Source organism: Marinibactrum halimedae (assembly GCF_021234875.1).
Lineage (GTDB): Bacteria > Pseudomonadota > Gammaproteobacteria > Pseudomonadales > Cellvibrionaceae > Marinibactrum > Marinibactrum halimedae.
The window spans coordinates 1-57671 of the sequence record NZ_JAJQVM010000024.1 but is presented as its reverse complement, the minus strand read 5'-3'; the positions used below and the strand labels follow the sequence as shown (position 1 = coordinate 57671).

37 protein-coding genes and 1 other RNA gene (1 of these 38 running past the window's edge) are annotated in these 57671 nt (G+C 43.3%); 16 read left to right on the top strand and 22 right to left on the bottom strand.

Going from position 1 to position 57671, the window contains the following annotated elements:
* Positions 1-407: the 3' portion of a hypothetical protein gene (locus LU351_RS14230; protein ID WP_232594755.1), read on the top strand. The gene continues 226 nt to the left of window position 1, outside the view; 407 of the gene's 633 nt are visible here — the last part of the coding sequence; the start codon falls outside the window, past its left edge; it ends in the stop codon at positions 405-407.
* 82 nt (positions 408-489) lie between these two features.
* Positions 490-1320, top strand: a complete 831-nt coding sequence (locus LU351_RS14225; RefSeq protein WP_232594754.1) for a class I SAM-dependent methyltransferase — start codon at positions 490-492, stop codon at positions 1318-1320.
* Between the two features lie 99 nt (positions 1321-1419).
* Here LU351_RS14225 and LU351_RS14220 read toward each other — a convergent pair whose 3' ends face one another.
* The 3 genes from LU351_RS14220 to LU351_RS14210 form a co-directional block, all read right to left on the bottom strand.
* On the bottom strand, positions 1420-1914 hold the full coding sequence (locus LU351_RS14220; RefSeq protein WP_232594753.1) for a hypothetical protein: 495 nt from the start codon (positions 1912-1914) through the stop codon (positions 1420-1422).
* A 127-nt stretch (positions 1915-2041) separates the two neighbouring features.
* The gene (locus LU351_RS14215) at positions 2042-3772 is read right to left on the bottom strand and encodes a sodium:solute symporter family protein (protein ID WP_232594752.1); all 1731 of its coding nucleotides are present in this window, start codon (positions 3770-3772) and stop codon (positions 2042-2044) included.
* A gap of 9 nt (positions 3773-3781) precedes the next feature.
* Entirely contained in the window at positions 3782-4048 is a 267-nt protein-coding gene (locus tag LU351_RS14210; protein ID WP_232594751.1) for a DUF4212 domain-containing protein, read from the bottom strand.
* 224 nt (positions 4049-4272) lie between these two features.
* Here LU351_RS14210 and LU351_RS14205 point away from each other — a divergent pair, with 224 nt between their 5' ends.
* Positions 4273-7944 carry a hybrid sensor histidine kinase/response regulator gene (locus tag LU351_RS14205; RefSeq protein ID WP_232594750.1) on the top strand — a complete coding sequence of 1224 codons (3672 nt, stop codon included), beginning with the start codon at positions 4273-4275 and terminating at the stop codon, positions 7942-7944.
* A gap of 120 nt (positions 7945-8064) precedes the next feature.
* Here LU351_RS14205 and LU351_RS14200 read toward each other — a convergent pair whose 3' ends face one another.
* Together LU351_RS14200 and acs are read right to left on the bottom strand one after the other, a co-directional pair.
* On the bottom strand, positions 8065-8724 hold the full coding sequence (locus LU351_RS14200) for a response regulator transcription factor (protein WP_232594749.1): 660 nt from the start codon (positions 8722-8724) through the stop codon (positions 8065-8067).
* A gap of 332 nt (positions 8725-9056) precedes the next feature.
* Positions 9057-11057 (bottom strand): acetate--CoA ligase, encoded by a 2001-nt coding sequence (gene acs, locus LU351_RS14195; protein ID WP_232594748.1) that lies wholly within the window; start codon positions 11055-11057, stop codon positions 9057-9059.
* Between the two features lie 427 nt (positions 11058-11484).
* Between acs and LU351_RS14190 the strand changes: the two genes are divergently transcribed.
* Together LU351_RS14190 and LU351_RS14185 are read left to right on the top strand one after the other, a co-directional pair.
* The gene (locus tag LU351_RS14190) at positions 11485-12675 is read left to right on the top strand and encodes a DcaP family trimeric outer membrane transporter (RefSeq protein ID WP_232594747.1); all 1191 of its coding nucleotides are present in this window, start codon (positions 11485-11487) and stop codon (positions 12673-12675) included.
* A 281-nt stretch (positions 12676-12956) separates the two neighbouring features.
* The gene (locus LU351_RS14185) at positions 12957-13532 is read left to right on the top strand and encodes a rhomboid family intramembrane serine protease (protein ID WP_232594746.1); all 576 of its coding nucleotides are present in this window, start codon (positions 12957-12959) and stop codon (positions 13530-13532) included.
* 247 nt (positions 13533-13779) lie between these two features.
* Here the strand turns inward: LU351_RS14185 and katG are convergent, their stop codons facing one another.
* The 10 genes from katG to LU351_RS14135 all read right to left on the bottom strand — a co-directional run bounded on the left by katG (position 13780) and on the right by LU351_RS14135 (position 29479).
* Entirely contained in the window at positions 13780-16056 is a 2277-nt protein-coding gene (gene katG, locus LU351_RS14180; RefSeq protein WP_232594745.1) for a catalase/peroxidase HPI, read from the bottom strand.
* A 433-nt stretch (positions 16057-16489) separates the two neighbouring features.
* Entirely contained in the window at positions 16490-17149 is a 660-nt protein-coding gene (gene elbB, locus LU351_RS14175; RefSeq protein WP_232594744.1) for an isoprenoid biosynthesis glyoxalase ElbB, read from the bottom strand.
* A 102-nt stretch (positions 17150-17251) separates the two neighbouring features.
* Positions 17252-18058 (bottom strand): helix-turn-helix transcriptional regulator, encoded by an 807-nt coding sequence (locus tag LU351_RS14170; protein WP_232594743.1) that lies wholly within the window; start codon positions 18056-18058, stop codon positions 17252-17254.
* Positions 18059-18241: 183 nt separating this feature from the next.
* On the bottom strand, positions 18242-19249 hold the full coding sequence (locus tag LU351_RS14165; protein WP_232594742.1) for a porin: 1008 nt from the start codon (positions 19247-19249) through the stop codon (positions 18242-18244).
* A 149-nt stretch (positions 19250-19398) separates the two neighbouring features.
* The gene (locus LU351_RS14160; protein ID WP_232594741.1) at positions 19399-23838 is read right to left on the bottom strand and encodes an AMP-binding protein; all 4440 of its coding nucleotides are present in this window, start codon (positions 23836-23838) and stop codon (positions 19399-19401) included.
* Between the two features lie 253 nt (positions 23839-24091).
* Positions 24092-24649, bottom strand: coding sequence for a YbhB/YbcL family Raf kinase inhibitor-like protein (locus LU351_RS14155; protein WP_232594740.1), 558 nt, complete (start codon positions 24647-24649; stop codon positions 24092-24094).
* A 463-nt stretch (positions 24650-25112) separates the two neighbouring features.
* Positions 25113-25703, bottom strand: coding sequence for a BON domain-containing protein (locus LU351_RS14150; protein WP_232594739.1), 591 nt, complete (start codon positions 25701-25703; stop codon positions 25113-25115).
* 299 nt (positions 25704-26002) lie between these two features.
* Positions 26003-26647 (bottom strand): SIS domain-containing protein, encoded by a 645-nt coding sequence (locus LU351_RS14145; protein WP_232594738.1) that lies wholly within the window; start codon positions 26645-26647, stop codon positions 26003-26005.
* A gap of 251 nt (positions 26648-26898) precedes the next feature.
* Positions 26899-27333: a YraN family protein gene (locus LU351_RS14140; RefSeq protein ID WP_232594737.1), complete on the bottom strand. Its 435-nt coding sequence runs from the start codon at positions 27331-27333 to the stop codon at positions 26899-26901.
* Between the two features lie 175 nt (positions 27334-27508).
* Positions 27509-29479 (bottom strand): penicillin-binding protein activator, encoded by a 1971-nt coding sequence (locus tag LU351_RS14135; RefSeq protein ID WP_232594736.1) that lies wholly within the window; start codon positions 29477-29479, stop codon positions 27509-27511.
* Positions 29480-29589: 110 nt separating this feature from the next.
* Between LU351_RS14135 and rsmI the strand changes: the two genes are divergently transcribed.
* From rsmI to LU351_RS14115, 4 genes are all read left to right on the top strand, one after another.
* Positions 29590-30462: a 16S rRNA (cytidine(1402)-2'-O)-methyltransferase gene (gene rsmI, locus LU351_RS14130; RefSeq protein WP_232594735.1), complete on the top strand. Its 873-nt coding sequence runs from the start codon at positions 29590-29592 to the stop codon at positions 30460-30462.
* A 91-nt stretch (positions 30463-30553) separates the two neighbouring features.
* Positions 30554-30926: RNase P RNA component class A (gene rnpB / locus LU351_RS14125), an RNA gene on the top strand.
* A 342-nt stretch (positions 30927-31268) separates the two neighbouring features.
* Positions 31269-33017: a hypothetical protein gene (locus LU351_RS14120; protein ID WP_232594734.1), complete on the top strand. Its 1749-nt coding sequence runs from the start codon at positions 31269-31271 to the stop codon at positions 33015-33017.
* A gap of 33 nt (positions 33018-33050) precedes the next feature.
* Positions 33051-33929: a hypothetical protein gene (locus LU351_RS14115; RefSeq protein ID WP_232594733.1), complete on the top strand. Its 879-nt coding sequence runs from the start codon at positions 33051-33053 to the stop codon at positions 33927-33929.
* Between the two features lie 105 nt (positions 33930-34034).
* On the opposite strand, the gene LU351_RS14110 is transcribed toward LU351_RS14115, so the two are convergent.
* Complete coding sequence (locus LU351_RS14110; RefSeq protein WP_232594732.1) at positions 34035-39236, bottom strand: AMP-binding protein; 5202 nt, start codon at positions 39234-39236, stop codon at positions 34035-34037.
* 866 nt (positions 39237-40102) lie between these two features.
* On the opposite strand from LU351_RS14110, the gene LU351_RS14105 reads away from it, so the two are divergent.
* The 5 genes from LU351_RS14105 (at position 40103) to LU351_RS14085 (ending at position 48752) form a co-directional block, all read left to right on the top strand.
* Entirely contained in the window at positions 40103-40972 is an 870-nt protein-coding gene (locus LU351_RS14105) for a LysR family transcriptional regulator (protein WP_232594731.1), read from the top strand.
* A 493-nt stretch (positions 40973-41465) separates the two neighbouring features.
* On the top strand, positions 41466-43235 hold the full coding sequence (locus tag LU351_RS14100; RefSeq protein WP_232594730.1) for an ABC transporter transmembrane domain-containing protein: 1770 nt from the start codon (positions 41466-41468) through the stop codon (positions 43233-43235).
* 11 nt (positions 43236-43246) lie between these two features.
* Positions 43247-44416: an efflux RND transporter periplasmic adaptor subunit gene (locus LU351_RS14095; RefSeq protein WP_232594729.1), complete on the top strand. Its 1170-nt coding sequence runs from the start codon at positions 43247-43249 to the stop codon at positions 44414-44416.
* A complete protein-coding gene (locus tag LU351_RS14090) occupies positions 44416-46038 on the top strand; it encodes a TolC family protein (RefSeq protein WP_232594728.1) in 1623 nt (540 codons plus the stop codon). The genes LU351_RS14095 and LU351_RS14090 overlap by 1 nt, the downstream gene beginning before the upstream one ends.
* Positions 46039-46556: 518 nt before the next feature.
* Positions 46557-48752, top strand: coding sequence for a carbohydrate-binding protein (locus tag LU351_RS14085; RefSeq protein ID WP_232594727.1), 2196 nt, complete (start codon positions 46557-46559; stop codon positions 48750-48752).
* A gap of 55 nt (positions 48753-48807) precedes the next feature.
* Here the strand turns inward: LU351_RS14085 and LU351_RS14080 are convergent, their stop codons facing one another.
* The gene (locus tag LU351_RS14080; protein ID WP_232594726.1) at positions 48808-49746 is read right to left on the bottom strand and encodes an FHA domain-containing protein; all 939 of its coding nucleotides are present in this window, start codon (positions 49744-49746) and stop codon (positions 48808-48810) included.
* A gap of 353 nt (positions 49747-50099) precedes the next feature.
* On the opposite strand from LU351_RS14080, the gene LU351_RS14075 reads away from it, so the two are divergent.
* Both LU351_RS14075 and LU351_RS14070 read left to right on the top strand, forming a co-directional pair.
* Complete coding sequence (locus LU351_RS14075) at positions 50100-52232, top strand: hypothetical protein (RefSeq protein ID WP_232594725.1); 2133 nt, start codon at positions 50100-50102, stop codon at positions 52230-52232.
* 111 nt (positions 52233-52343) lie between these two features.
* Entirely contained in the window at positions 52344-53471 is a 1128-nt protein-coding gene (locus tag LU351_RS14070; protein ID WP_232594724.1) for a hypothetical protein, read from the top strand.
* A 20-nt stretch (positions 53472-53491) separates the two neighbouring features.
* Here the strand turns inward: LU351_RS14070 and LU351_RS14065 are convergent, their stop codons facing one another.
* From LU351_RS14065 to LU351_RS14045, 5 genes are all read right to left on the bottom strand, one after another.
* On the bottom strand, positions 53492-55399 hold the full coding sequence (locus tag LU351_RS14065) for a metallophosphoesterase family protein (RefSeq protein WP_232594723.1): 1908 nt from the start codon (positions 55397-55399) through the stop codon (positions 53492-53494).
* A 268-nt stretch (positions 55400-55667) separates the two neighbouring features.
* Complete coding sequence (locus LU351_RS14060) at positions 55668-56159, bottom strand: 3'-5' exonuclease family protein (RefSeq protein ID WP_232594722.1); 492 nt, start codon at positions 56157-56159, stop codon at positions 55668-55670.
* Positions 56152-56721, bottom strand: coding sequence for a hypothetical protein (locus LU351_RS14055; RefSeq protein WP_232594721.1), 570 nt, complete (start codon positions 56719-56721; stop codon positions 56152-56154). Before LU351_RS14055 ends, LU351_RS14060 begins: the two co-directional genes overlap by 8 nt.
* Before the next feature lie 22 nt (positions 56722-56743).
* On the bottom strand, positions 56744-57316 hold the full coding sequence (locus tag LU351_RS21050) for a helix-turn-helix domain-containing protein (RefSeq protein ID WP_416053960.1): 573 nt from the start codon (positions 57314-57316) through the stop codon (positions 56744-56746).
* Between the two features lie 95 nt (positions 57317-57411).
* Positions 57412-57671: integrase core domain-containing protein (locus LU351_RS14045; protein WP_232594720.1), on the bottom strand; the 260-nt coding region annotated here is incomplete at its 5' end.

Sequence of the window (57671 nt, the reverse complement as noted above, 5' to 3'; positions counted from 1 at the left end):
TTAAATTTCAACAATTTTATGAGAAACGTTTTTCAGATGTGGATGTGGTGGAACAGGTGCTGGTGCGTGAAGCGAAGGAATTAGTAGATGTCTCGTTGTCCCGTTCGGGCGTGTATGCTTCCAGCGGAACGAATTATCATTTGTTTCCAGAGTTAATATGGAAGGGAAATCAAGAACAACACTTTTGGTTAGAAGTGCCTTACACGTCTTGCGATAAGTCGTTAGTCAAAAATAGTCGGTATGTTATTTTTGCTTCCTATAATTCGTCTAATGCTCTGGTGGTAGAGAACTGCCAAGATATTCTAACCATGGGTCAAGCGGCACAACTCTTCAGTGGCATTGTTGTATCAAGTGAAGAAAGCAATTCTGACACTGTAAACAGTGACAATACGCCAGTGGTGAATTAATGCGGTGTAAATGGGTGAAATGGGTGATGTGTTTTTACCACCCAAGAGCAGGACAAGTATTAAGAATGAAGCTCCCAGTCTAATGGAAAATTTCAAAGAAAAAATCGACGTTATTCTCTCAACACCAGAACCCAGTGATGCTCTTATAGAGAAAGCTGAATTGGTGGCTTCAGCGGTGGGTGGGCGGGTACTGCAAAGCGTACAGAGCCTAGAAGAAGGTGCAGTATATTTGGTGTTAGGCGATGAAGGTTTATTATTACGCACAGTAGGTAAAAAATCACCGGGTTCCATCAGGGTTGATTTTGTTGGAGGAGCCGCTAACCACCGCCGATTACATGGTGGAGGTACGGGGCAAATGGTGGCTAAGGCCGTGGGTGTAAAAAAACAATTCCGGCCTCATGTGTTGGATGCAACGGCAGGGCTGGCCGGTGATGCATTTGTGTTGGCAGGTTTAGGGTGTCGAATGACATTAATGGAGCGTTCTAAAGTTGTACAGCAGTTAATCGAAGATGGCTTGAGTCGTGCACGTAATACAGATAATTTTGAGTTGACTAATATTATCGAGCGAATCACGTTGATACCGGGAGATAGTAGTAAGTTGATGCACCGATGGCTACAGGAAGTCAATCAAAGTATTAAAGAACCGCCTGATGTTGTTTTTTTAGACCCGATGTTCCCAGAGAAAAATAGCAGTGCGGCGGTAAAAAAAGAAATGCAGGTTTTTCAAAAAATTATTGGTAAAGATGAAGATGCCAATAACTTGTTATCCGTTGCAATAGAGTTAGCGAAATACCGAGTAGTGGTAAAGCGACCTAAAAAAGCCCCTTTTCTTGGGGAGCAAACTCCCTCCCATCAAATTGCAGGAAAATCGAGTCGCTTTGATGTGTATACGATTGCTAAGTTGCCGTTGTGAGTCAAACAATGAATAGCGTGACATTGTGAATAGCTAGAAGTTGTAATTTAATCTTTCTCGTCTATTTTTATTTTTTTGAGTGATTATTGTTTTGAGTGATTATTGAAAGTACTGCCTTTCCATGAATAAAGTCGTACTTTCGGCGTAGTAGTGAGTGCCGGCAATGGTCATGGCAAAACGAAACGCTTGAGCATCATTTGCTCCGGATGGAAGTTCAGCCACGTATTTTACTACACCTTCTTCACTATCATCGGTGTATTCATTTTTTGATAACGGGATGAACACGGCTTCATCAATGGGCTCACCGGTTTTATGAAGCCACTGTATTCTTGCCCCTTCTATAGGCAATAAGCCCTCAAGTACAAGGTGCTTTTTTTCATTCGTTGGTCGCAGGCTGACTTTGATATCACCATTTTCCAGTAAGCAAACTCCGCTGGTATAACGGCATTTTGAATGTGCCATTAATTCATAAGCTTCACCACTTTGTGCTTTTTGGGGCGGCGGCGCGACAAAGTAATCTACAGCATACCAACCCATGATGCCCAGTACCGGGGCAATTAGAAATGCCATTGTTAGGTGTTTATTGCCAAGCATTTTTCAACTCCCAAAAAACCTATCGCAAAGCGAATATTGTTGTTCTTAAACCCCTGTACTTGGCTGGAGAATCTAAATTGTTCTCTAGCCAAGTACAATTTGGTATCGTGATTCCTATAAAGGTGTTTTAGTGGCCAACGGCCTCACTGGCACCCGATGGAATACGAATATTTTCTACCAAGTCGCGAACATGCTTTGGTGGTTCTTCTGTAAATTGAGAAACACCGATCGCAACGGCGAAGTTAACAATCGCACCAATCGCACCAAAGGCATTTGGCTCAATTCCTAAGAACCAGTTTGGCTCCAAGCCACCTAAGAAGCTGGTGCCAGGAATAAACATAATGCCTAAATGTTGGAATACATAAAGTAAGGTAACGGTAATACCCACAATCATCCCCGCAACCGCGCCTTGTTTATTGACTCTCTTACTGAATATTCCCATCATCAGTGCCGGGAATATAGAGGATGCGGCAAGGCCAAAAGCAATGGCAACGGTACCGGCGGCAAAATCGGGTGGATTAAAGCCGAGATACCCAGCCACTCCAATCGCCCCTGCCATCGCCACCCGGCTGGCGTTTAGCTCTTGCTTCTCAGAGATATCCGGCTTGAGAATGCCTTTGAGCAAATCATGAGATATGGCAGAAGAAATGGCCAGTAATAACCCGGCTGCTGTTGATAATGCCGCTGCTAGCCCGCCTGCCGCAACAAGTGCGATGACCCAGTTAGGTAAGCGTGCAATCTCTGGATTAGCCAATACCATAATATCGCGGTCAATTTTTACCATTTCGTTGGTATTGTTATCCGCACTGTATTGGATGAGTCCATCTCCATTTTTATCTTCGTACTTTAATAACCCAGTCTGTTCCCAATTTGAAAACCAAGTAGGCCGCTCGTCATAGGCTAAGTAGTTGCCAGGGCTGGGTTCAATGGTGTTCATGAGATTTAATCTTGCCATTCCGGCTACCGCAGGTGCGGTGGTGTAGAGAATGGCGATAAAGATTAATGCCCAGCCTGCTGATCTTCTTGCATCGCTCACCTTAGGCACAGTGAAAAACCGAATAATGACATGAGGCAAGCCTGCTGTACCGATCATCAGTGACATGGTGTAGGCAAACATATTCAGGTGACTTAATCTGGCGCTTGTGGTGTATTGATCAAAACCCAGTTCGACCACCATTTGATCTAACTTATCTAAGAGAAAAGTGTCGGTTCCGGCCATGGTGGAGCCTAGCCCCAATTGCGGAAAAGGGTTGCCCGTTAGATTCAGAGAAATGAAAATCGCCGGAATGGTGTAGGCCATAATGAGGACACAGTATTGGGCAATTTGAGTGTAGGTAATGCCTTTCATTCCCCCCAGTACGGCGTAGACAAAAACAATTGCCATGCCGATCAATAGCCCCACTTCATATTGCACTTCTAAGAAGCGTGAAAACGCAACGCCAACGCCCTTCATCTGTCCAATCACATAGGTGACCGATGCTAAAATTAAACATAAGACAGCAACGATACGTGCCGTTCGGGAATAGAAGCGATCACCAATAAATTCTGGCACTGTGAATTTGCCAAATTTTCTAAGGTAAGGGGCCAAAAGCAAAGCAAGCAAGACATAGCCACCTGTCCACCCCATTAAAAAGACGGATCCACCATAACCTAAGAATGCGATGAGACCAGCCATACTGATGAAGGAGGCCGCTGACATCCAGTCGGCAGCGGTAGCCATACCATTAGCTACAGGGTTAACACCACCACCGGCAACGTAAAATTCAGAGGTTGAACCCGCTCGGGCCCAGATAGCAATGCCAATATAGACCGCAAAAGTGAAGCCTACGACAAGATAAGTCAGTGTTTGTAGTTCCATTGTGGTCTCCTATTGGTTGTCATCGTCAAGAGAATACTTTTTATCCAGCTTGGCCATCTGCTTGGTATAGATATAAATTAGTAAGACAAAGCAATAAATTGACCCCTGTTGTGCAAACCAAAAGCCGAGCTTATAGCCTCCAAGACGAATGTTATTGAGTTCATCAACAAAGATGATGCCGCATCCAAAAGAAACGACGAACCAAACAACCATGAGGGGAACAATGATTTTAAGGTTTTCCTGCCAGTATTTATTGTGTTGAGTTTTATCAGACATGGAATAACTCCTATTGTGGGTAACTTCTCTACACTAGCAACGCATGATGAGCGAAGCTTTTCTACTTTGGTCTAACAGTCGACCATGGTCGATACTCTTATACTGATAGTTAAAATGAGTCATAACGAGTAAAAAAGAGGCATCGCTAAGAGTATTCTTTTGAGAGAAAAGAAAGGGTGAGCCTACTGTTTAACAATAGCGGAAAACTGGATTAACGCTGCACTATGTCTATCTCCATATTGGTTGTTGTCATGTTGATGTATTTGGGAGTGCTGTTTTACGTTGCACGCCTAGGGGATCGAGATCAATTTTTACCAAACAGCTGGACGAGGCATCCGCTTATTTATGCATTTGCCGTTGGGGTATATTGCACTTCTTGGACTTTTTACGGTTTAGTGGGAACGGCTTCCAGAGATGGATTGGCATTTTTACCGATTTTGTTAGGGCCGGCGCTTTTATTTATTTTTGGACAAGGTTTATTAAAGCGTATTACGGCACTGTGTAAGCAGGAAAATACGCGATCGATAGCCGATTTTTTGGCGGCTCGATATGGCAAACGCCGAGGAGTCGCAACAACCGTAACGTTGATTATGCTAGCGGCCACGACACCTTATATTGCTCTTCAAATAAAAGCGGTAACAGATACGCTTCAATTATTACTTTTTTACACGCCAGATACCGCATCGATAAGTGGGTATATGCTCAATGATACGGTAAAGAATATAGAAACCGGTGTTTTAAGTTGGGATAGTGGCTTGGTCATTGCCATTATAATGGTGGGCTTTTCATTACTGTTTGGAATTCGGCGTCTTGAAATGTCGGGGTATCATGCAGGCTTGATGAGTGTGGTGGCGTTTGAATCCGTCGTAAAACTGATCGCATTGGTATTGTTGGCAATTTTTGCCTCTATTTTGTTATGGGATACGGCGAGCACAGGCCCTATTGTCACGTCATCTATGGCCACCTCACCTATGGTCACCTCATCCGTTTCTGGGACTATACCTTCTGGAACTGTAGCTCCCATAGAAGGTGCTGCTACTATTGGCACCGACTTTTCTGCACTTGCTTTGCCTCAGTCTATGCTGCGTTTTGTTTCAGAAACGGCGCTTGCGGCAATGGCTTTTTTATGCCTTCCTCGCATGTTTCATATTACCTTTGTTGAAAATTTATCGCCGGCTCATACGAAAGCGGCACTACGCATTTTTCCCGTTTATCTTGTTGTTTTTTCTGTCTGTATCATCATTTTGGCGCAGGCAGGGAATACTTTGTTAAGTGGCTATGGGTTAGCTGGGGACACTTATGTATTGGCCTTACCATTGGTTTTTGATCGGCCAATATTAGCCATTATTGCATTTGTCGGTGGGTTTTCGGCGGCCACGGCGATGATTATTGTTGCCACCGTCACACTCAGCCACATGTTGAGTAATGATGTCATTTTACCGTTGCTGATTGTTCGTAGGCGTCGCAAAGTGGCAAAAAACCCAGACAAAAGTGGTCGCCCGACGGACTTTTCCCGAGCATTGATAGCGTCAAGACGTTTAACCGTGGTGTTGGTGGTGGGGGCGGCTTATGCCTATCAGCATCAGTTGGCAGACAATACTGCATTGACTGAAATTGGGCTGACCGCTTTTGCGTTAATTGTACAATTGGCGCCTGCTTTATTATTTGGTTTGCTCTCTGATAAAGGCAATGCGAATGGCGTGTATGCAGGGTTGATAACCGGATGTGGGTTTTGGATGTTTACATTATTGACGCCATTATTTGCTTCTCATACTCATACCATGGGCTCTGTTATGGCAGAAGGCTTATTTGGCCTGTCTTGGTTGAAGCCGGATTCGCTTTTTTACCTCAGCTATGGTGACAGCTTTACACGCAGTGTCAGTTTAAGTTTGGCTGCCAATGTATTGGCTTATTGGGTATTTAGTATTATTGGCAAGACGCATTTATCTGATGACATCCAAGCTCGTGCTTTTCGTTATCAATCCAGGGAAGGGTTGGTGTTGCCTGGTCGGGCATTGTTAAAAATTAAAGATTTACGAGTATTATTAAATCAATTTTTAGGGGAATCGGCGACAGAGCAATTATTTCTTCGTCATGTAGGTTCGAAGAACAAAAAGCATGGTGCTGTGCTCAATAAGAAAAGTGAGGCGAACCCAGTGTTAATGGATGCCGCTGAACATGCGTTAGCGGGAGTTGTTGGTGTCGCGTCTTCACGCACATTACTGTCTGCTCTGGCTTCTGGTGAGCAATTGCGGGTTGCTGATGTGGTGAATATGTTTGAAGAAACCGCCCGTGCATTGAGATTTAATCAAGACATGATTATGGCCGCTTTTGAAAGCATTGGTTCTGGCATTAGTGTGGTGAATCAAGATTTTAATGTAGTGACGTGGAATCGTCGATACGAGCAAATGTTCGACTATCCGGCAGGGTATTTAAAAGTAGGTACGCCAGTGGCTGATGTCGTGCGGTTTAATGCCGAGAGGGGAAAATTAGGACCAGGAACCATCGAGGAGCATGTTCAGCGTCGTTTAACGTTGATGCGTTCAGGGACTTCCTATCGAGTTGTTCGCCATCACGAAGAAAAAGTCATCGAAATTAAGGGGCAACCATTACCGGGAGGTGGGTATGTTACCACTTACGATGATATTACCGAATTTATTGATGCACAGAAAAAATTAAAACAAACCAACTTGTATTTGGAGCAACGTGTTCAGGAAAGAACCGCAGAATTGGAAGATGCCCGTAAACAAGCTGAACAGGCCAACCGAAGTAAATCCCGGTTTGTGGCTCTTGCCAGCCACGATATTTTGCAACCATTAAATGCGGCCAGTCTTTATACCAATGTTTTGTTAGAGCAGGCTCAGCTGAATAATTCAGAAAATCAAGAAATGATTAAATATTTAAATGGTGCTATTTCTGCCAGTGAGACGATTATTTCAACGCTGCTCGAAACCGCTAAATTGGATACCGGAGAGATAACGCCGGATGTGCAATTTGTTCCTTTGGAGCCGTTGTTTTCTGGCCTGGTGAATGAGTTTCAGTTACAAGCTAATGAGGGAGTGAGAATTCGGTGGGTGAAAACACGGGTAGTGGTCAAATCTGACCCCAGATACCTGCGGCGCATAGTGCAGAACCTATTGTCTAATGCGGTGAAATACACACGGTCAGGCAAGATACTGATCGGCTGTCGACGCAAAGGTAGCCGTGTGGCAATTTGTGTATTGGATACAGGCTCAGGTATTCACCCTGATGAGCAGGCTCAGATTTTTGAAGACTTTTATCGTTCTCGCCACCATAAAGATATTCAGGGCATTGGTTTGGGGTTGGCGGTAGCGAATCGATTTAGTCAATTATTGGATCATTCTATCCACTTAACGAGTGAACCAGGGCGAGGGAGCCAATTTCAGGTCTGTGCTGAGCGTGCTTATCAGCAAGATTATATCGAAGCAGCAGAGCCGGTTTGTCAGCCAATTCAGGAAGGCCTAAAAGGGAAGAGAGTGTTTTATGTGGACGATGACAACCAGAACTTGCAAGCCTTGGCGACTTTGCTGAATAGCTGGGGGGTGGACTGCCAAACTTACAATAATGAGGATGAAGCCTGTGCTTACGCACAATCTAACCCACCCCCTGATATGCTATTAATGGACTGGCAATTAAATGAACATTCCGATGGTATTCAGTTAGGGAAAAAACTGTTGAATATTTGGAAACAAAAACCTAGCCAAGGCTCTAAAATTGTTGTTAAAAATGACGGTATTCCGATCCCGGTGTGCTTAGTATCGGCTTCGCCAGACCCCAATTTACCCTGTTTGGCAAATGCTCATGGGTTTGATTTTTTAAGAAAACCGATTAAGCCAGGTAAGTTACGAGCCATATTGGAACATCGTGTTCATTGATGAAAAAACACGATATGTCCCGAGATTTCGTGTTGTGTTGTGTTCAGTTCGTGCGGGCTTAATTTTTCTAAACTTAAGGTCTGTTGATGTTCATTACAACAGAATTTGTATTAACAGACCCTAGCTTTTCTGAGCTTCGTTTTCAGAGTGAAGCGCAATTCGGTTTAATTCAATAACCGCTTGGGTACGATTACTCACGCCCAATTTTCGGAAAATCGAAGTGATATGGGCTTTGATAGTGGCTTCGGTAACGCCCAATTCATAGCCGATTTGTTTGTTGAGCCAACCTTCCTTGAGGTAACACAGCACGCGATATTGTTGTGGTGTCAATGAGGCAATTTTAGCGGCAAGGGCCTTCTCTTCAGTGCTGACTGGCCTTAGGCTGGCACGGTATTTTTCTGGCACCCAAGTATCGCCTGCCAGCAGTGCATCAATGGCTGAACCCATACTGTTTTGATTGAGGGATTTTGTGATGTACCCCAGTGCGCCATGCCCCATAGCACGATTGACCATCGATTGTTCCTCATGGGCTGATACAATAACTACAGGGATACCAGGAAAGCGTTCGCGAATATTGACTAAGCCATAAAGGTCATCGCTGCCCGGCATGTGTAAATCGAGCAACAGCAAATCAATATCGGCGTCAGATTCTAATGCAGATAAGGTTTTATCTAAATCATAGGATTGTGAAATAGTGGCTTCAGGAAATCGAGACGAAATTACTTGTTCTAAAGCAGCTCGGAATAAAGGATGATCGTCGGCTATATGAAAATGATACATTGGTGTGACGCCGTTGCTGTTAATGCAGATAATGCAGGTTTTTTTATCATTGATACAAGTATCTATAGCAGGAAATTTGATATTAGTTTTATTTTTTTCCTACATCGATAGATTTTACCCACACTTGTTTTTCCCTACACTCACTCTTCTCTGAGTGGTTAAAAGGGCTTTAGGTATTCTGTTCAAATAATAGGACGAGGATATTTCGTTTAATACTTCAACAGAGTCGGCAAATTTTTTGGTAACGCTTTGCCAACGACTAACAGTAACAGTATTTCACAGGCTGCAACTTTGCAACAGCCTGCGATTAGTTGGTTCTCATATAGGTTAAATTAATTGAGGTCTTTTCGCCCAGAGATCAGTTTATCGACAACACTGGGGTCAGCGAGCGTAGAGGTATCACCAAGTTCTGCAAAATCATTACTGGCGATTTTACGTAAAATACGGCGCATAATTTTCCCTGAGCGTGTTTTGGGTAGATCGGGAGACCATTGAATATGGTCTGGGGTCGCAATTGGGCCAAGTGCTTGCCGAATTTTACTGCGAACACTGTCTGTTAGAGTTTCTGCAGACTCAACCCCTGTTTTGGCGACCACAAAAATATAAATGCCTTGACCTTTGACATCATGGGGGTAACCCACTACAGCCGCCTCGGCAATGTCACTGTAGGTGAGTGCTGCGCTTTCAATTTCTGCTGTACCAAGGCGATGTCCGCTGACGTTGAGAACATCATCGACGCGGCCGGTAATCCAATAATCACCGTCTTCATCACGGCGAGCGCCATCGCCACTGAAATACATCCCCTCGTAAGTCGAGAAATACGTATCAATAAAGCGTTGGTGATCGCCCCAGATGGTACGCGCTTGTCCTGGCCAAGAATCTAAAATCACTAAATGACCAGAGGTTTCTCCCTCTAAGATATCGCCATTGCTATCCACAAGTTGTGGTTCGATACCATAGAAGGGCCGTTGAGCTGCTCCGGGTTTTACTGGTCCGGAGTCGGGAATCGGCACAATAAGGTGCCCACCCGTTTCGGTTTGCCACCAGGTATCAACTACTTGCGCTTGCTGTAAGCCGAAGTCATCGTAATACCACTGCCACACATCGGGGCTGATGGGTTCGCCGACGGTACCCAAAATACGCAGGCTGGTGCGCTGACTGCCACTTAAAGCAGTATTGGCATCGGCCATAAGCATACGAATCGTGGTAGGCGCGGTGTAGAAAATATTGACGTTGTGTTTATCAATCACTTCCCCGAAGCGGGCGAGAGTAGGGAAATTCGGTACTCCCTCATACATGATGGTTGTAGCGCCTGCCGCCAATGGCCCGTAAATTAAATATGTGTGTCCGGTAATCCAGCCAATGTCAGCGGTGCACCAGAAGACTTCCCCATCACGATAATCGAACACTTCTTTGAAGGTGGTTTGGGCATAGCAAAGGTAACCGCCTGAGCTGTGTTGAAGGCCTTTTGGTTTTCCAGTAGAGCCCGAAGTGTAAAGAATAAATAGCGGGTGTTCGGCATCAAACGTTGGCGGCGTGTGTTCGGTGGATTGGTTATCGACGCAGTCGTGGTACCAGAGATCTACCTTATCGTTCCAGGCAGGGGTGCCAGAACCGTGGGGTTGTTTAACGACTAACACTTTATCGACAGAGTGTCCTTCTGCCAACGTCAATGCTTCATCTACACTGGCTTTGAGCGGAATCGATTTTGTCCCTCGAAGGCCTAAATCAGCTGTAATAATCAGTTTGGCTTCGCAATTGTTGATGCGATCTGCCAGTGCAGCAGAGGAAAAGCCACCAAATACAGCGGAATGAATGGCGCCAATTCGGGCGCACGCTAACATGGCAAAAGCCGCCTCCGGAACCATTGGCATATACAGAATCACCCGGTCCCCGGCAGTCACGCCCAAAGACTCTAGTGCATTAGCCAGCTTGCATATTTCTTCGTGCAATTGTTTATAGGTTAAGGAGATGCTGTGATCGGGGTTATCGCCTTCCCATACAATAGCGGGTTGATCGGCTCTTTCTGCTAAATGGCGATCAACACAGTTTACGCAAACATTTAATTCGCCATCGGCAAACCAGCGGATGTGTAGGTCGTTTTTATCGAAAGAAACGTCACTCACTTGGGTAAATGGTTTGCTCCATTGCAATTGTGATGCTTGTTCTTGCCAAAATGCCTCTTTATTTTCAATGGAGTTTTGGTATTTATTTAAATATTTAATGCTTGCTTGATGTTCGTGGGAGTGAGATGAAGAAAGAGATTGAGCGTCGCTTAGAGGAGGTTGGTGGTTATTGTTTTTTTCTCCGCCTTTGACGAATGAATTTTCCATGATTTTCCCCGCTTTATGATGATTATGCCTATAGTTAGTTTTAAGTTGCATTAATCTTGGTGATACCTCATTAACGGAAGTCTCTCATTTACTGAGATGCCTCATTGGGCCATTGCACCAGCCAGTTAGGAATGCTTCCGATTGAATTACTATGGTGAAAACAGTAACTAAAACCAATTAGACCTAAGTGGAATTCACTAGAGAAGGACATTAGACATTGGTCTAATTAAGACTATTTGCTAATACAATTCTGAATGGGTCACAAAGAATATGAATAGACCTTAATGGCTCAGCCAAAAGCGTCATCGATTGTGCATAGCAAAATTGAGCAACTGTACGTTGTGCTACAAAGGTGTTAAGGGCTGGGCCATGAGGCTTCACTGGGACGAACGAGAGATCAGCGGTCTAACCAAAAGAGGCTATTTTTATGCAGTCAAAAACAATAATAAGCGCATTACGTATTCCTTCAGCAATCAGTATTGGCGTCATTACCTTAGGTGGGTTCTCCACCGCCAATGCGCTGGAATTAGGCAACTACAAGGGCACCGATGTCAGTCTTAAAGGCTATGTAAAATTTGATGCAATGGCAACGAGTTTTGATGAAGGCTCATTAGGCAGTGGTAATCTCGGTAGAGATTTTTACATACCCTCATTAACGCCAGTTGGGGGTGAAGACGAAGACGTCATAACCGATTTTCACGCCCGTCAAACACGCTTTGCCTTAAGTACCAATACGAAATTAGGCGAAGATACTATTAAGACCTATATCGAACTGGATTTTTTAGTCACCCCTGATGGTAATGAACGTATTTCGAACTCGTATACCTCTCGTATGCGTCATGCCTTTATAACTTACAACAAGTGGTTGTTAGGGCAGACGTGGACCACCTTTATGGATGTAGGGGCGTTGCCTGAGACGCTGGATTTTATTGGTAATACCGATGGTATCTCTTTTGGTCGACAGGCGATGATTCGCTACACCAACGGCCCTTGGCAATTCGCAGTGGAAAATCCTGAAAGTACCATTACCCCCTTTGGTGGTGGCGGTCCTATTGTCACGGATGATAATTCAATGCCTGATTTTGTCGCAAGATACACTTACAAAAACGATAATCTAACATTGGTGAGTGCTTTATTATTGCGTGAATTAACCTACAATGATACTGCAACCAATATCGAGGAAAGCACCAATAGTTATGGCTTGAGTGTGACGGGCAAGCTAAAACTGGGCAGTACAGACGATTTAAAATTTGGCTTTGTAGGCGGTTCTGGCATGGGGCGTTATTTTGCCTTAAATATTGCCAATGGTGCGGTATTGGATGAGAATAATGAATTAGAAGCCATTGATGCCTATGGTGGTTTTATTGCTTATCGCCATTTCTGGAATGATAAATGGCGTTCGTCAATCACTTATTCTGCCAACAGTATTGATAATGATACTGAGTTAACCGGTCTATCGGTTTCAAGCAGCTCTTCGAGTGCGCGTGTCAATTTACTCTACAGCCCTCATCCGCTATTAACCTTTGGAGGCGAGTTGGCGTTAGCAAATAGAGAAATCGAAACGGGCGATGACGGTAATATGGCAAGATTACAATTCAGTGCAACACTCAAGTTTTAATCCTAGGTTGGATTAGCCCCTCTAAAAGGCTCTGTTTTTAACAGAGCTTTTTTTATGAATCATGGAAAACTCAGATTCAACTCCCCTTCCCCTAGATTCAAATCCCAAGTACATCATTTCCATGCCGTTAGCAGGATATTGAAATACAGCCTGTTCAAATATCGAATAGATCAATATGTTATCATTTTAATAGAGCGTTATCTTAAGATAGTGAGCCTAGTGTAAGATTAGTGCAATATGAAATGAGATGAGTATAACTATAACTAAGGCGGTAGGAAAAAATGGGGAAAAGAACAGAAATTCAACAGCGATTTATGGTCTTGGGAATTATCATGGCCAGTATGGCGGCCATCCATATTGTTAATATGGTGAATGGAGGGATGTTATCTCAATTTGGTGTTGTACCAAGAGTACCTTCGAGTTTGCCTTATATTTTTACGGCGCCTTTTATTCATGGTGGTGTTATCCACTTAGTTAATAACTTAATTGGGTTGGCTGTATTTGGTGTGCTGTGTTTATTGCGCTCCCTTCGTTTTTTTGTGTTGGCCAGTATTTTTATTATCTTTTTTAGTGGCTTGATGACCTGGCTATTGGGGCGGAGTGCATCGCATATTGGTGCGAGTGGTTGGATTTTTGGTCTCTGGAGTTTGAGTATTGCTATGGCATACTTTGATCGCAGTTTCAAAAATATCGCCATTGCATTATTCACGATTGTTTTTTATGGGGGGATGATGTTTGGTGTCTTACCCAGTCGGGCTCATATTTCGTTTGAGATGCATCTGTTTGGCGCGATAGGCGGTATTTTATTTGCTTTTTTGTATGGGCGTACAAAGCGGTACAAAATTAATAGGCAGTAATGTACTGATGCGTTGCATCTAGATTTTCATTTCATTCCCTTCTCTCAGCCTCTTAGAAATAGACCTATTTGAGGTTTTTTTTGACGTGCAAATTAACTATTAAGAAGAATTTATGCAGTTTTTGTCTATTCTTTTTAACTGTATGTGATGCGGCCTTATTGTCTAAGGCCGCTTTCATTATATTGAGGTTTTCTCTACTTTTTATCTGTCGTTTTATATCCGTCGTTTTTGTCTAGTCATTCTTTAATTACGAAGAAGTTAAATCAAAACGATCTAGCTGCATTACTTTAACCCAAGCGTTGACAAAATCTTGAGCAAATTTTTCTTTTCCATCATCGGAAGCATACACTTCGGTAATGGAACGAAGTTCAGAATTTGAACCAAAGATCAAATCTACTGGTGTTGCTGTCCATTTTAGGCTATCAGTAGAGCGGTCATAGCCTTCATAAATTCCTTCGTTTGATTTGGATGGACGCCACTCTACGGACATATCCAGTAAGCTGACAAAAAAGTCATTACTTAATGTGCCTGGTGTTTTCGTGAAAACGCCGTGGGAGGTTCCGTTTACATTGGCCCCTAAACTGCGCATACCTCCAATGAGAACCGTCATTTCAGGGACGGTTAATGATAATAGGTCAGCTTTTTCAACAAGCATATCGGTGGGTGAGCGGTAATTGTTTTTCATATTATAATAATTTCGGAAAGCATCGGCTGTTGGCTCAAGCACTGCAAATGATTTCACATCGGTCATGTCTTGGCTTGTGTCCATCCGGCCTGGAGTGAAAGGCACGGTTATGTTTCTATAGCCGGCTTTTTTGGCGGACTCTTCAATGGCAGCCGCGCCTCCAAGAACGATGACGTCAGCAAGGGAGACTTTTTTACCTCGTGATAAGGCATTATTAAAGTCTTCTTGAACTTTTTTCAGTGCTGTTAAGGTCGTTGAAAGTGTCTCTGGCTCATTGATACTCCAGTTTTTTTGGGGTGCCAACTGAATTCGAGCCCCATTAGCGCCGCCTCGCATATCCGTATTTCGATAACTGGAAGCAGATGCCCATGCTGTTTTGATTAGGTCTGTGGTGCTGACGCCAGAAGCTAATATTTTAGATTTCAACTTTTTAATGTCCCGTTCGGAAATCAATTTGTGATTTACCTCAGGAATTGGGTCTTGCCACAGTAGGGTTTCTTTTGGAATTTCACTGCCTAGATAACGAGCGCGTGGGCCTAAATCCCGATGGTTGAGTTTGAACCACGCCTTGGCAAAAGCCAATTCGAATTCTTTTGGGTTTTTATGGAACCGTTGTGCAATTTTACGAAATTCAGGATCTTCTTTAAGAGAAAGGTCTGTGGTAAACATGATGGGGGCGTGACGCTTTCCTTTAATGTGTGCGTCCGGTACTAAATTAGCAGCCGCTTTATTGTCGGGAATCCATTGAATGGCTCCAGCAGGGCTACGGGTTTGTACCCAATTAAAACCAAATAGGTTATCGAGATAATTTGTTGTCCATTGTGTAGGGGAGACACTCCAAGCGCCTTCTAAACCGCTGGTGATAGCATCTTCAGAATGGCCTTTACCGCAGCTATTTTTCCAACCAAAGCCCTGTTGTTCTGTTGAGGCTGCAGCGGGTTCAGCACCAACACAATCTTTCACTTTGTGAGCACCATGGGCTTTACCAAAAGTATGCCCTCCGGCAATTAAGGCGACAATTTCTTCGTCGTTCATTGCCATCCGGCCAAACGACATTCTGATGTCTCTTGCTGCAAGTATTGGATCTGGGTTGCCGTGAGGCCCTTCAGGGTTAACGTAAATTAAACCCATTTCAACAGCACCGACAGGGCCTTTCAAATTACCCTTGGCATCTCGGCGGGAGTCGGTGAGCATTTGTTCTTCTGGCCCCCAATACACTTGATCAGGTTCCCAATCATCTTGGCGGCCACCCGCAAAACCAAAGGTTTTAAAACCCATATCTTCTAAGGCAACATTACCAGTTAAGGCAATAAGGTCGCCCCAAGAAATATTACGCCCATATTTTTGTTTTACCGGCCAAAGTAAGCGACGTGCTTTATCCAAATTTCCATTATCTGGCCAACTATTGAGAGGGTCAAAGCGCTGTTGCCCACCTCCTGCACCTCCTCGTCCGTCATGGATTCGATAAGTGCCAGCGGCATGCCAGGCCATACGAATGAAAAAGGGGCCATAGTGCCCCCAGTCTGCTGGCCACCATGCTTGAGAGTTAGTCAGGGTATTGCGTAAATCTTTTTTAACCGCATTTAAATCTAAACTTTCAAACGCTGCTTTGTAATTAAAGTCGTCACCGTAGGGGTTGGATTCACTTCCATGATCTCGCAAAGCAGAAAGATCCAGTTGCTCAGGCCACCAGAATTGGTTGGACTTTCCTGTAAGTTGTGAGGGTTGAGCTTGTGAATGTGTACTGCTCATTTCTTCAGCATGGGTATTACACACAGCGAAAGAGGTAGAGATAGCAAGAGCGACCAAAGACGGTAAAGCTGATTTTATTCTAATCATGAGTATTTCCTGTAACGATAACAATAACCCTAAATAGCCTAGGGGGCTTGGGCTTTACAAAATAACTGTGTAAAACAAAAGGCTTGTCAAACTATAAGTGCAAATATTCTTTTTGTAGAACTAAAAGTCGATTGAAAAATATTATAGGAGTGATTGAGACAGGTGGGGTGAAGCAGGAAGGGGGTTTTGTTACTGTGAGTTGTCGGTTTTGATATTAGTGTCTTGATAGTAGGGTTTGATATATGAATTATTATGGATTATTCCATTTACACTGAATTCATTCTGAATCTGGATTTAATGGACGGATAAAGTGCTATTGAACATTCAGCAGAATCACCTGCAATGAAACCATGGAGCCGATGATCTTTGTTAATTCTGCTGAATGAGAGGGTAATAGCGTATTATGTTTGAATCATCATAATAAGATTCGTGTTTAAGAAAGCGCGATCACATTTTTAACCAGTTTTGATATTCCCGAATAGACATCCGCTAAATTTGCATCGTTATCCATGTAGGCTGGTGTTGTGACGATTTTATTACTTTCATCCACTACACAATCACTCGTGTCACAAGTATGGTGTTTGGCTCCGAGCTTCTCCAGCTCTGTTGCTGTTTGTTCGTCACTGCCAATAGTCAGGGTGGGGTGTGAATCTCCAATAGATAACGCAATTAAAGCTGGAGCAATGCATACTGCTCCGATGGGTTTTTCAGCATTTTTAAAGTCTTTCACTTTAGTGGCGACCAATTCATCTACAGAGGCGCCACTTCCATCAAAAGCAAAGGAGCACATGTTTTTTGCGACACCAAAACCTCCAGGTATAATTAAGGCATCAAAATCTTTTTCATTTAGCTGGATGATGTCTGCAATGGCACCACGAGCGATTCGGGCAGACTCTTCAAGAATGTTTCGTGATACACCACTAATTTCTTTACCCTCTAAATGGTTAACAGTATGGTGCTGATCTTTATTGAGCGCATAGATACTGTAATTTACCTTTTCGGTATCCAATGCTAGGAGTGTTAATACTGATTCTCTAATTTCTGCACCATCTAAGTAGCCGCACCCAGACAATATAACAGCAATATTTTTCATTATTGATTTCCTTTGAATGTTGATGTGTGTTTCACATCTTACCCTCACATCATAGTAGAGGGGTTTATTCTATGAAATCTTGAAAACAGTCAACTTTTCTCCTCAATCATTCATACGAGTTTTTCTTAATTCAGAGGGTGTCATGCCAAATAGCAACTTAAATTGATCAGTAAATCGAGACTGTGATTGATATCCGCAAGAGGCTGAAATTGTGCCAACACTTTCCATGGTGGTTTGTATTAAGTGCAGCCCGTGCCCTAGTCTCGCTCGAGTTCGAATGGCTTTAACGTCTGTGCCTTCAGATTTTAATTTTCGTCGTAATGTTGACTCGCTCATGAACAGATTTGAAGCTAGGCGTTCAACACACCACTCTTCAGTAATATTGTTACTTATGATGTCATGAACTTGATGGCTGATGCTTGGGGGCTCTGCAATAGCATTGACGTCTTTATATCCGGCTAGGTACATCAAATGCAGCAATTCTTTCTTCCGAAACTGCATAGCATCCATTGGGGCAATGGCTGATAACTCGATCAGTTGGCGTAATGCCGTGTGTAAAATGGGGTGTACATCCCCTTGAAAATACCGTTTGGTTTTTTTTCGATTACCTTTAAGTTGGGAAAAATCCGTATAATCAAACTCAATGAGTATGGCAAAATACTCTTGGTCATTAGGGATATTTCTCATATCTATGTTGGGATTGTTGGATAAAAATACAAAAGAGCCCGTTGGACATACAACATGGTTGTCGCTCCCTAACTTTTTGGTGCCCCCCAATATAAAAATTAATAAAGGTTTATGGATTGGTACATTTGAAATCTTTTGTTCTTTTGTTGAAGAGTAAACAGAGAAGGGAACTTCTTCTCTATCTTTTACCGTATCTTTTGCAAGTGTTATCAGATCTTCCATTGCTTGTGATGTCCTTAGATAAACAAGGTCAGGCAAAACATCATTGTATGCGCCTTCCTTTATTTTGAAAAGGGGCGATCCCTGAGTATCTGAGGCTTACTTTGTTTTTTATAAAACTTTTAGAGAGTTTTCATTCCATTGTTCAGAGTTTTTAGTCTGATAATTAAAAAGATGCAAAAAATACTAAAGAGAAAAATTGAAAGTAAAACCTAAAACGATGCTTTTTTGTTCTTTTTTATCACTGAAAGATAAATCAGAGCCAAGAAGATAAATTTCGCTGTTTTTTGTCCAGGTGTAAAATGCGCCTGCGGTTATGCCGTGCCCATCGCCTGTGTGAGAAGAACCATCGATTAATCGTAGTTGCACATCTTCTATACGACCATAAGATGCGGCGATTCTTCCAAATTTTTCGATGTTACGTTGTACTGAAATATTCAGGTAATCTTCTTTAATACCACCTTCTTTTCTCATGTTTTCAACCGAACCTGATAAAGACCAATTTCTAAACGAATGTCGACTGTAAAGCCTAAATGCTTCGTTGCGGCCACTGCTAAAAGGCATGGATGAGTTTTTCCCCATATCAATATACTGGAAGCCGAATACACTATTGGAAGCTTTGTATTCAATTCCTTCATGAATATCCCCTTCTGAATTGGTGCCACTATAGCCGACTTTTAAATAGAAGTTTCCCATCTTGGGAGAGGTATAAATAAAGGAGTTTTCGGTAAAACCTCGGGTCATGTCTGAAAATCCGAAGTTATTTCCTGCAGGTGTTGTACCTGAAGCGGTGTCCCAAAAAGGATCCCCATTTTTACCTGCGGCTTTATAGGGTGTGGTTAATTTCCCAATAGATACTGAACCGTATTGATCATTGCTGATGGTGAGTGCATTGATAATTTTGAAGCGGTCAATTCTGTTGTCGTCATGATTGAGTGCGGTGAAGTAGTTATATTTTACAGTGGTTTCGCCACATTGATAAGTTAATCCGCCTCCAATTCGTGTGGCATTGTTATGTGTGGTGTTAAATGAAGTGCTACTTTCCTCATCTTTAAGAGTAAAGTCTCCCTTAGAATAACCAACATGTAAGTTAAGATTATAGTTAAAATCACATTCTTGATTGGCGAAAGTGGTTAATGGCAAAAAAACAAAAGAAGAAGTAACTAATAATCGTAATCTATGTATTGTGATCATGACTCTTTCCTGTGTCCCTTTCAGTTAAGTGTGAAATATTTGTATGAAATAAGATGATAAATATCTTGATCATGAAGCAAAAAAATGAACATGATCAAGATAAACACAGTAATGCTTATGGTAAGAATGAAATAAACATACGAGTTGAATTAGGCCAATTGACGCTCTTGTTCGGTATTGTATACCGGTGATGGAGTCTGTGATTCTAAAATAGCCTTATCTATAATCGTTGCAATTTCATAAATATTTGTTGCTTCTATTAGTTCAGCAGCAGAGATGCGTATTTTATCGGTAGGTATTGCGAATTCACTCTCTAGAGTGCTGGCAAATTGCACAATGCCTAATGAAGCCAAGCCACATTCTTCAAGACTCCATTCGGGTTTTACTTCCATACCCGTTGTCTTCTCGATAATGTTTACTACAATCGCAGTGGTATCTTGTTCTTCGGTCACAATGCTATTACCTGATTTAAACCACTTTAAATGTTCAGTAAGCAGGCTAAAACTTCTTCTGAGCATTGGCTCTAATGGCTGAACAATTTTAGCGAAAATAACAACAATGCCGACCACATAGAAATATTCATACCACTCAACTGGAACCGGTTGAGGGCTAAACCAGTAGAAGGTTTTCTGGTGAGTCCACCAATTCCACCATTCGCCTCGTGTTGCAGCGTAATACCACTGTCCTACCATTTGATGGAATAAAAAGCAGGCATACGCTGTTGGGGCTAATGTTTGTGATAAAGGATTAAATCGCAGAAGCCTAGCGGTTATTCCTTGCCCGGTTGTGATTGCAAAAATCCACAGAAGTGTAATGGGGGCAAACAAGCGTCCATAAATATTATCCCAGATGCGATTCACTGTGGAGGGATCAGCAAAGCTATTCGCTTCTTCGGGGCGCATAAAAAATCCGTCCAGAGCAACTTCTGTGACATTAGGGCCGTAAGGAAAATATCCTTGAGCCACTTGTGCAATACTCAGTAATATCATTGTGACCGTGATGGTATCGGCAATGTATCCCCAAATTTTTGCGTTTTTTTGCTCTGATGGTCTGAGTGCATCAAACAAGAAGGCAGCACATATCCCCGCAATAAAATACACCATCCAAAAGGGTGCGAATAAATAAAACCCGAGAATAACTGCGTTATCAGTACCGGCAATGTCTACCTGAGACGGCGTTGGTATCGTTCTCTGACCTGTGAGTGGGTCGAATAAACCATAGCTAGTTGCGTCTACAGCATAGCCGTACCAAAACGATAAAAGAATAAAAAGATTAACACCCAAGGTGAGTAAAGTGAGTGAAAATATTTTTTTAAAATTACCTCTGTTTTTGTACAACGTGTTATACACCCATGGAAAAACAATTAAGCATTGGAAATACATGGAGATGAACCAGAGGTAAAAACCCAGAAACCAAGAGGCTCCCCATAAAGGTGTGGCTTGCAATCCGGTTAAATGAATACCTAAGGATAACAACACATTGGCTAACCATGAGTCTTGCACTAAGGGCGTTCCTTGGCAAAACATTTGATCACTGCCTGCCAATAACGGACTCCAATTAAAAATGGATGAGAAGGTTGAAGGTTGGCAGCTGACAAAAACATTACCTAGGGCAAAGATGACCGCCAGTGCATACAGCGGATACATCCCCAATACTCTTGCTGAGACAAAAGACATCTTTTTATTAATAAAAGACGGCATGATAATCGCGAGAGAAAACCCTGCAACCGCAAAGAACGTATGAACATGCCAGGGGAATTGCCTTAAGTTTGAGAAAGCACTCCAGGATTCGTTAGACCCTATGTGCATAAACATCACATAGCAGGCAAGAATAAATCGAAATCCCGCTAAGGCTGCCCAGTCAACTTTGGGTTTATCTGAATAGGTGGTGGCTTGTGTTGTGGATGATTTCTCGTTGTTTTGAGAAACCGCTTTGATGTCCGGTTTGCCCGTTGGTTGAGTCTCTGTTGGTTGAGTCTCTGTTGATTGGGCCTCTATGCCTAATTTTTCAGCAAGGCCATTACGAATAATTTTTTTACTGGCTGTTCTTGGTAAATCATTATTGTCGACTAATCGCCACACTGACGGTATTTTGAAAGAAGCCAATTTTTTTTCCCTGAGTAACTGCCTCAAATCTTGAACTAATTCAGCTTGTGTGATTTTTGAGGAGGTTGTGCTTTCTAATACAAGTGCACACCCGACTTCCTCACCGTAGAGATCGGAAGGAACTGAAAAACACACTGCAGTTTTTACCGCTGGGTGTTGAATAATAAAACTTTCCACTTCGGCTGGGGCAATCTGCTCTCCGCCTCTTTTTATTAACTCTTTTATTCGCCCTTTCAGAGTTAGCGTTCCTTCCGAGTCTATTTCCCCGAGGTCTCCCGTTAAAAACCACTGTTCTATAGAGTGATTCAAGAGTGAAGGCCGTATAAAACGAGATTGATTATTGGCTTGCGAATTATTCAAATACCCTTCAAATACCGTAGAGCCAGAGATCGCAATCTCGCCTTCAATACCGTAAGGCAGTGGTTGTAATGTTTGAGGGTCAACAATGGCAAGAGACGCGCTAACGGGAACGCCGACAGCGCCTGGGCTTTGCCGCCAATGATTGCCCTCTTGGGGTGGTTGGCAAATGGGCATTAATTCCGACATGCTGTAAGTCGTGATGACTTCACATCCAAAAGTATTTTCTACTCGAATGCGATCGGACTCTTTTAATGCCGCCGCCCCTGAGCGAATCATTCGAATATGGTGACTTTCCCATACGCCGTTATCGTTCAAATAGGTATCGGCGTTTTCTTGAAGAAAACGTGTTGTGGCATTATGAATTGTCGGAACGGCAGAATACCATGTGGGCTTGGGGTTGGAGTGTTCCAGGGCTTCTACCATGCCTTGTGGGGTGTACAAGCTTTCACAGGTAATTGAAGCGCCAACAGTAATACTGCACAGTATGGAAGCACTGATGCCGCCTATATGGTCTAGCGGCATGACACTGTAGGTAATATCTTCATGGGTTATGCCGATACCATCGGCTAATACAGCGGCATTTAACAATAAATCTTGTTGTCGAAGAGGCACCACTTTGGGAATAGAGGTCGTTCCAGAAGTGCGTAATAACAAAGCGTTAGCTGAAGACGGATGAGATAACTTTGGTAAAGTTTGAAAACCTTCAATGGCATTGTGATAAATAAATAAACCAGGCAGTGAATTTCCTCTGGCAGAAGCATGATGAAGCTGAGCTTTACCTTCTTCTTCGTATTGCCTAAAGGCAGTGCGAACTTCTCGTGCATTGACGCCGTCAAACAATATCATGTGTTTTACATCATATTGTTCTAGTGCGAGAAGTGTGTCATCAGCACTCATATTTGTGGAAAAAGGAACGGCACAGGTTTGAGCTGCGATTGAAAGAAAAGCCGTTGCGGCAATAGCGTTTCCTCCGGGAGGGGCTACATAGGCAACGACTTCCCCTGTTTTCACGCCAAGGCGCCTTAAATCGCCTTCGCCTAGAGGTTGGCAAAAGTTCAGCATATCTCCATAAGAAGTGAATAAATTTTCATTTTTTTCTCTTGCGATGCGAAATAACGGAGCCTCCTGGGGTTGGTGTGCTAATGCGTCTAGAATGGTAGTAGCGTGATTTTCAGTGTGCATAGCCACTTCTACCATTTGTACATCAGAGGCGACAGTTCGTGAACTTAACGGACTGGTTTTTTTCCACTTGATAGAAGGACTTTCAAGTGTTGCCATATTTTGTATTTCTGCGTTCCGTGTTTCTGTTTTCGCTGGAGTTGTATTCCGTGTTTCTTGTGTTGCTGTTTGAGACACGAATTGAAATACATTATTTTGAGGGAGAAGGTATTGTCGTATGGTTGTGTTTAATTCAGAGTTTTGCCGTTGACTTCTTGGGATTTCATGCCCTTCAGATAAATAAAATATAGTGTTTGAAGCGGCATTAAGAGACAGGGCTAAAGACTCAGACCAAGGTTTAAAGCTATCTTGCCGACCAATTAAATGAATGATCCGTATCTCATTAGTCATTGTTGGTGCTGAGCCTAGGTTGGCCTGTGATCTTAATTGTGAAAAAGACAGCGGAGCTGCTGCACATGCAATAATGGCAGTGTTGAAAAGAGGCTGATTTTTTAACGAACTCGTTAGAGGGCGTTGACGATGCTTTTCTAAAGCAGCTTGTAATGCATTGTCGTGATGTAAATTAATCAGAAGACTGGCAATGATGCCGCCTTGACTGAAACCAAAAATTCCATCAAAAGGGCCTTCTGTTTCTACAATATTAAGAATTTCATCAAGCGCATCCGAAATTATCGTTAATAATGTGTCTGCATCAATTGCACTGTAGTCTATATTAGTTGGAAACCAGGAAAACCAAGGTCCGGTAAAGATACCGTCTAGCTCTTTGATGCCAGGGCCGGGTTGGTCTGTCGAAATAGGTCCATTAAGGTAGGTGATGTCAAATTCCGTTTCATTGATGGTTAAATTTTCCAGTTGTAACTGTGTTACATGGCTATTACTGCCGCTGCCGTGAAGCGCTAAAAGCTTCACTTTTGCAGCAGATTTCCTTTCATGAGGTTTATTCATATCCGCTTTCCTTCTTAACAGATATCGATTAATAGGAAGTTAGTTCAATGGGTGTAACCTTTTAGCAGTATTCACGGATCTCTCTTTTGGGAGAGATCCTGCTTTTTTAGTAAGGGCTGGTAATAAACCTGACTTAAAAGGTATTTCTGATAGGTGCTTTTAATAGAACGCTTTAGTAAATATCGCTTAATAAGTCGTGTTTAAAAACTATGTAGAACAAGTTATTATTAATGAGAGTAATAATGCTGTGTAATTAATCTCTTTTATACAGTGCTTCAATGGTACTTGAGCCTAAAGAGTGCGCGTTTACCATGTAACCGGTTAATGCGGCTGAAGCGCCTTCAGGAAGTTCTAATTTTTGTGAGAGGGCGTGTACCGTAAACTGATAACGGTGGGTACCGTGACCTTTTGGAGGGCAAGCTCCGCCAAATCCACTTGAACCGTAATCATTACTAATACTGATACTGCCTTCAGGAGTAGCATTTTTAGTTGGATTTCCTGCGCCTGCTGCAAGAGTAGAAACATCTTTGGGAATATTAACCAATTGCCAGTGCCACCAGCCACTGCCTGTTGGTGCGTCAGGGTCATAGGCAAAAATGGCGAAAGCTTCTGTACCTTTGGGGGCACCTTGCCAAGACAGTTGTGGAGATTGATTGCCTCCTGAACAGCCAAATCCTTGAAATTCTTGAGTGTTACTCATGAATTTTCCATTAGAAATATCTTTACTGGATAGAGTGAATGAGTCGGCTGAGGCAAAAGTCGATAGTACTGCGGTAAAGGGTAATACAAAAGGGATGAGTAAAGAACGCATTATATCCTCCGGTTTGGGCTAATTTCTTTAGAGGAGTATGCTAAGGTTTTTGGCGTCAAATGTTAGTTAGAAAACCGTTAATATTTCGCCTTAATCTGTCACTTTAAAAATTTCTTTTAATGCACTAGAGGAAAATATGCCTGGGTGTGGTGTTTTTAGTAAATTGAATTAAATTTTGGAATGCTTTAAAAATTTTTTTGGTTTGTTGGCCTAAGAATAAAAATAGAGTGAGGTTTAGGCTATTATTTTTTTGTTTGAGTTTGGTGCGGCTTGTTATTTTTTGCCCTTAATTAAGGCTTTTCTGATTGGTTTGAAAATTTATTTTTTTGTGATGCTGTGCTCCATTGGTGTGGGTTGTGTTTTATGCTGGTGAGAAATTGTGGTATGCAACACCGAGGGTAGGCCCTCAGTGTTTTAAAGTCGTGTAGTTTAATGTGAATGTCATTTTCATCAATTAGTGTAATTAATCAATATACTCAAACACTCGTACGACTCGTTGAATGCCTTGGGTATTGCTTGCGACATTGGTAATTTTTTCCGCTTGAATGCGAGTGACCATTCCCATTAAATACGCGGTACCATTTTCGGTCACTACTTTGACTCGACTACTGTTTATATCCTGATTGGCGATGAGTTTTGTTTTTAACTTTGTGGCCAACCAGGCATCGTTAGTGGAAGCGATCAGTGACGTATTGCCTTGTACATGCAGTTCGTTGTGAACTTGTCTGACTCGGGGTAAATCGCCTACGACTTTGGCGGCCAAATTACGAGCGCGCTCGGACTGTACTTGGCCACACAATAAAACCACGCCGTTATAAGCATGAACACTGATATTGGCGGCGTCCAGTTCTGGACTGGTTTTATTGAGATTAACCGTAGCGATAGATTCAATCTGTTGATCATCCCAGTAAGTGCCGAAGGTCCGTTTAGACGGGTCAGGGACGATGGGCGTGTCGGTAGAGGCGTTAAGTATGGATGTACAGCCCCCCATAGAAAGTATCGAGAACAGCAGTAGGAGAATAACAAATGTGGGAAAAGGTCTTTGTGTAATCATAATACTCTAATGATTTCAGTGGTTGATTTTTTAAAGACAATAAGAGTGGTATCACGGTTCAGTTTTTTGAATGAGGGGTAATTATTGGTCAGCAGAGATTGTTGTTTTTCATTGACCTCGTGCTTTCCATTGACCTAGTACTCTTTATTGACCTAGTGCTCTTTATTGGTCTAGTACTTTCCATTGACATAGTGCTCTCAATGAAATTACTCCTCTCCATTAAGCTTAGTGCTTTCTATTAAACCCAGTGCTCTTTATTAAACCCAGTACTCTATTAAACAAAGTATTCTTTATTAAGCTTAGTATTCCTCTTCCTCGAGTGGGCCGAATAATTGGTTGTCAATCAGGTCGCATAAACAATAGGTGGACAATAAATGCACTTCATGAATACGCGATTCGGCATCCAAAGGCGCGCGTACTTCTAAATCGTGCATATCCAAAATGGATTGCAATGCGCCATCGTCCCCGCCGGAAAATACCAGCACATGCATGTCACGCTCATGGGCGCTTTCGGCGGCTTTAACGAGGTTCGGTACATCGTTGTTAGTGGTGTACAACACAAGAACATCACCGGGTGACCCCATGGCCCAAATTTGCCGAGAGAAGAGCTCATCGAAATTATCGGGTGAATTAAAGCCGGTATTGGTGGTGGGGCTGGTGTTGAGGCCATAGGCGGCAAAACCTGGGCGTTCACGTTCGAAGTGATCTACAAGGCAGTTCACGAGAATCTGGGCAATGGCAGAAGACGCCCCATTACCGGCGACGAGGATTTTATTTTCACTCAGTAACGCTTGGACAATCAGTTGACTTGCATCCGCAATAAAAGGCGCTAGCGCTTCGCCTGCGTGCATTTTGGCCTCGACACTTTGATGGAAGAGGCTGATGACACGCTCTTCCAACTCGTGGTGCATGTCGTATTCATCGTTCATTTCAAATTCGGTCATTTGCAAGTTCTAATCACTGGCATGTATTGTCCAATTTTTAGTCGGTGTGCGAGCACGTTACCGAATTCTGATTTTATCGCCATTGGCGAGAAAACGTTAGGGAATATCGGTGTAGGCAGAACAAGAAAGCACACTGAAAAATATTCTTAGCGTTTCTTTTTTGTTCGATTTTTCGCAGAACCATTCAAACCGTCTATTGTGACATTTTTTGAGATGATGTGCTCTTAATTCCTAAAAATTGGACATGGCCATCAGTAAGCGTCAAAAGCGCTGGTAATCCATTCAATATTACAGGGTTTGTTTGATGTGTAGTCCATACCGATGACGTCAAAGCGACAATTATGGTGTTGAAAATGAGGGTGTTGAGAAAGAAATCGGTGGGCGGCTTTGATGATTTTTTGCTGTTTGCGTGGCGTGATGGACTCCAATGCAGTGGCAAAATGATTGCGTTTACGCAGCCTGACTTCTACGAAGACCAACGTATTACCATCGAGCATGATTAAATCTATTTCCCCCATTTTGCAGCGATAATTACTGTTTACCCACTGTAAACCCTGGCTCTCTAAATGCACTTTTGCGGCTTGTTCGGCCAATTGTCCTGACGAGGAAGGAGATGAATTGGAAGCTTTTGAGGGACTTGGGTGAGAGGGTTTTTGCGGTTTACTTGGCTTGAAAGGGGGAAACATGGGGCGTCCTGAATGGGTGTTGGCGTCTATTAAGCGAGTCAATGTTTTCTAAGCATAGCCAATGTCTTCTAAGCACAGCCAATGTCGTCTCATCGCCAATACTCTCGAGTGCCTTCCCTGGCATTGCCCATATTAGATCTTGTCGCCCATATCAGGTTGATATCGATATTCGGCTCTAAAGTGGTTTGATTATCTCAGAAGTATCTTCTTCCCGTTCTGTTAAGGTGACAGTAGGTATCAATTGGGCTTCGCCATTACTCATGACGGCCCACGCTTGTTCACGCTCAACACGCCCATTCTCCAGCAAGCGTAATTCTCCAGTAGCGCCGTAGTATCGAGCTTGGGATACTCGCTGTAACTGCTCAAGACGAGGGTAGATATGATAGGCATCCACACCCATGGCATAGAGCTTCTGGTAACCGGGTTGTGGGTGAATATGATTTTGAATGAGCTGTTTTTCGTTGCTGTTTTGATCAAATAACCAAGGTAGGGTGCTGAAGCGAATGCCGTTTAAATCTCGATCACTTTTAGGGTCAGGCTGGCCGCCGTAGAGGTGGCTGGTGCCATACACCGGCACATCACCGGCGTAATGGAAGGCAAGGGTAGGTTTGAGTTGTCGTGCATCACCCGGTGTGGCCACCATAAAGATAAAGTCCACGTCGTCACGGCGGCGGGGTTCAAATTCCATTTTGGTTCCGGTTAGCCTGCGTAAATCCTTCGCTCTTTGTTTACTGCGGTCTACCAGCAGCGCTTCTTCGATGGTTTTTGAGAATTGATTTTGTTGGGCAAAGTTACGGTTGACGATTATCTCCCCACCCAGTTCAACCCAGCGGGCTTCAAATGCGGCGACGGCGCGCTGCCCCCAGTCTCGATGTGAGGCTAAAATCATGGCACGACGATGGCCATCGCGCCAAGCACGATCGGCGGTTTGGCGGCCTTCGTCTTCGGCGGCCAATCCAAATTGATAAAAGTTGTGGGTATCCAGCCCGTTATTGGGCGTGTAGTTCAGCCCAAGTGTCGGCACGGGCATTTCCAAGCGCATGTTTAATTCGGTTAACGGCTCTTTCTGAAGTGGCCCGACCACCGCGCCGGCGCCGTTACTGACGGCCAAATCGTACAGCGCGTTAATGTCTTGGCCATCGGTGTTGTAAACACGAATTTCCGGCACACGGCTGCCTCGGGCGGTCGCGGTGTAATAGCCTGCCATAAAGCCATCTCTAACGGCTTCGCCGGCGGCGGCGAATTTACCGGTTAGGGGTAACAACAAGGCGATTTGTTGTGGCCGTTCGGCCACTAGGCTTTGCAGTAATTCCAAATCACTGGGCAAGGCGTGGCTAGCAGGGTGGTTGGGCCACATTGTTTGCCAGGCTTCCACTTGCTGAAGTTGCATCTCCAAATCGCTTTGATTGTTTTTGCTGATAGTGGCCAAGCTATACCAACCACGTAATAAACTGGTATTGGCCGACAAGCTCAGTTGCTGTAATGAGCTTTCGGGTAGGCTCATGAGGGTTTGCCAAATGGCTTCGTTATTATCGCGCTCTTGCTCTGGGTCGATAATTAACGGCATCATCGCCACCCGCTCATCAATAGAGGCAATGGGCTCACCCACAATGGCAAACAAATCGGCGCGCTGCTGCCGCAGTTGCATTTCTTTTTCGGTGGGCATACGGGTTGCGCGTGTATCCAGTTGCGGATTGGTGAGAATACGTTGGGCGATGTAATACTCCCCTTGGGACGCGGCAAGGGCGCTGTAACCGACAGTAAAGTCAATCAGCTCTTCATCGCTTAAGCGCTGTGGCGTAATGTTGGAAAAGACGGTGGTGGCCCAGTCCACTTCACCCAGTTCCACTAAGGCGAGTGCGGCTTTCAGTTTGATGGCGTCTTTGGTTTCAATCGGCGCTTCACGGGCGGAATCTAACAACGCTTCCACTTGGGCTTGGGTGTAGGTAACTGGGGTAGCAGTCTGTTGTGAAGGGCGAGTATTCTCACCGCAACCGCCTAAGAATAATGCCCCACAGAAAGCGGCGATAACCGCAGCGCGCTGGGGAAACAGTCGACGTGATGACGGCCCGCTAGAGGTAAATGAAGACACGGCCCAATGGGATGAAAATTGAATTAACGAACGCGAATATTTTGTCACTGGCATATTTATTTAGGGGATCGCCCCTCTCTCGTACGGTCAATGGCGGCTGATAGCAAAAATCATAACGGCCATAATGACAACAAATGGTAACAACAACACGATTTGGACAGACTATGACAACGGATCACAACTCCGGTGGAGCACTTTACGGTGGAGTACTTTACATTGTGGCAACGCCCATCGGCAATTTGGCAGACATGGTACCCCGTGCCATTGAGATACTCCAAGCCGCAGACTTAATCGCTGCTGAAGATACCCGGCACAGTCGACGATTATTAGATCATTTCAACATTACCACTGCGATGCAGGCCTATCATGACTTCAGCGATGGTCAAGCAACAGAACGTTTATTAACCAAAGTAAAAGACGGTCAGAAGGTGGCGCTCATTTCTGATGCGGGCACCCCTTTAATTTCCGACCCCGGATTTCGCTTGGTGCAATCGGCTCGTGAGCAAGGCATTCAAGTGGTGCCGGTGCCCGGTGCCTGTGCTTTGATTGCCGCGCTATGTGCCTCAGGCTTACCTACGAATCGATTCCGTTTCGAAGGGTTTTTACCCGCCAAGCCCGGCACTCGAGCGAACCGACTGGAAACCTTGGCAGGGGTGACAGAAACCCTCGTTTTTTATGAAGCGCCTCATCGAATCGAGGCGACCCTTGGTGACATCGCCACCGTTTTCGGGCAAGACCGACGCGTGGTGCTAGCGCGAGAGCTCACCAAAACCTTCGAGACCTTTTTGGATGGCACCGCCGAATCGATTTTAAAATCCATCGAAAATGACCCCAATCAACGTCGGGGGGAAATGGTCTTAATGGTAGCGGGCGCTGAGCCAAGGGCAGACCAAACCCTTGATGACGACACCATTCGTTTAATGGCCATCCTGACCGAATCATTACCGGTAAAGCAGGCGGCTCAATTGGCCGCAGAATACACCGGGCTTAAAAAGAAAACCCTTTATCAGTGGGCGATAGACCAGAAAGGCGACTAACCCCGTAAACCTGAATGTTGCGTTGGTAACATCCATGGCGACATGAAGGGTGACTTGAATGCGGTAATGAATAAGAGTAACCTTCGCGCGCGAAGTCGGCTCGGCAGTCGCTCTTGGAATCTTTCGCATTCGTGCGCAAGTGAACAAGGGAGGAAAGTCCGGGCTCCATAGGGTAGAGCGCCAGATAACGTCTGGGGGGCGAGAGCCTACGGAAAGTGCAGCAGAGAGTAGACCGCCTACGTTGCCTTCGGGCAGCCGGTAAGGGTGAAAGGGTGCGGTAAGAGCGCACCGCGCAACGGGTAACCGCTTGTGGCATGGTAAACCCCGCTCGGAGCAAGACCAAATAGGCCCTCAATGGCGTGACCCGCGCTGAGGGCGGGTAGGTTGCTTGAGGTGTTTGGTGACAAACATCCCAGATGAATGACTGTCCACGACAGAACCCGGCTTACAGGCCGACTTCGCTTTTTTTCTTCTTGGTTTTTCTATTTATTTATTTATCTTTACTCACGTCTCACCACAATCAACCTGCACGCGCCTCAAATTTTAACTATCTTAATAAATTCATGGCGCTTACTTCATTATTACCATTGTTTGATATATGTGAAGCGATTACTCTTTCGCCCTCTTTCACGTAATTAGCGCCTAATTCATATCTTAATTTGAGTATAAAAAACAGTTTGCGGCACAGTTACGCGGTTTGGTGGCTAAAATTTTGTACGATGTACAAACATACATTTTTGCAATCTTTCTAAAAGATTGCCTTTTCGATTTAGAACAGTTTTTAAACAGATAAACAGGGAGCATTCATGGAACAACGAATCGAAACTCATATCCTCTGTGCCTACGGTGGCCGTCATGTTGTTGCTTCAACAGGCACCGCTCAACTTTGGGGGCGTATCCATTCTTGTGCTATCAGCGACAAACCGAATTTCCACGCCGTTGGCGCCTATATGGCCATTCGTGGATTATTAGCTCAGCCTAACAACTTCGATACCCAGACTCGTCACGATAATCAAAGGGTAAAAGTCAAGATAGAGCGAGGGTATGAGTTGTATTACACCCTGCTTCCAGATGGCGATATTTACCTTAATGATATTCAGATTGATTTTGAAGATGAAACTTTGACGCAGGGTGATAAGAAGTCGTATTTGTATAAGATTTCTTCTAGCAATCAAACTTCAGATAAAAATAAGGCGCTTTGGAGAGCACAAGAAATTAATGTTAAGGAGTTAAAAATTGACCCATCATCTGTGACTCATATTTTGGTTGGTGATACTAAGGTTGAAGATGCTGAAAAAGGAGCGATTTATGGGGCACCAGTAATCAACTCAGGTCATCCGGGCCACGAAGTAAATGCAGGTGATACTTTTTATATGTTTCATTACCCTAAAAAGCGTGGCTTAAAAGGGTTTGTGAAATCCTTTGAAAAAACAGAGCCCGTTAATAAGAAAGATAAGTTTGTGAATGAAATTGCTTCTGTAGTTGCAGGTGCTGCCCGAATCAGTGCAGCAGAATATCAACGTCGTAAAAATTCAGCTGAGAAAGCTACTCAAAAGCTGGCGAATAATGATAAGGCTGCTGCCCATCTTGTAAATACTAATTTTGGTAATATCTCAACTAAAAATCGTGATGATATTATAAAAGAGAAGAATGTTGCTAAAGCTCAGAAGGCAAAAGCTTTAAATATTGCGGCTGCGAAGAAGGTGGGACTACCAGACCCTGTGGTTTGTTGGACGGTAAATGGTAATGGAGATAAAGTGTTTAAGACGGCGGTTGAACGGGTGGCGGCCAATCAGCAATTTCAAAATTATTATCATTGTCCAGATACTCCAATGTATGAACAACTAAATGGACGTAAATTGCAGCATGTTTTTTTGAATAACTATACCGTTAACGACAATAGATTAGACCGTGCGATGTCTAATATTGGTATGGAGTGGAGTGAGAAAAGGGGTACGCGTAGTCCAGTAAGTTTAAAAAATCATATACTTGATGGCATATTCTCCAGTGAATATGCATTGTTGAAGCGCCGTACTCAAATATCGTCGTGTGATCAAGAACGAGCACAATTACATCCGGCTTTCTCTGCGACGAGTAAAGAAGCAAAAAGTCAGGCCATTAATAACAAGGCTCCATTACTCAGTAAGCATGGTATGGCCGGAGCAGGGATACGAGCGGGTAACGCCGCCTCTAAAGCCGCGAAAACGGCTGGGGCTGCTGCAGCACTTGCTGCTACCAGTGAATTGGAGGCTATTGTTAATAGTTCGGGTACGCTTATAGAAAAAGCATCAACAGTATTGCATGGTACTGCGGGAACAATCTACAAAACGGTACAAGTGGTTTCAGAAATTGGTGCTAGCAACCCTGGAGCAACGGCAGTAGCAGGAGGGGCAGTTGTAGCCTTTACAATTGGGAAGTTTATTTACAGTGGAGCATTACAGAAATCTAAATTGCTGTTTGGCCAAATGAAGCATGGTGACCTAAGTTCAATGCCTACAAGTAGCTTATCGGATCTTAAAACGGCAGTCTCTTTTCGCTCTAATTATGATCTGTGATAATTTTTTTAATTTACGGAAGTTATTATTTTTATGCTATTTGGTACTACTAAAAATCCAAAAGGGCCAGATCTAAATAAAGCAGTACCAGTGAGATGTAACCTTTCTGGTACTAGATTACTGTTTTTAAAGCCTTTGCGAAATACTCCCAAACCCCAGATCAAAGGAAAAGATATAGAGGCAGATCTTCCTCTTTCTTTTGATATTAATATTTATTCTTCAGATAATTTCATGAGAGTGGAAGAGCGATCATGGGGTCTTTGTTTTGTCGAAGAAGAATACAAATACAAAGGAATTCCTTTATATAATCCCGATGTCGGGGGAATGGTGTTTAGTGCATCCTTGCGTAAAGCTTGTGATTATTCTAATCTCCTACTGGCATCACATTACGAAGCGTGGCTTCAGGATGATATGAATGCTTATTTTTCTCCCGGTGAAGGCTCTCCCTTTGATGAATGGATGGATCAATACCCATTATTTTGGCAAGTTTTTTCCTTGCCCAAGACTCAATGTCTGCAATGGATTGCTTATGCGGTACAAAAGTTGAATTGTGAACGAGGTGATCAGACCACTTATTTTGTTCGTTCTGCTATTACATCGGAGCATGAGTTGGTTTTTTCATTCAAAACATTAACTGATGATTATGATTCAGGGGCGTTTGAGCTTTTTAAGAAAATAGTGCGTTTCATATTGATAAATATTGAGATAAATCTGGCTCCATCGTTAATGTCTGAAATAAGGGAGTTGGAAGAGAAAGGGGAGCGAAACTTTAGTGAAAGAAAGAACATAATACGTTTTGATGATGCCCCTAGGCATGAATTTAGCAATTATGATCTGTTAGATGACCCCAATCTCTACTTTGCTAAGCTCGGCAAAACCGTGGATCGCCGCCTCTGGGTGGAAGAGTCGTAGTGCTGTGAATTTTGTCGTTTAGCGAAAGAGGCTTTATCGAAAAGACGCGAATTTTCTATGCCTTGTATGGTGCAGCCATCATGATATGACTGCACTTTTCGGACTCTATGCTTGTACTCGATTGACAATCTTCTCCGCAATCATTTTCGCATTTTCACCTTTCAAGATACCTAAATGGTCACCGGAAATGGAATGGGATTCTGGGGTGCCTAGGGTGTAGTGGCTCCAGCCGCAGTCAGTGGATTTTGTGTAGCCAAAGCCTTTATTTTCTAGCCCGGCTTTAAAAACCAGCGTGGCATCACTGATGTCCATGGGGGTGGCTTGCTTTTCGTAGCGCCACCAAGCTTCTTCATAAGCATTACGCACATTGACGTTGTTAATACCACTATCAGACATTTTATTGAATTTATATTGCTTGCGGTTACGCTGAAAGTATTGCCAATGCTTGTGTAGGGTAAATAATGCTTTTTGAAAACTATTGGGTGCAGAAGCTCTGTATTCTGGCTCGGGCAAGACAAAATCCAGCAATGTGAGCAGTTCGATGGTTTCGTTGTATTGGCGGAGCTGTCGAGCAATTTCAAAGGCAATAACGCCACCAAATGAAACCCCAGCCAGCCGGTATGGGCCTTCAGGCTGAATTTGTTTAATGGCTTCTATGTATTGCTTGGCCATGTTTTCTACGGATAGTTCTTGTGAACTTTGGTGGTTGGATAATAATTTTCCTTCAATGGGAAGATAGACACCATACGCTGGTATTTTACCTTCTAGGTGTTGAGCCAATTCTTTGTATAACTCAATTCCACAAATAAAAAATAACGGCGAACTTGGATTGTTGGAATTGAGGGGGATAATGTCGGCATTGTCTTCCTGTTCGCTGGTCCCGCCGATGCGTTTGGCTTGCTCTCGTATGGTTTTTTCTTCAAATGCAAGGCTCATTGGCAATTGAGTATCAAACATATCATTAAGCTGATGAGCCAGTTGTACGGCACTGATAGACTGCCCCCCTAAAGCAAAGAAGTTATCCGTTACACCAAAATCGTCACGGTGCAGTATTGACGACCATAAGGTAAAAATGCGCTGCTCGATGTCCGTCTCCGGTTTTATGGCGGGGTCATTCCCGGTGTAGGTTAGGTAATACCGCAGCTGTTTAGGGTCAATGTTCTTGGTATCTCTGTGTGCTTCTGAGGAGACGGAATTGGAAGAACATACCGGGGAATGTTCGGAAAATTCAATGGCTGAGCATTCAAATGCCTGGGATGCAAAAGAGCCATTAAGTGTAATGCGTGATGGTGTTTTTTTAGTTTGCTGGGGGTTAATAAATCCGAAGCCCATTGAGGTGGTGCTGGTAATGGTTTCGGTATTGAGTGCGGCAACAGAGGGGGCTGTGCGTGCAACGCCCACCATTCTATTGCAAGGCGGCAGTGTTAGCAGGCTTTTTAAAGTGATAAGGCCGTCATTTACGTCTATAGAATGCAGCCCAGACGTACTCGGCTCTAATGGAGTGCTTTGGTCAGCACTCATGCCAATACCTTGCCATTGGCTCCAGGCAAAGGAAGAGCAAGCAAGGCCATGTTGTTCGCGGGCATGGAGAGCTAATTCATCAATATAGCGGTTCGCAGCGGCATAGACCGGTGACAGGCTTGCCGGTATTTCACTCAGAGTGGAAGAGAAAAAGTAGGCTCGTATGTGTGGGTGTAACGTCGCTAAATGAACGGCGGTATTGGCGCCTTCAATTTTGGCGTGTATATCTTGCTCGATAAAGGCATCGGTGTATTGATCCAGTGGCATTTCCCGAACCTGTCCGGCCAGATGAAAAATGGCCTTTGCGGTAACGGATTGTTTGTTTTCCAATTGTGAAATGCATTCGTTAATTAATTCTTTATCTGAAAGATCATAAGTATCGTAATGCACTTTCCCAATGCTATTTAATTCTTGAAGGCGAGACTGAATAAGCTGAGATTTGGAATTTTGCTTATCAAGTTGTGTGCGGCCAATAATCAGAAGGTTGACGTCGAAAGTATTGATCAGCCATTTAGACAACTCGTAACCGATGCCACCCAAGCCGCCAAAAAGAATAATTAGGTCTTGAGGGTTAAAAGGCGAATCTGATGATGGTGTCGGGGTGGCAGCGCGAAAATGTTTTACTTTTCTTTCAGCGCGATTTTCATGAACAAGAAGCTGTATTTCTCGTTCGCTACAGCAATCATGGATTTCTTTGCTCAGAGCGATAGCCATTCTATCGACCATGAAGGGGTTCGACGTGTACTGGTCAGAAGTTCGTTGTTCAGAAGTACGTTGTTCAGAAGAAGGTTTGTCTGAAGAGGTGGCGTTACTTTGCAAAAATATCGTTTTAATATTTACATTAAGAGGTGTTGCCGTTAATGGCTGAAGAGCGCAATGGTAAAACGCTGATAAAGCTGCGCCACGCTGTTGTACTTGTGATGTTGTTTCAGTGTGAGGTGAATGAATGAGTAACACAATATTGGCAAGGTTATGTTCTTGTCCATACGTTTTTGCGGCGAAACAAAAATCACGGGCGTTGATAAGAAGATTCTCTAGTGGTTGCTCTGATAACGTTTTTTCCGATATCACCATAACCAAAGTGGATGAAAGCTCCGGGAGTAATTGCTTGGCGTGATCCAATACCTGTTGAAAGAAGTCAATATTATTCGCCTTGTCTTGTTTTGGGTGGTAAGTGTGAGCAATATCAATTACTTGTTGTGGGTGCGAATAATGATCTGGTTGGTGCATCCATGAGGCAGGAGATTTTGAGTCATCAGTGAAAAAGAGCGTTTGACCTGATTGATTGAAGTGTATGTCTTTACTGGATTTGATGTTGTCTTTGGCATACCAACCCCATTCAATAAACCAATCGGGGATGACTCGATGATTATTGAGTAAAATATCCGCCTGTTTCAGGGAATCATGATAGTTTCCTTGGGCAAACTCGGTGACCATTTTTGAACGCTGTATTTTTCCAATCGGCGTTTTGGGAATGCTGTCAGGCTTAAGAGGGATTAAATATTCAATGGCTACACCAATGGATTGTGAAATTTCTTCATGAATGTGTTTCATGGTTTTAATGAGATCCAGTGTATTCCAATACTCTGGGCTGAAAATAACCGCTAAACATTCCTCGCCGGTGTCTAATGAACGAACGGAAATGGCAGCCGAAAAAGACGTTAATGTCCCCTCGGTATTGTCTACTAATTTTTCGATTTCAGAGGGGAAGTAATTTTTGCCATTGATGATGATGATATCCTTAGTTCTGCCGCTGAGATAGAGATCGCCATCGAGCAAAAAGCCTTTATCCCCGGTATCCATCCAGCCATCTTCCAGAAAAATGCGATTGGCCTCTGGATTATTAAAATAGCCTGGCGTCACTGCCACGCCTTTCATATGCAGTCGACCAATAATACCCTCTGACACAATGTGATTATGATCATCCACAATACGCATACTCATGCCATCAATGATTGGACCAAGGTTGGTAATGGCCACCGCATTGGGGTGTTTTTCCCCTACAAAGCGTAGAGTACCTTTGAGGCTATCTCGATCAATAAAAACTTCTTTTACATTATCTTTTGAAAATCTGTCTTTTGAAAATTTGTCTTTTGATAAACCCTCTTTTGGTAAATCGCCTTCTTGTGGAGTATTGTCTTGATTATCATTTGCTGACGTAAGGGAAGGTGTTGGCCTAAGAGCATAGTTTACACCCGAGCCCATTTCAGCCATACCAAAGGCCGGGGTAATCACATTGGTATGCAATCCATAGGGCTTTAATAAATGCAGAAATTGTTTAGTGGTGCTGCCAGAGACAGATTCTGCGGCGGTGAGAAAAAGTTTAACGCACTGTAAATCCCATCCATGATTGTATTTGTTGTCTTTTAGTGTGCTATTGACATTTTCATACGCAAAATTGGGTGCCCAAGTATGGGAAATTCGGTATTGATTTATGGTGTGTAGCCAATTTAATGGGTCGGACAACACATGCTCTTTTGAGCAATACACCATTGAGCAGCCGAGGTCGATACACCGAATATGCCAGTCGGAGATACTGCCAATATGATCAAAGGGAAGCCAATTTAAAATAACGTCTTGTTGACTCGCTTGCATTGCGCTATTGGCGCCTCGTCCACGCGCAATTACGTTTCGATGGGTCATTTGAATGCACTTGGGGGTGCCTGTGCTACCTGAACTGAGGCACATAAACGCTACATCATCGGGGTGAATTTTATTCGTTTCAATAACATTGGCTTCAACATTGCCAGTTTCAGATTGGTGTAATGAGGGGTAGGGGATAACACGATTACCCTTGCGGCTGTTTTTTAGAGTGTCTAATTGAGAAAGCGATGCTTGATGTTGTTCATCACAAATGACAATCGGTTCTTCCAGCAATGTCCACACATTAATCAGTTTTTGTATTTCGTTACTGTTGGGGGTGTTTTGCTTGGCGATGGCAGTGATGACGGGAATGTGCTGTGCAAATAAGCATCCCCAAAATGCCGTTAAAATTTCGATGGGGTGTTCTAGATAAAGAATTACCGGTGATCGTGTAGGCAACTGTTGTGATAATAAATTCAATGCCATTGCATTAGCGTGGGCGAGTAATTCAGAAAACGATTGCTGAACGATTTTCCCATCGTTTTGAAGATAAGTGATGCCTTGTTCTTTTTGGGTTTGTGCGGTTTTTATCAAACACTCTGGCAGGGTTAAGGGCGCGTTTTCTTGATCCTGGCTTAAGGGTTTACTGGTAAACGCCGGTAATTGTTGGGAGTCCTGTAAAGGATACTTTTCATCGAGAATGTCTTTTTCTCGGGAGGAAACAACCGAATTAGCAGTACGGGCTGGGGGGACTAAGCTGTAGCGATGAATGGGGTCTGCTTTGTCTGGCGTATGAAAGGGCACACACAAGAGAGATTGATAAGATGGATTTTTCTCTTGCAGTGTCTTTTTCCATTGTTTTGATAGCGATTGTGTATGTATAAGGAGAGGATAAAGTTTACTTTCGTCGACGCTACCCTGATTGGTGAGAGGCAGAGCAGAGATTTGCAGCCATTCATCGGCGAGGAGGTTTAATTCGGGAATATCATGACGCAAAGGTTCATTGGCAACCACAAAAGCGACATTTTTTATCGTATATTCAGCAGGGAGTGTTAATACATAGGTTTCTTTTACAATAGGGGGGATAAGGCTTTCTTGTTGTTTGCTTATGTGCTGAGTCAATGATTTCGGTGGTGCTGAAGTTTTGAAACTTGCCAGATTGCTTTCAGATTCTGGTTTTCGATCAGTTATAGTTTTATTCACGATTATTACTCCTTAAACCCCTAATTAATATAAGCCTTGGCAATAAGTTAAAAGTTAGACGCAACAGAGACGCCACAGAGACAAGGCTCTGTGCTCAATCATTCAGTTTTACGTGTGGAGTGCCTGTGATTTATTTTTATTGAGTCTGTGTTAGGTAAACCTACTCAGTAACTTCTCAAAGCATTTTGTATGCCTTTTTCTTTTAGTATCGAAAACATCGTAAAAAAGTGGCACATGTTCCCGCTTTATTTCAGCTTAAATATCAATTTATGTCATATGTTGATGTAGTACTTATATCTTCTTTTGTAACAAGTGAACATGAAAGTTAACAGTGGTAAATAGTGGTTGATGAATCTTAATTCGGAATAAAAAAGACACTTCTTAAGAATCTTTTTTGAAATAATGTATTTGTGATCGATTCGTTATTAATTTTGAGGTGTTATTTGGTAGAGCTGTTACTTGGTAGCCGCTGTTATTGGATGGAACCATTCATATTGAATGGGCAGTTGAAGAAGCTGATGGGCAGCAGAAGTTGCAATATGGCGTACACACACACTATTTAAGACACAGAACTCAAAGCACCGTGGATAGCCACAATAATCATAAGGGCAATGGTAGGAGGGAGTGGTGTGGATGAAGCCTTTCTAGAGGTTCTAGAAAGACAACAGTGTCGTTAGTGAGTGCTTGGCATGAGAAATCGGCAGGTGTAATCAAGCCGAATAAAGTTGAAATTTTGTAATGGAATGATTTTGAGGTCATTATGAGTCAGCATTTGCACTAGAAGATAGAAATGTTGATGCTCTCAGGCTGCAAAGACAAAATGATAACAATGGCGAACTCTAAGTGAGTATTGTGGATTAGTTTTTATGCAATTGAATTACAAACATTTACGTTATTTTATGGTGGTAGCGGAAGAGGGCTCTATTGCTCGGGCAGCAGAACGCCTTCATTTAGCACCACAAACCATTAGTGCACAAATTACACAATTGGAAGAGAGTCTTAACACGCCATTGCTTCGGCGAGTGGGTAAAGAATGGATAGTGACCGACTCTGGTGCGATTGCATTGAAGTACGCTAAAGATATTTTTGATACCGGCAAGGAAATGACGGAAGTACTGCGGGGTTCTGATGCAGGTAAGCCGTTGGATATGATGGTCGGCATTACGGATGCCATACCGAAAGTGGTGGCGTATAAAATGCTGGAGCCAGTGTTAAAGCTTGGTCATGTTCGCTTGCATTGTCGAGAAGGAGATTTCGACTCTTTAGTGGCTCAGCTTTCGGTACACAGTTTAGATTTGGTATTGGCTGATCGCCCTCTTTCCCAGCAATTGCATGTGAAAGCCCAAAGCTATCTTTTAAAGGAAAGTGGTGTGTCTATTATGATGGCCAATCACGTTGCTCCTCAGGCCTCTTTTCCCGAATGTTTGCAAGGTATGCCTTTCTTACTGCCTAGTGAGCATCACTGGTTATCTCGAAGCTTGGAAGATTGGTTTGATACTAAAGAGGTCAACCCTGTGATTCGAGGTCGCTTTGATGATACAGCACTGTTAAAGATTTTTGCTCGTGCTGGGGTTGGGGCTTGTTGTATGCCAACAATTATTGAGCAGGATATCGCCAGAGAGTACGGCTTGACATGCTTGGGGCGCATTGAGGAAGTGAAAGAATTCTTTTACGGGATTACTGTGGAACGGCGTGTCCCTCATGCTGGGGTCGACAGTATTTTGGGCAACCTTTGAAGCGCCATTTGGTGCGCATCCGGTATCACAGTTGCGTTGAGGTGGCCAAGTTCGAAAGCTTGGCTCAGTAAATCTATATTTAGTAAACCCATGCTCAGTAAACTTATCTGTTCGGTAAACCTATGTGTTCAGTAAACCTATGTGTTCAGTAAACCTATGTTCACTAAACCTAGGCCCAGACATTCATCTCTAGGGCCATATATTCATCTATTCATCAGAAGTGATAAATCGGAAGTCAGAGCGAGTACCCTTCTTATGCGCTTCAGTGAAGGGGTTCTCTCTGGGGTAAGTGGTATTATAAGGATAGAAAAAACCGATATTGATGATAACAATAAGTAGGTTTACTCTGTTTTCTTACCTGTTTATAGTAACCGGCCAACTTTCACACTGATACGCCATACAATAATACGTTAAATTAATGATGCTTTTTGTACATTGGGGAAATTAACTTTCATACCCCGCAGTTCACCCGTTTTTGAAGAGTGAGGGCTCTATGCAATCCAGCGAGACAACCGGTACACCACCGAAACCCGATAATGTGGATTTGAAGCATGTGGGGGTGACCCTGAGAAAGCTTTTGGTGCCAGAACTGAGTTACATTAAGGTGGTGATTGTTTACGGTATTGCGATCAGTTTATTAACGCTGGCGGTGCCGGTGGCGGTTCAAACCCTGATTAATACGGTGGCTAATATCGCTTCACTACAGGCCATTATCTCTTTATCCGGCCTGTTGTTGTTTACGTTACTTATCTCTTCTGCATTGAGTGCTCTTCGTACTCGAGTAATGGAGTCTTACGAGCGGCACTTATACGCTCGCCTCACGGCGGACATTAGCTTAAGTACCTTGTTTGCTAGGCACGATTTTTTTGATGGTCGTAAGAATCCGGATGTGGCTCAGCGCTATTTTGACATCATGATTTTTCAGCGAAATGTGCCTTCTTTGGTCATTGATGGTTTTGCCTTGGTGTTGCAGGCCATTGTGGGGATCACCCTGGTTTCTTTTTATCATTCTGCACTTTTTGCATTTAACCTTGTATTGGTTGCACTGATTTATCTCATTTGGCTTATTTGGGGGCGTGGTGCTAAGCGTACCGCCGTGATGTTATCCCATGCTAAATACAACACAGCCAAGTGGTTGACGGACTTGACCGCTGCCCATGAGTTCTTTAAATCCAGTCGTCACATTGATTTTGCGATGCAGCGTACAGAAGAGGTGACTGCAGAGTATGTGCGTTGTCATAAAGATCACTTCAAATATACGTTTGCGCAAACTGTCTTTTTCTTATTGCTTTATGCCATGGCCAGTGCCGGTCTTTTGGGAGTGGGAGGTTGGCTTGTGACTCGTGGTGAATTGTCGATCGGTCAATTAGTCGCCGCAGAGTTGATTTTATCGGCGATTTTCTTTGGTTTGTCTAAATTCACTAATTATCTCAAATTGTTTTATGAGTTGTATGGTGCTGCTGATGAGTTGGATTTGGTGTTGTCTGTGCCGCAAGAAGAGCATTTTCAACAGGCTCAGCATAAGCCAGAACCCGGTGATTTGAGCTTTCGTAAAGTCAGTATCTCTCGTGTTAGTAAAGCAAAAGGTGCGCAGCAATGTGTATTGGATTTCTGTCTACCCCAGGGAAGCAAAGTGTTTGCGCTCACCACCGAGCCTTGGTTACAACGGGCCATTATTCATTTGTTAAAGCTTCACCAAACTCCCTTGGAGGGTCACGTTCGTTTGGCGGGACAAACCCTTGAAGATTACAAACTTCAGGATTTACGTCAGGCGATTGCGGTGGTAGATCGCTCGCTGATTGTAGAGTGTTCTATTTCTGATTACCTGCGTTTGGCCGCTCCCAGTGCCAGTCGTGCTCAGATGTTGGATACGTTGGAGTCCGTCGGGTTATCGTTGGTGTTGGCGACGTTACCCAAGGGGTTGGATACCCATCTCAGTACGTTGGGAGCGCCGTTAGATTTGGCAGAGTTTTTATTGCTGAAACTTGCTGCAGCGTTGTTGTCTAAACCCTCTATTTTAGTAATGACACAACATTTTGATAACTTACCCAAGCCAACGTTGGAGCGTGTTCTTGATTGTGCGGCGAAGCAAGAGTCAACCGTTTTGTTTTTCAGTAATAACCCAGATTTCACTCAGTTCGATTATTGCCTGATGTTGGATACCTTTATCAATGATCCTTCAGAATTGACTGCAAAAGCCATAGGGGTGGATTCCTTTGAGAGCAAAAAAACGGAAAGTAATGCCTTGGAAGGGGGTTGGTAATGGGGGTAGATATGTTTTCTCAGAAGCCGCCTGCAGAGGCGCTGAATGTGTCCGATGCCAGTGTAAGAATCAATAATTACCGCGAACATTATCGAAATCAGCTTTATACCTTAAATCATCAACCTATTCCCCACTCAGCAAAATTAGTGATGCGCTTAGTGATTGTGGTGGTGGTGTTTGTTTCGCTGATTTTAGTGTTCACCCCCTGGGTGCAAACAGCCATGGGCATGGGGGTGGTGAGTACGTTAAACCCTTCGGATCGAACTCAGGCGATATCGGCTTTGGTGTCGGGGCAAATTCAACAATGGCATGTGCTAGAAGGGCAGCGGGTTAAAGCTGGGGAGCCGATTGTCACCCTTGTGGATACCGATCAAAAGTTAGTAGAGCGCTTAAAGACGGAAATTGCCGCATTAAAACTTCAGTTAAACGCTAACGAACAGGCTTATAAAACCGCTGAGCGGGACGTCTTTCGTAAACAAACACTATTAAAACAAGGGTTGGTATCGCAACGAGATTTCGAACAAACGAAAATTCGTTTGCAAGATTTGGAAGCAAAATTGGCGAAAAGCCAAGCGGAAGTGTATCGGGCAGAAGTGAATTTGGCTCGTCAATCGACCCAGACGAAGTTTGCTCCGCAAAATGGCACCATCACCGGTTTATTTGCTGGCGGTAATTCGACGTTTGTGAAGTCAGGTCAAACGTTGGCCACTTTTATACCAGAAGGCGTTGAGAGGGCGGTCGTATTGGAGGTGACTGGGTTGGATGCACCACTGATCAAGCCGGGTCGAAAAGTAAGGTTGCAGTTTGATGGGTGGCCGGTTTTTCAATTCAGTGGCTGGCCCGGTGCGTCGACGGGCACCTTTGGCGGTGAAGTCACCGTTGTGGAGCCGATGGCGACCTCTTCCGGGTCATTTCGAGTTTGGGTGGTTGCCGATGAGGCAGAAGGGGATTGGCCAGACGACAATTTTGTTCGGTTAGGAAGTCGTGCCCGTGGCTGGGTTCAGCTTGAAACCGTAAAGTTGTGGTATGAGGTGTGGCGACAGTTGAATAATTTCCCTCCTATTAATAGTACAAACAATAGTACGAACAATAGTACGAACAATAGTACGAACAATAATACGAAGAAAGGGGAAAGCGACAATACGGCAGCCCAGCAAGATGTAAAACGAGGGAGTAAGTAATGCCGGAGTGGTTTCAGCAGGTGATATTGCCTTATAAAAAAACGTTTTTTTCGCTATCGTCCCTTTCATTATCGTCCATGGTTTTCTTTCTTACTTCTACCGTGTCACTTCATTCAATAGAGGCAAGGGCGCAACAGGCATCGTCGCAATATTCTAGTGCGGTTATTGAAGGTGCTAAAAACCAACAAGTGACGGTTGAGGGGCTTGCCTCTCACACAATTAGTTTAACGGATGTATTAAGGTCGTCTTACACTCACCACCCTAAAGTGTTGTCTGCATTGGCGGAGCGTGAGCAAACTGAAGCCGCCGTTACTGCCGCACAAGGGGCGTTTGATTGGCAGTATAAACAGCAATACGATTCGCGTTTAAGTGGTTATTACGATGGCAATTATTGGGAAAACTCCTTGAGTAAACCACTGGGTGATTGGAATGCGAAGGTCACTGCTAAATATCGTCGCAGTGACGGTGATTTTCCCGTTTATGAAGAAATTAATTCTACTTTAAATCGAGGTGAAGCCAGTATTGGTGTCTCGCTCTCGTTATTGAAAGATCGAGCCATTGATAAAAAACGCCTGACATTGCAGAACGCGGAAGTGGGTGTGTTAGCTGCACAGCAAATGCAAACGTTATCCATTAATGATGTGTTGAATAAGGCAGGTCAGACTTACTTAAAATGGTATTTGGCGAATGAGCGTTTGCGTCTAGTGCAAGTGTTGGTCGGTATGGCAGAGCAGCGTCAAGAAGCGATCAAGATTCGGGTAAAGCAGGGTGATGCGGCAGAAATAACATTAACGGAAGCGCAAACCAGTGTGTTGAGCCGTCGTGCCATGTTAGTTGAAGAAGAGCAAAGCCTCGCGCGCTTTGCTCAAGAACTTTCACTGTATTGGCGTGATGCGGCGGGAAACCCTGTTTTACCTCAGCATATTTCTTTTTCGGGCACCCTTTCTCGCAGTTCGGTTGAAGAATTAAATACGCTATTGGAGTTGAGTCGAGGGCGTATTAGGGCGCTTACGCTCAACCGTCCATCGTCCGATGCCGGGTTCAATGACTACTGGAAAATGGCTGTGATAGAACGCCATCCTGCATTGGCGGAAGTGGATGCGGCATTAATCCAAGTAGAAAATCAACTGCGCTTGGCAAAAAATGATCACCTACCTAATTTAGATCTTTCTCTTAAAGTGGCAGAAGATTTTGGTGGTGGACCAGATAATTTAGACGATACCGATACGATAGTGGCATTGAATTTCTCGATGCCGTTAGAGCGTCGTTATGCCAAAGCCAGTTTACAGAAGGCCAAAGCCAAAGAGAGAGAACTGAAAGCCAAACGTAGAATGATTTCGGATAATTTGCAGGCAGAAGTGTCTGCGGAGTTAATGAATTTTACGATGCTAAAATCTTACTCTGAGATTAAACAGCAGCAGGCTCAATTGGCTATTAAATTATTGTCTCAAGAACAAGTACGTTTTGCGGAAGGTGATAGCGATCAATTTATTTTGAACAGTCGTGAAACCAGTGCGGCGAACGCATTGTTGCAGTCGGTGAAAGCCAATGTGGATTATGTTGCTCAGAAAATTCATTTATTGGCATTAGGGGCGGAGTTGGAGTCGGTGTTCATTCAATAATCGATTGGTTTAAATCGGTTGGTTTATTCGAAAATTGGCAACATATTGATCAATAACAAGTTAATCAATAACAAGCAGTTAATAATAGAGCATAAATTATACGCTATCATATCAAACTTTGACTTTAAGCTTGCGCTGACAAGCTTACTGTTATTTTCTCTCAAGTAAATTTACTGTCTTTTCATTCGTCATTACCTTTCTTAATCCTCTATTTTTCTGCCAATTTTTGGTTTTTTTGTAGCCGTTAATTAATTTTCCCTTTCTTTTAAAAAATTTCACAATTTATTTGACTGTGTTTTTTCATGTTCTTTGTATTGAAAGTTGGGTGGTGAGTGTTGGAGTTGTGAATTGCGTACTTTTTGCGTGGTTCTATGTTTAACTTTTTGTGAATGTTTTGCATGGCATTTTCATGAATGCTTTCACCTTTCTCTGTTTTCTCTCGAAGAAAATTCTCGAAGGAAACAATAAAACTAACAATGAATTTATTTGAGAATGTTTTAGATATGAAGTTACCTTTTATGAAAGCAAAATTTGGTCGGTATTTTAATCAGGCGTCAATTGCACTGCTTTTGGGTGTGTTACCTGCTTATTCTGCTTATGGATTAGATTATTGCGCTGATTTAGGTGGATTGACTGAATTAGTGGATAAAAGCTATAAGGATTATTCCCAATCTCAGTTTTCACAAGCGAATAGTAATATTCATAGTGATTTGAAAATAATTCTGGATGAGCTGGATGTTTTAGAGGGCATTCCTTCAGAACCTTCTGATCGAATGCAGGAAGCTCTGTCAAATTTACAAATGTCACTTTGCCAAGAGGATGATCTTTTATATGTGTATCCTGTTGCGTCCGGTAAAGTGGATCGCCCACCGGTAGGTATTCTATGGCGTGTTGGTGACATAGTATTACCCGGCGATGAAAGCACAAAAAATAATCCCGTTGACCCACTGTTTTTTCAAGCGCCACATTTTCGAGAAGCCGAGCCGGTTGCGGTGAGGCTGATGCGGGAAACCCGAGCAAAGGTGATGGTAATTGCTTTGAACAGGCATAATCGTGAAGAGTATCCGAATTCGATGAATGCGGCACGACCTGGTAGCCATATATTTTTAGACGTCAGTAATGACGTTATGGAAAAATACCCACAAATGGCATCCATTGTTTTGCATGGAATGCGTCGAAGAGATAATGGCAATGATTCTGTATCCGGGATGATTCAACCTGGAGACAACAGCGATACAATGAATGCTCGTAAATTATTTAATGTGCCGTCGTTTAATGACATGCTTGCAAAAGGTATGGGAGAAGCTTTAGAGCAAATTCCAGATTCTGATCCAAAGCTCAAAACGGAGTTAAGAGCGCCCAATGGTAGCCAGTTTGGTATTGGTGATCTCAATAAGTTTTTTTGGGCAGTGAATACCAGCCATGTTAATGGGTTTTCTACAGAACATATTAAGCGAATTCAAGCAGTGCATTATGAGATGCCGCAGACTATGAGATACCAAAGTATAGGTGGTTATCTTGAACCAAACCCCTATTTTGAAGGGTCCCAACAGGCATTGGTACTAGGCATCAACTTGGCGATGGAAGAATATAAAGAAGACGATGCCTTTTTACCTGCGGCACAACGAAAATATTGCAATAGTGATTGCCGGCAGGCATATTTTCGGGCTCAGGGTATCAGCTTGTATTCTAAGCGTGGTTTAAAAGAATCTGATGAAGAAGTGGTTGTGCCAGTCAATCAAGACGATCGGGCTGAGTATGACGTCAGCTTTATTACTGAGGTGGGCTCTCTGAAATTTCCTGGTGTGTGGAAAGGAGCACTAACACTTCATCAATACACCGATGGTACAGGTTATTCACGCCGTTATAATGGCACAGACTCCAATACAGAAGGGCATGTCGTTAACCAAGGTGTTGGGCTCGCTGTTGTTGAGCCAATACCCAATGCGCCGGCAGAAACAATCTTTATTGAAGCGGAGGCCTTCGATGAGAAACACGGTGATGTGAGAGAAGTGAATGACGGGGGCTGGATTGGTTATATCGACAGTGGCGATTGGGTAAAATACAGCAATGTCAATTTTACCGGAGGTGTAGGCCACTTTACGGCGAACATTGCATCAAAAACGGATACCAGTTCAGGCACTATTGAAGTGTATTTGGATAGTTTAGATGGCGATCCTGTTACTGTGCTGACCGATACGCCGGTTGAAGGCGGATGGAAAGACTTTGAACTGGCAACCGTTACTTTGGAGAAACCCATCTTTGGGCTTCATGATGTTTATTTAAAATTTAGGTACGGGTACAACGTAGAGTCTTTTTCTTTTACCCCTGTACAGTCGGTATCTATTGAAGCGGAAAATTACAATGATAAAAAAGGAGATGTAAGAAAAGCCAGTGCTGGGGATTGGTTAGGTTATATTGATACCGGTAATTGGGTGAAATACAACGATGTTGCTTTTGGTAATGGAGCAAATAAATTTACGGCAGAAATTGCTTCAAAAACCGATACGAGCTATGGTGCGATTTCAGTTCACTTGGGGAGTGTCGATAATCCAGCGGTTGGTGTTTTATCTGGTGTGCCAGTAGAAGGTGGCTGGCAAGATTTTAGTGAGGCGTCCATTACCTTAAATAAGACAGTATATGGCGTACATGATGTCTTCTTAAAATTTGAATCTGGTTACAATGTGGATTCTCTTCGTTTTACCTTAGAGTAATAATCATTGGCCCCATAAGGATATGGGGCAAACTATTTATTCAGATTTTTTATTTTCAAGGGATCAAGGTTTGGGTTCCACCGCTAATTTTAATGTCTTCACAATTAAGACGAATTTCTCTTCTTCGACGTTGTACAATGTCTTTAAGCAATGACGGTGCGTGTTTAATTGCATTGATTTGTTTTCGAAATCGAAAAATTAGTATATTTAAGTGTTCTTCTGCAACGCCTAGATCTTTACAGAGCAAATCTTTATCAAGCCAACCTTGTTCTGAGGTTTGAATAAAATTATCAGCATCGTTAATGCGCTGCTTGGCTAATAAAAAGAGTAAATAATGGTGCGTGCGTTCACCTAGGTCGATACATTGATCGTTATGTTGTATCGATAAACGAATATGTTCTTCGTTTTGGCTTGCGGTAAATTGTAATTGATATTGTTCATTAAGCCGAGAAGAGGCTTCGGTAGCCGTCATATCGGTATTGGTTTTGGCTGCTACAAATACCCAATGTTCGCCACCCAGTGTGAGGATGTCTCCGGGGGTGAGCATTTGGGTATGGTCCAGGCTTTCATATAACCAGTCACCGTTTGCGGTAGCCCGAAGCGTAACAATAGGGTTTTGCTCATTGGGTAAACACGTGAGCTCTTCTAATTCAATCACTTTGCTGTGGTGGTGATGTGAGACGAGCATGGGTTTTGGGGCAGACACATCCAAGATAATGATGGCTTCGACGTCTTGTCCGCTAAAGCCGATGACATCTCCCGCATACAATAAGGCATCTTCATTTTTAGGGAGGCGTTTTCCGTTGATATAAGTGCCATTCGTGCTTAAATCTCGGACGTACCACACTTTACCATTCCAGGTAATAGTGGCATGTACTCTTGATGATCGTGCATGTTGAAGGATCATGTGTGCGTGCTCGGAGTTTCGGCCAAACACATGAGTGGGTCGCAAGACAAATTCCTTTTGGTTACCAGCGTGTCGCACTCTTGCCATTACTGCTCCTAAATCTACTCTTCTGTTTTAGGCTGAATAAGCCTTAAGTCTATCGAACCTTACTGTATAACAGAAGCTGATTTTATTGCCTTCTTTTGATGATCAAATAATGTTCTTTTTAATGCCAATTTATCAAAAAAGAGTGTGACTTAATAATAAATCCAAATTTTATATTTTGGCTTTTAAAGTGCGTTTCAAAAAGTGGCGATTTCTAATCGTTAGGCTAATACTGATTGAGTCCAATTTTAATTGGCCGTTGTAAATTTCATGTTATTGGATTTCTATTCCAAGTAATTTTTTTATTTCTTTTTGGAATCGGGTTGTTGGTAGTGGTGACTGAGGAGATTTTATCGATGAATAAGTGGCGGTTGGATTGGTTCCGAAGCTTAAAAGCTATGTTAGCGGTGGTGGTAATGTCAGGTGTGGTGGCCTGTTCGGACGGAGGAAGCTCTTCGTCAGGAGGTGGGGGTGGAGGTGTTATTACACCAGAAACTTTAGAAATATCGGGTGTCTCCGCTAAAGGGTTAATTGTGGGTGGTGTTGTTAATGTTCATCCCATTGTGAGTGGTGCAGTGGATGTTAGTACCACATTTGGTTCTGCTGAAACGGGGGCCAGTGGAGATTACTCGGTTACTATCTCAGATTTTAATAATGAACCCGTAGTGGTGAGAATAACGCCCGCGACAGATGGCAGTACCGTTATGAAATGTGATATCTCGGGTGGCTGTGGTGATGGCATTCCCTTTGGGGGTGATTTTCCATTAACGGAGACGACTTTTTCTTTGGATGCGGTGATTTCCGCAGCAAATGAAACGGCAGTGACCACGAATGTTTCTGTGTTAACGAATGTTGCAGCGGGTGTCGCTCTTCAAAGCGCATCAGAAGGTACTGATCTGGCTACCGCCATCAGTAATGCCAATTCCAGTGTAGCGAATCGTTTTGGTATTACAGGCAATTTGACGGAAATTCCCATTGTTGACTTAACCGACCCTGCCGCTGTTGCAGCAGCCGATGCTGACAATGTGGAGTTTAACCTGTTTAACAGTGCTATTGTTCGGGCAATATTAACGGACGGTGCGGCAACCTCTATTGAAGCGGCGGTGAGTTCATTTACCACACAGTATGTGACCAATAATGGGCTTGCGGATCGTGAAACAGATGGTGCTTCGGGCATTACACTAGCGGATATCTTCAATGGAGCATCTGCGGTTATTGATGAAATCCAAACGGTGGCAGCCAATGCTGAGATTCCAATTGACCTTGGTAGCCTTGAGTCACAGCTCGATACCCAAGCCCAATTCTTAGCGCAGTTTGGTTCCCTTGAACCAACATCTGGCACGCCAACGGATGGCAATGCTACCGAGTTGCAGTCGGTGAAAAGTATGGTGAATGACCTTCGAAATATTGTGAATAGCAGTGATCTAACGGGTGAGGATATTTTCGAAGATCAATTAGAACTCGCAGATTCGGTATTAAGTGGAGACACAACACTTGTTCTGGAAGCGGTTGGGGAAGGATTAGAAGCGGTGAATAGTGCATTTGAGGCGGTATCGCTTGATGCGCAGTTGACCAGTTATACCGACGGTGAAATTACCGTTGCAATATCTTCTTCTAATGAGGGAAATACTTATACCATTGATCAAATGGTGGCAGTATTTGATGAGTCCGATATGCAGACAATGGTCGATTTGGACCTTGTTGTGGCGGACATGAATTCATCCTCTTCGGATACTGATCTCAGCGTTGATTTATCTATTACCACACTCTCTGCTGTCATAACCGATCGAATTACCATGACCGTTACCAGTGGAGGTACCCTCATCGCTACGGATTCTGGAATGGATCAAAATGAGGTGTTGGAAGGTGTGGCTATTGATATTGATACCACGATTACACAGTTAGCAGGGAATGATCCTGGGTCTTTTTCAGGCGGGCTGGAGTTAACGGTGACCAATGCGGCTTTAATCGATCAAGCAGACTCTGGTATCGATGTGTTAGATATCGCGGAAGATCTCTCGGATGCTTTGTCTGCGGGAATGGTTGCTTTGGCATTGACGGGGGAATTTAATTCTACTTCCGGTGAATCCGTTAACGCTTCCATTTCTATATCGGCGGGTACAGAAGATATTACATTCAGTTTCGTCTTTATGACCAATGTTGAAGGAGTCAGTGATTCTGTTTCCGTGACAGTAACTGGGTCTGAGAGCGGGGTGAGTGATGGCGAGCTGGATGTTGACATTACTTATGATGAAGTCACTTTGAATTTTGAAACTTCTGAAACCGTAACAGATACGGCATTGACCACAACGGTTACAGTGGAAAATCAAAGAGGTATTGTGTTGACAGTGATTGAAGTAGAAAACTCCGATGGTTCAGAAAGTGTGACCGGAACGATTGTTCTTGGTGAAACTACTTATGCGGAAATTGAAGAAAGAGATGGTATTGCCGTCATCAGCTATAACGATGGCAGTTTTGAAAGTTTATAAACGCTAATTGTGTTTTTGTTCTCAATGCCGTCTGTTTATGTCTTTATGAATAGACGGCTTTTTTATGTGTAAAATTCAGTAATTTGTCATTAAGACTTTGGTGTAGATTCTGTGAGAATAAATAAAGTATTTTCTGGTTGTGTTGTTTTACTGGCAATATCCAAAGTAGTTATTTCTACTCATGTGTATGCTGCGGATCTCTTTTCTTCTAGCGATTATTCGGTATATGTCAATGTGCACAGTGTGAGTTACAGTGAGCCAGCTCCCATCAAACAAATGATTGACAGCCTTGAGGGTGACCCAATTGAACATGGAGAATTTGCTTTTAGTCATAATCAGATCGAGCTGGGTGGTTCCATAGGGGCATGGAAAATAGGTGTTTTTAAACGCATTGACTATTTCTTGGAATTTACTTCGGATACTGCAGAAGTAGTGTATTTAAATGAAAATGATCTGAGTTTAGAAAGTGGCAAGGTCTATCAAATTAATTTGGAACCCAATACATTAGAAAGTACTGGGCTGGGAGTAGAGTACGATTGGTCTTTTCCTGAGTCATGGACGTTTACTCAGCAATTGAATTTGCAAACAAGAATCAATTACTTTCGTGCGGAAGAAATTCATCATGGTCGCCTTTGGGGGCAATTATCGGCGGACCCTGAAACGGATTTTTCGGGAGACTTATTTCTTGATTACGACTATACGGAAGACTCTTTACTGGATCGCCCACCTGAAGAGGGAGATGGGCAAGGGGTAGGTGTGGATGTGCAGATGATATGGAAACCTAATGAGCAATGGCAGTTGCAGTTTATTGGAAAAGATATTTGGACTTACATTCGATGGTCAGAATTAACTTACACCGAAGCCAGCGCAACCAGTAATCGCATTCAATTTGATGACCAGGGAAGGATCAGCTCTATACCACTTTTGTCAGGTCGTGAATGGTATCGAGATGTGGTGCAACGGTTACCTCATCAAATATCAACATCAATGACTTATCAGGTAAATCCAAATTGGGGTCTGAAGGGAACCAGTTTTTTTTACGATAAATATCATTTTCCTATCATGGCCTTACAGTATAAAACCGATATAGGCTCGCTTGAGCTTGAATATAATACAAAAGCGGAGGCGATAGGTATTGGATTTCACAGCCCAATTTTTTTCTTAAGGATAGCGATGGATGATCATTGGGAGGCTGCGAAATCAGCAACATTGTCGACTGGACTTACTCTTTCATTTTAGTTATTTGCTTCCAGTTTTTGTCAATTACCTTGTATTTCTCCCGTGTCGAGATGCAAATAGAGGTGGTTACTGGGCTGGGCTTGAATAAATTTAGCCATGATTGCCAGCAGCTGTGCCAATTGAGCAGATTCATTGGATTCGCATTGATGAGATAACTGTTCTGCCATAAATAAGTAATACGTTTTCCGTTCTTCGCTCACTAATGCAATGGAATCTGCATTTCTTAAACGATAAAAATCGTTAATGAGTTCGTAAGCGGGTAATTCTGATACGCTTTCAATGATTTTTTCAAAAGAAGAATTTTGACGTTTTTTGAGAAAATCCACTTCTCTATTTCTACAAGGTGTGTGTGTTAATAATGCCCCCATTGAGCCTTGGCTGAGTAAACGAATTAAGCTTTTTGGCCACTCTTTTGGTAAATAGCGAGAGCGAATCAACCCCTTGAGGTGTGCATCGGTAAACTCTCCGTAACTGTCTACGTGGAGAATCTCTTCATTCCAGGCCTTTGTTGGGTGTGATTGTCGTAAGTAGTTTAATTCTTTCCAATAGTGAGGAAATAATTCGTTGAATCGCGGAATGTTATCCAAGACCACTGTTTCTACTTCAATTAGATTACTTGAGAGATTTTGTGGTTTATTGTCTAAATTTAACGTCAGTATTTTATAGCCCGGTCGATAAGCGGCCAGCGTAGGAGCTTGAATATTAAACAGCACCTGCCCGTTATCACCATGCACTGTACCTGTATCATTGATGTGCATATGGCCTCCTACATGCACTTTCAATCCGGTATTAGCCAGTACTTTTGCCGTATTCTTTAATGGCATACGGCGCATTTGATGTGCGCCATTGCCAAATAGGCGCTGAATGTCCTCACCGGCCTGGTCGTAAAAGTCTGCCATCGGAAAATGGCTAAAGGCGATTAATTGTTTATTGTGTTGTTTGGCGCGCTGTACCACGGAGGTTATCCAGTCAATAATCTCAGGTTTATAAGTCAGCATGGCGTTGTAGCCTGCATTGCTGGAGCCATTAAATTGAGAGCCGTCATAAGACAATTTTTCGGGCTGTTTGGGCGTATAAACATTTGCATCAATGGCGAGTAGCCACAGACCGTCAATAGGCTCTACAAGATAACTGGTGTCTGGCATGTTGATACAGTGGCCAGTAGTGTTATCACTATGGGCATCTGTTTTATGACTATCTGTTTTATAGCTATCTGTTTTATGACTACGGAGGTTTTGATTACACCAAACGAATTGGCGCTGTTCAAAGCTTGCGCTGTGGCGATCTCCAAAGGGTGTTTCATAATAAATATCATCTGGGGTCGGAAAAAAGCCAAAGCGACTCATTGCGGTAACGATTTCTTTGTATCCCCATTTTTTAATATCTTCTGTACAAACTACATTCGTCTTAATATTGTTTTCAGCAATGGTATTACTACCAGGTTGACGGTTGGCGGTACTTTGCTTGTTACATTGCTCTGTCTTTTCACTATAGAGGCCAATCTCTTTTCCATTTTTCGCTAAAAAATCGGCTTTACCACCGGGTATTGTAAAAGGGCGAACAGGATCGTGGTTACCGGGTATCGCAAAAAAACGCATACCATGTTGGCGTTGATACGTATTCAGTATTTCCACAAGGCCACGAATGTGCATCGGTTGTCCGTCATCGCTAAAATCACCGGGTAGGGCAACTAATTTGATGTCACGAGCAACTAAATTGTCCAGGGTTGCTAGCAAGACAAAATAGTTTTCGTTAAACAGGCGTGTGGAGTTAAGCTGTGAAGACATACTGCGAATGAGGGCATTTTTTTTACCCTGATGAGTCTCAGTGGGCAAACCTATAAAGTCACTGTCCGATAATTCTGCATAAATATCATGGAAGTGGATATCTGCAATAAAAGCGATTTTAGTTGGGCTATTTTTAGGCAAATTCTGAGGCTCTATGATCGAGCAAGCGCAGATGAAAAAAATCAGGAAAAATGAAAATAAGGTAGGCATTACTCGTTCTACAAATAAAAAACGGAAGCAGAGCGGCATGGTGGAGATCCTTTTTACATCGGAGGAGTTTACTTCGGTATGCATTGGCTTAGTAAACCAGGCAATTTTTAAAAGGAAGTTTTTGCTTTGCTGCATGTTCATGGCACCATACATTGACCACGTTTTGACACCATAGATTGGCCACTTCCCCCTTCTGAATCTAAGCAGTCGATTTCAGAAATGCCTCATTGATCATTTTTACGTCGTCTAAAGCTCTATGATGTTGGTATGCTCCGTTTGAGCTGAGGTCGCTTTTTATGGTGTCAAACATGCACTTCTGGTCATCCGACATTAGGTCAAATATTGAAAGGACTTTAGTCGGAGGCTGTCTTCCACATGCAAAGAATAAGGTAGATAGCCAATCCTCATCCCATCGATCCGCATCGCTGTAAATAACGCCTGAAGCATCGCTCAGAACATCCGTGAGTTCGTCCACTACAATTGACGCTGGTACGCCTTCCTCTTTAAGCTTCCCTCTCGATATTCCGTGAAGTGCTTCCGCATTGTTGCACCAATGCGTCCAAAACGGTTCTGGTTTGATCAACCAAACATGGTGTTTCTGGTTAACCAACACGGCGATTTCGATCGGGTAAGAGTCAAAGTGAAGGCCGCTCGCTTCAATATCTATGATATCAATGTCATGGTTATTCAAATGCATCTTTCCATGTTCGATCAAAACGTTTCTTATAGGTTTGGTCGTCGGTATGGGGTGAAAAGTTTTTGTAGCGGATGGATTCTTTAAGTGCCTTTTCTTTATCTTTGCTTCCAATTTGGCGAAGGATATGGACGGCGTCATTAAAATCGGCGTCGCGCCGCCATGCTCCACTCAGCTTCATGCCAAGGAGTTCGTACCAACTTGCCGTAAAAACAACAAGATTGGGGTGGTCAAAGATTTTTTTGTTACTTCGTGTTTGTAAGCCGAAGAACGAAACACCATCATTTAGCCACGCATGATTACCACTCGGCAAATTTTGCTCTTTCGCCACGGTTTCTACCAGGCCTGCAATAAGCGCCTTATCTTTCTGAGGAATGATTACGTCGATATCACGTGTCATTTGGCGGCTACCAAAAAGCATGACGCTGATCACCCCGCCAGCAGCCACAAGTTCAACATGTTTGTTCTGTTCACTTAGAAGTTGGGCCAAACGCTTTAACGCCTTATCGATAATGGGGCGAGAAAGAGTGCCGTTACCAATGTCGTAGTATTTTTTCATATGTAAATCCCTTTAACTGTTGTTAGATAAAAAACATAAAATTCTTCGCAACGAGAAAGCCTCTTTTCTCGAATGCATCACAATAGTCTTCGTCTTCAAGAAGTCGGTCACTCTGAAGTTTAACTACCTCATTAACACCTTTCACTGAACTCGCCCAGTTAGGTGCCGATTGATTAGCGTTGTGTGGAGCCATGTTAAACACTTCCACAAGGCGTTCGACAATACAGGCTTTAAGTGCCAGCATACGAGCATCGGTATCGCGAGGTTTTGGTGTCAACTGACAATCAAGTCCACTTCTATACCAATCCAATACGAGGTCTGAAAATGCTATTTCATCTCCATCTAGTAGCAAGTTAGCCATCTTGTTCAGTAAGGAGGACGTAGTGTCTTTCGTGGCCTCTAGGCTTTCAAAGCTTTCCCGAATGATTTCAGGGTGCTTAATAGCGATTCTAATAAGCGCTTTCGCGGATCCTGAAGGCGAACGTCGGCCTTGCTCCCATTCCTGAAGGGTTCTGGGAGAGATCTGCAGCGCTTGTGCAAATTCGTTTTGGGACAAGCCTGTCTGGTTACGTGCTCTTGAGATTTCGTTATTCATCGATGCTTCGTTTTGTACGTCATTGACGTATGATATCAGAGTCGACATGGAATCGGAATAGGGAGTGTAGATAAGACTGTTAGAGCTTGTACTGGTCAACTCAAACCGGACACTTTTCTAAACTGATTTTCGTACTCTATTGGCGACATATTTTTATTCGCGCTATGCAGCCTTTCTAAATTGTAATACTTCATGTAGTAAGCTACATCTTCTTTCATATGATCTCGTGTTGGTTGGTGAACTTTGAACAGCCAATCATGCTTCAGGCTGCCAAAAAATCGCTCAACAACAGCGTTATCCCAACAGGCTCCAACATCGCCCATGCTCGCTCGCATACCATAGCTTTTAAGCAGCT

Excerpts from the sequence above, each read along its gene's own strand:
- LU351_RS14225 (WP_232594754.1), top strand. The coding sequence starts at position 490 with ATGGAAAATTTCAAAGAAAAAATCGACGTTATTCTCTCAACACCAGAA.
- LU351_RS14220 (WP_232594753.1), bottom strand. The coding sequence starts at position 1,914 with ATGCTTGGCAATAAACACCTAACAATGGCATTTCTAATTGCCCCGGTA.
- LU351_RS14215 (WP_232594752.1), bottom strand. The coding sequence starts at position 3,772 with ATGGAACTACAAACACTGACTTATCTTGTCGTAGGCTTCACTTTTGCG.
- LU351_RS14210 (WP_232594751.1), bottom strand. The coding sequence starts at position 4,048 with ATGTCTGATAAAACTCAACACAATAAATACTGGCAGGAAAACCTTAAA.
- LU351_RS14205 (WP_232594750.1), top strand. The coding sequence starts at position 4,273 with ATGTCTATCTCCATATTGGTTGTTGTCATGTTGATGTATTTGGGAGTG.
- LU351_RS14200 (WP_232594749.1), bottom strand. The coding sequence starts at position 8,724 with ATGTATCATTTTCATATAGCCGACGATCATCCTTTATTCCGAGCTGCT.
- acs (WP_232594748.1), bottom strand. The coding sequence starts at position 11,057 with ATGGAAAATTCATTCGTCAAAGGCGGAGAAAAAAACAATAACCACCAA.
- LU351_RS14190 (WP_232594747.1), top strand. The coding sequence starts at position 11,485 with ATGCAGTCAAAAACAATAATAAGCGCATTACGTATTCCTTCAGCAATC.
- LU351_RS14185 (WP_232594746.1), top strand. The coding sequence starts at position 12,957 with ATGGGGAAAAGAACAGAAATTCAACAGCGATTTATGGTCTTGGGAATT.
- katG (WP_232594745.1), bottom strand. The coding sequence starts at position 16,056 with ATGATTAGAATAAAATCAGCTTTACCGTCTTTGGTCGCTCTTGCTATC.
- elbB (WP_232594744.1), bottom strand. The coding sequence starts at position 17,149 with ATGAAAAATATTGCTGTTATATTGTCTGGGTGCGGCTACTTAGATGGT.
- LU351_RS14170 (WP_232594743.1), bottom strand. The coding sequence starts at position 18,058 with ATGGAAGATCTGATAACACTTGCAAAAGATACGGTAAAAGATAGAGAA.
- LU351_RS14165 (WP_232594742.1), bottom strand. The coding sequence starts at position 19,249 with ATGATCACAATACATAGATTACGATTATTAGTTACTTCTTCTTTTGTT.
- LU351_RS14160 (WP_232594741.1), bottom strand. The coding sequence starts at position 23,838 with ATGAATAAACCTCATGAAAGGAAATCTGCTGCAAAAGTGAAGCTTTTA.
- LU351_RS14155 (WP_232594740.1), bottom strand. The coding sequence starts at position 24,649 with ATGCGTTCTTTACTCATCCCTTTTGTATTACCCTTTACCGCAGTACTA.
- LU351_RS14150 (WP_232594739.1), bottom strand. The coding sequence starts at position 25,703 with ATGATTACACAAAGACCTTTTCCCACATTTGTTATTCTCCTACTGCTG.
- LU351_RS14145 (WP_232594738.1), bottom strand. The coding sequence starts at position 26,647 with ATGACCGAATTTGAAATGAACGATGAATACGACATGCACCACGAGTTG.
- LU351_RS14140 (WP_232594737.1), bottom strand. The coding sequence starts at position 27,333 with ATGTTTCCCCCTTTCAAGCCAAGTAAACCGCAAAAACCCTCTCACCCA.
- LU351_RS14135 (WP_232594736.1), bottom strand. The coding sequence starts at position 29,479 with ATGCCAGTGACAAAATATTCGCGTTCGTTAATTCAATTTTCATCCCAT.
- rsmI (WP_232594735.1), top strand. The coding sequence starts at position 29,590 with ATGACAACGGATCACAACTCCGGTGGAGCACTTTACGGTGGAGTACTT.
- LU351_RS14120 (WP_232594734.1), top strand. The coding sequence starts at position 31,269 with ATGGAACAACGAATCGAAACTCATATCCTCTGTGCCTACGGTGGCCGT.
- LU351_RS14115 (WP_232594733.1), top strand. The coding sequence starts at position 33,051 with ATGCTATTTGGTACTACTAAAAATCCAAAAGGGCCAGATCTAAATAAA.
- LU351_RS14105 (WP_232594731.1), top strand. The coding sequence starts at position 40,103 with ATGCAATTGAATTACAAACATTTACGTTATTTTATGGTGGTAGCGGAA.
- LU351_RS14100 (WP_232594730.1), top strand. The coding sequence starts at position 41,466 with ATGCAATCCAGCGAGACAACCGGTACACCACCGAAACCCGATAATGTG.
- LU351_RS14095 (WP_232594729.1), top strand. The coding sequence starts at position 43,247 with ATGTTTTCTCAGAAGCCGCCTGCAGAGGCGCTGAATGTGTCCGATGCC.
- LU351_RS14090 (WP_232594728.1), top strand. The coding sequence starts at position 44,416 with ATGCCGGAGTGGTTTCAGCAGGTGATATTGCCTTATAAAAAAACGTTT.
- LU351_RS14085 (WP_232594727.1), top strand. The coding sequence starts at position 46,557 with ATGAAAGCAAAATTTGGTCGGTATTTTAATCAGGCGTCAATTGCACTG.
- LU351_RS14080 (WP_232594726.1), bottom strand. The coding sequence starts at position 49,746 with ATGGCAAGAGTGCGACACGCTGGTAACCAAAAGGAATTTGTCTTGCGA.
- LU351_RS14075 (WP_232594725.1), top strand. The coding sequence starts at position 50,100 with ATGAATAAGTGGCGGTTGGATTGGTTCCGAAGCTTAAAAGCTATGTTA.
- LU351_RS14055 (WP_232594721.1), bottom strand. The coding sequence starts at position 56,721 with ATGAAAAAATACTACGACATTGGTAACGGCACTCTTTCTCGCCCCATT.
- LU351_RS21050 (WP_416053960.1), bottom strand. The coding sequence starts at position 57,316 with ATGAATAACGAAATCTCAAGAGCACGTAACCAGACAGGCTTGTCCCAA.